General features: G+C 70.1%; 58 protein-coding genes (1 of these 58 cut by a window edge). 23 read left to right on the forward strand and 35 right to left on the reverse strand.

The features are described 5' to 3' along the window. Window positions 1–742: 742 nt before the first annotated feature. Both ABZ444_RS41760 and ABZ444_RS41765 read right to left on the reverse strand, forming a co-directional pair. On the reverse strand, window positions 743–2,008 hold the full coding sequence (locus tag ABZ444_RS41760; RefSeq protein ID WP_358009491.1) for a PQQ-binding-like beta-propeller repeat protein: 1,266 nt from the start codon (window positions 2,006–2,008) through the stop codon (window positions 743–745). 466 nt (window positions 2,009–2,474) lie between these two features. Beyond that, complete coding sequence (locus ABZ444_RS41765) at window positions 2,475–3,827, reverse strand: hypothetical protein (RefSeq protein WP_358009492.1); 1,353 nt, start codon at window positions 3,825–3,827, stop codon at window positions 2,475–2,477. Between the two features lie 314 nt (window positions 3,828–4,141). Here ABZ444_RS41765 and ABZ444_RS41770 point away from each other — a divergent pair, with 314 nt between their 5' ends. Then, entirely contained in the window at window positions 4,142–5,131 is a 990-nt protein-coding gene (locus ABZ444_RS41770) for a serine hydrolase (protein ID WP_358009494.1), read from the forward strand. On the opposite strand, the gene ABZ444_RS41775 is transcribed toward ABZ444_RS41770, so the two are convergent. The 5 genes from ABZ444_RS41775 to pstS are packed head-to-tail and all read right to left on the reverse strand — an operon-like array spanning window position 5,100 to window position 9,588. After that, on the reverse strand, window positions 5,100–5,825 hold the full coding sequence (locus ABZ444_RS41775) for a response regulator transcription factor (protein ID WP_358009496.1): 726 nt from the start codon (window positions 5,823–5,825) through the stop codon (window positions 5,100–5,102). The genes ABZ444_RS41770 and ABZ444_RS41775 overlap by 32 nt on opposite strands. Continuing rightward, window positions 5,825–6,601 carry a phosphate ABC transporter ATP-binding protein PstB gene (gene pstB, locus ABZ444_RS41780; protein ID WP_358009498.1) on the reverse strand — a complete coding sequence of 259 codons (777 nt, stop codon included), beginning with the start codon at window positions 6,599–6,601 and terminating at the stop codon, window positions 5,825–5,827. Before pstB ends, ABZ444_RS41775 begins: the two co-directional genes overlap by 1 nt. A 15-nt stretch (window positions 6,602–6,616) precedes the next feature. Then, the gene (gene pstA, locus ABZ444_RS41785) at window positions 6,617–7,489 is read right to left on the reverse strand and encodes a phosphate ABC transporter permease PstA (RefSeq protein WP_358009500.1); all 873 of its coding nucleotides are present in this window, start codon (window positions 7,487–7,489) and stop codon (window positions 6,617–6,619) included. After that, on the reverse strand, window positions 7,486–8,466 hold the full coding sequence (pstC, locus tag ABZ444_RS41790) for a phosphate ABC transporter permease subunit PstC (protein ID WP_358009502.1): 981 nt from the start codon (window positions 8,464–8,466) through the stop codon (window positions 7,486–7,488). Before pstC ends, pstA begins: the two co-directional genes overlap by 4 nt. A 6-nt stretch (window positions 8,467–8,472) precedes the next feature. Continuing rightward, complete coding sequence (pstS, locus tag ABZ444_RS41795) at window positions 8,473–9,588, reverse strand: phosphate ABC transporter substrate-binding protein PstS (protein ID WP_358009504.1); 1,116 nt, start codon at window positions 9,586–9,588, stop codon at window positions 8,473–8,475. Window positions 9,589–9,725: 137 nt separating this feature from the next. Here pstS and ABZ444_RS41800 point away from each other — a divergent pair, with 137 nt between their 5' ends. From ABZ444_RS41800 to ABZ444_RS41810, 3 genes are all read left to right on the forward strand, one after another. Then, window positions 9,726–10,199, forward strand: coding sequence for a low molecular weight protein-tyrosine-phosphatase (locus tag ABZ444_RS41800; RefSeq protein ID WP_358009506.1), 474 nt, complete (start codon window positions 9,726–9,728; stop codon window positions 10,197–10,199). Beyond that, on the forward strand, window positions 10,186–10,971 hold the full coding sequence (locus tag ABZ444_RS41805; protein ID WP_358009508.1) for a fructosamine kinase family protein: 786 nt from the start codon (window positions 10,186–10,188) through the stop codon (window positions 10,969–10,971). Before ABZ444_RS41800 ends, ABZ444_RS41805 begins: the two co-directional genes overlap by 14 nt. A 166-nt stretch (window positions 10,972–11,137) precedes the next feature. Then, entirely contained in the window at window positions 11,138–11,509 is a 372-nt protein-coding gene (locus tag ABZ444_RS41810; protein ID WP_357985100.1) for an Rv3235 family protein, read from the forward strand. A gap of 9 nt (window positions 11,510–11,518) precedes the next feature. Here the strand turns inward: ABZ444_RS41810 and hisN are convergent, their stop codons facing one another. Then, on the reverse strand, window positions 11,519–12,316 hold the full coding sequence (gene hisN / locus ABZ444_RS41815; protein ID WP_357985133.1) for a histidinol-phosphatase: 798 nt from the start codon (window positions 12,314–12,316) through the stop codon (window positions 11,519–11,521). Between the two features lie 90 nt (window positions 12,317–12,406). On the opposite strand from hisN, the gene ABZ444_RS41820 reads away from it, so the two are divergent. After that, entirely contained in the window at window positions 12,407–12,862 is a 456-nt protein-coding gene (locus ABZ444_RS41820) for a DUF4442 domain-containing protein (RefSeq protein ID WP_358009509.1), read from the forward strand. A gap of 11 nt (window positions 12,863–12,873) precedes the next feature. On the opposite strand, the gene rsgA is transcribed toward ABZ444_RS41820, so the two are convergent. Further along, complete coding sequence (rsgA, locus tag ABZ444_RS41825) at window positions 12,874–13,905, reverse strand: ribosome small subunit-dependent GTPase A (protein WP_358009585.1); 1,032 nt, start codon at window positions 13,903–13,905, stop codon at window positions 12,874–12,876. 91 nt (window positions 13,906–13,996) lie between these two features. Then, a complete protein-coding gene (gene aroA, locus ABZ444_RS41830) occupies window positions 13,997–15,271 on the reverse strand; it encodes a 3-phosphoshikimate 1-carboxyvinyltransferase (RefSeq protein WP_358009511.1) in 1,275 nt (424 codons plus the stop codon). 133 nt (window positions 15,272–15,404) lie between these two features. Here aroA and ABZ444_RS41835 point away from each other — a divergent pair, with 133 nt between their 5' ends. Together ABZ444_RS41835 and ABZ444_RS41840 are read left to right on the forward strand one after the other, a co-directional pair. Continuing rightward, on the forward strand, window positions 15,405–16,148 hold the full coding sequence (locus ABZ444_RS41835; RefSeq protein ID WP_357985091.1) for an SOS response-associated peptidase: 744 nt from the start codon (window positions 15,405–15,407) through the stop codon (window positions 16,146–16,148). A gap of 156 nt (window positions 16,149–16,304) precedes the next feature. After that, the gene (locus ABZ444_RS41840; protein ID WP_358009513.1) at window positions 16,305–16,637 is read left to right on the forward strand and encodes a TraR/DksA C4-type zinc finger protein; all 333 of its coding nucleotides are present in this window, start codon (window positions 16,305–16,307) and stop codon (window positions 16,635–16,637) included. Window positions 16,638–16,702: 65 nt separating this feature from the next. Here the strand turns inward: ABZ444_RS41840 and ABZ444_RS41845 are convergent, their stop codons facing one another. Beyond that, on the reverse strand, window positions 16,703–17,443 hold the full coding sequence (locus tag ABZ444_RS41845) for a methyltransferase domain-containing protein (protein WP_352322877.1): 741 nt from the start codon (window positions 17,441–17,443) through the stop codon (window positions 16,703–16,705). A gap of 234 nt (window positions 17,444–17,677) precedes the next feature. On the opposite strand from ABZ444_RS41845, the gene ABZ444_RS41850 reads away from it, so the two are divergent. The 7 genes from ABZ444_RS41850 to ABZ444_RS41880 all read left to right on the forward strand — a co-directional run bounded on the left by ABZ444_RS41850 (window position 17,678) and on the right by ABZ444_RS41880 (window position 24,105). Next, window positions 17,678–18,283, forward strand: a complete 606-nt coding sequence (locus tag ABZ444_RS41850) for a sigma-70 family RNA polymerase sigma factor (protein WP_358009515.1) — start codon at window positions 17,678–17,680, stop codon at window positions 18,281–18,283. After that, window positions 18,280–18,546: a mycothiol system anti-sigma-R factor gene (gene rsrA, locus ABZ444_RS41855; protein WP_358009517.1), complete on the forward strand. Its 267-nt coding sequence runs from the start codon at window positions 18,280–18,282 to the stop codon at window positions 18,544–18,546. The genes ABZ444_RS41850 and rsrA overlap by 4 nt, the downstream gene beginning before the upstream one ends. 10 nt (window positions 18,547–18,556) lie before the next feature. Further along, entirely contained in the window at window positions 18,557–19,495 is a 939-nt protein-coding gene (locus tag ABZ444_RS41860; protein ID WP_358009519.1) for an NAD-dependent epimerase/dehydratase family protein, read from the forward strand. A gap of 225 nt (window positions 19,496–19,720) precedes the next feature. Further along, the gene (locus ABZ444_RS41865) at window positions 19,721–21,076 is read left to right on the forward strand and encodes an HD-GYP domain-containing protein (protein WP_357985082.1); all 1,356 of its coding nucleotides are present in this window, start codon (window positions 19,721–19,723) and stop codon (window positions 21,074–21,076) included. Beyond that, window positions 21,073–22,371, forward strand: a complete 1,299-nt coding sequence (locus ABZ444_RS41870; RefSeq protein WP_358009521.1) for an HD domain-containing phosphohydrolase — start codon at window positions 21,073–21,075, stop codon at window positions 22,369–22,371. Before ABZ444_RS41865 ends, ABZ444_RS41870 begins: the two co-directional genes overlap by 4 nt. Window positions 22,372–22,470: 99 nt before the next feature. Beyond that, a complete protein-coding gene (locus ABZ444_RS41875) occupies window positions 22,471–23,850 on the forward strand; it encodes a biotin carboxylase N-terminal domain-containing protein (protein WP_358009523.1) in 1,380 nt (459 codons plus the stop codon). Between the two features lie 42 nt (window positions 23,851–23,892). Beyond that, the gene (locus tag ABZ444_RS41880; protein WP_358009525.1) at window positions 23,893–24,105 is read left to right on the forward strand and encodes a biotin/lipoyl-binding carrier protein; all 213 of its coding nucleotides are present in this window, start codon (window positions 23,893–23,895) and stop codon (window positions 24,103–24,105) included. Here the strand turns inward: ABZ444_RS41880 and ABZ444_RS41885 are convergent. After that, window positions 24,095–24,478 (reverse strand): thioesterase family protein, encoded by a 384-nt coding sequence (locus tag ABZ444_RS41885; protein ID WP_358009527.1) that lies wholly within the window; start codon window positions 24,476–24,478, stop codon window positions 24,095–24,097. The two genes, ABZ444_RS41880 and ABZ444_RS41885, sit on opposite strands and share 11 nt — an antisense overlap. A 239-nt stretch (window positions 24,479–24,717) precedes the next feature. On the opposite strand from ABZ444_RS41885, the gene ABZ444_RS41890 reads away from it, so the two are divergent. Further along, window positions 24,718–26,430 carry a protein kinase gene (locus ABZ444_RS41890; protein WP_358009529.1) on the forward strand — a complete coding sequence of 571 codons (1,713 nt, stop codon included), beginning with the start codon at window positions 24,718–24,720 and terminating at the stop codon, window positions 26,428–26,430. A gap of 4 nt (window positions 26,431–26,434) precedes the next feature. Here ABZ444_RS41890 and ABZ444_RS41895 read toward each other — a convergent pair whose 3' ends face one another. Genes ABZ444_RS41895 through ABZ444_RS41915 form a run of 5 tightly spaced genes read right to left on the reverse strand, consistent with a single transcriptional unit; the run spans window position 26,435 to window position 31,523 of the window. Further along, window positions 26,435–28,081 (reverse strand): acetolactate synthase, encoded by a 1,647-nt coding sequence (locus ABZ444_RS41895; RefSeq protein ID WP_358009530.1) that lies wholly within the window; start codon window positions 28,079–28,081, stop codon window positions 26,435–26,437. Window positions 28,082–28,120: 39 nt separating this feature from the next. After that, window positions 28,121–28,897: an SAM-dependent methyltransferase gene (locus ABZ444_RS41900; protein ID WP_358009532.1), complete on the reverse strand. Its 777-nt coding sequence runs from the start codon at window positions 28,895–28,897 to the stop codon at window positions 28,121–28,123. A 51-nt stretch (window positions 28,898–28,948) separates the two neighbouring features. Next, window positions 28,949–29,722: a DUF4097 family beta strand repeat-containing protein gene (locus tag ABZ444_RS41905; RefSeq protein ID WP_358009534.1), complete on the reverse strand. Its 774-nt coding sequence runs from the start codon at window positions 29,720–29,722 to the stop codon at window positions 28,949–28,951. Next, a complete protein-coding gene (locus ABZ444_RS41910; protein ID WP_357985055.1) occupies window positions 29,719–30,372 on the reverse strand; it encodes a response regulator transcription factor in 654 nt (217 codons plus the stop codon). Before ABZ444_RS41910 ends, ABZ444_RS41905 begins: the two co-directional genes overlap by 4 nt. Continuing rightward, a complete protein-coding gene (locus ABZ444_RS41915; RefSeq protein WP_358009536.1) occupies window positions 30,363–31,523 on the reverse strand; it encodes a histidine kinase in 1,161 nt (386 codons plus the stop codon). Before ABZ444_RS41915 ends, ABZ444_RS41910 begins: the two co-directional genes overlap by 10 nt. A 135-nt stretch (window positions 31,524–31,658) precedes the next feature. On the opposite strand from ABZ444_RS41915, the gene ABZ444_RS41920 reads away from it, so the two are divergent. Then, window positions 31,659–32,234, forward strand: coding sequence for a hypothetical protein (locus ABZ444_RS41920; RefSeq protein WP_358009538.1), 576 nt, complete (start codon window positions 31,659–31,661; stop codon window positions 32,232–32,234). On the opposite strand, the gene bioD is transcribed toward ABZ444_RS41920, so the two are convergent. Beyond that, window positions 32,231–32,938: a dethiobiotin synthase gene (gene bioD, locus ABZ444_RS41925; protein ID WP_358009540.1), complete on the reverse strand. Its 708-nt coding sequence runs from the start codon at window positions 32,936–32,938 to the stop codon at window positions 32,231–32,233. The two genes, ABZ444_RS41920 and bioD, sit on opposite strands and share 4 nt — an antisense overlap. Window positions 32,939–32,973: 35 nt before the next feature. Beyond that, a complete protein-coding gene (locus ABZ444_RS41930; RefSeq protein WP_090772855.1) occupies window positions 32,974–33,693 on the reverse strand; it encodes a GntR family transcriptional regulator in 720 nt (239 codons plus the stop codon). Between the two features lie 474 nt (window positions 33,694–34,167). Between ABZ444_RS41930 and ABZ444_RS41935 the strand changes: the two genes are divergently transcribed. Beyond that, window positions 34,168–35,637 carry a histidine kinase N-terminal domain-containing protein gene (locus tag ABZ444_RS41935; RefSeq protein WP_358009542.1) on the forward strand — a complete coding sequence of 490 codons (1,470 nt, stop codon included), beginning with the start codon at window positions 34,168–34,170 and terminating at the stop codon, window positions 35,635–35,637. 199 nt (window positions 35,638–35,836) lie between these two features. Here ABZ444_RS41935 and ABZ444_RS41940 read toward each other — a convergent pair whose 3' ends face one another. Together ABZ444_RS41940 and ABZ444_RS41945 are read right to left on the reverse strand one after the other, a co-directional pair. Next, a complete protein-coding gene (locus ABZ444_RS41940) occupies window positions 35,837–36,085 on the reverse strand; it encodes a WhiB family transcriptional regulator (RefSeq protein WP_358009544.1) in 249 nt (82 codons plus the stop codon). Window positions 36,086–36,360: 275 nt separating this feature from the next. Continuing rightward, on the reverse strand, window positions 36,361–37,326 hold the full coding sequence (locus ABZ444_RS41945; protein ID WP_358009546.1) for a diacylglycerol kinase family protein: 966 nt from the start codon (window positions 37,324–37,326) through the stop codon (window positions 36,361–36,363). 89 nt (window positions 37,327–37,415) lie between these two features. Between ABZ444_RS41945 and ABZ444_RS41950 the strand changes: the two genes are divergently transcribed. Further along, complete coding sequence (locus ABZ444_RS41950; protein WP_358009548.1) at window positions 37,416–37,799, forward strand: hypothetical protein; 384 nt, start codon at window positions 37,416–37,418, stop codon at window positions 37,797–37,799. Here the strand turns inward: ABZ444_RS41950 and ABZ444_RS41955 are convergent. The 3 genes from ABZ444_RS41955 to sodN form a co-directional block, all read right to left on the reverse strand. Further along, window positions 37,796–38,575 carry an RNA polymerase sigma factor SigF gene (locus tag ABZ444_RS41955; RefSeq protein ID WP_352352343.1) on the reverse strand — a complete coding sequence of 260 codons (780 nt, stop codon included), beginning with the start codon at window positions 38,573–38,575 and terminating at the stop codon, window positions 37,796–37,798. The two genes, ABZ444_RS41950 and ABZ444_RS41955, sit on opposite strands and share 4 nt — an antisense overlap. Before the next feature lie 17 nt (window positions 38,576–38,592). Then, window positions 38,593–39,018, reverse strand: a complete 426-nt coding sequence (locus ABZ444_RS41960; protein WP_352352342.1) for an anti-sigma factor — start codon at window positions 39,016–39,018, stop codon at window positions 38,593–38,595. A gap of 126 nt (window positions 39,019–39,144) precedes the next feature. After that, entirely contained in the window at window positions 39,145–39,546 is a 402-nt protein-coding gene (gene sodN / locus ABZ444_RS41965; protein ID WP_352331376.1) for a superoxide dismutase, Ni, read from the reverse strand. Between the two features lie 89 nt (window positions 39,547–39,635). Here sodN and ABZ444_RS41970 point away from each other — a divergent pair, with 89 nt between their 5' ends. Then, window positions 39,636–39,929, forward strand: a complete 294-nt coding sequence (locus tag ABZ444_RS41970) for a S24 family peptidase (protein ID WP_352331378.1) — start codon at window positions 39,636–39,638, stop codon at window positions 39,927–39,929. A gap of 4 nt (window positions 39,930–39,933) precedes the next feature. Here ABZ444_RS41970 and ABZ444_RS41975 read toward each other — a convergent pair whose 3' ends face one another. The 4 genes from ABZ444_RS41975 to ABZ444_RS41990 are packed head-to-tail and all read right to left on the reverse strand — an operon-like array spanning window position 39,934 to window position 42,846. Then, window positions 39,934–40,362, reverse strand: coding sequence for a CGNR zinc finger domain-containing protein (locus tag ABZ444_RS41975; protein ID WP_358009550.1), 429 nt, complete (start codon window positions 40,360–40,362; stop codon window positions 39,934–39,936). A 55-nt stretch (window positions 40,363–40,417) separates the two neighbouring features. Beyond that, window positions 40,418–41,161, reverse strand: a complete 744-nt coding sequence (locus tag ABZ444_RS41980; protein ID WP_358009552.1) for an amino acid ABC transporter ATP-binding protein — start codon at window positions 41,159–41,161, stop codon at window positions 40,418–40,420. Further along, window positions 41,158–41,985, reverse strand: a complete 828-nt coding sequence (locus tag ABZ444_RS41985) for an amino acid ABC transporter permease (RefSeq protein WP_357985021.1) — start codon at window positions 41,983–41,985, stop codon at window positions 41,158–41,160. The genes ABZ444_RS41980 and ABZ444_RS41985 overlap by 4 nt, the downstream gene beginning before the upstream one ends. Window positions 41,986–41,988: 3 nt before the next feature. Continuing rightward, window positions 41,989–42,846 (reverse strand): ABC transporter substrate-binding protein, encoded by an 858-nt coding sequence (locus ABZ444_RS41990; RefSeq protein ID WP_358009554.1) that lies wholly within the window; start codon window positions 42,844–42,846, stop codon window positions 41,989–41,991. 263 nt (window positions 42,847–43,109) lie between these two features. On the opposite strand from ABZ444_RS41990, the gene ABZ444_RS41995 reads away from it, so the two are divergent. After that, a complete protein-coding gene (locus ABZ444_RS41995) occupies window positions 43,110–44,318 on the forward strand; it encodes an NADP-dependent malic enzyme (protein WP_358009556.1) in 1,209 nt (402 codons plus the stop codon). 278 nt (window positions 44,319–44,596) lie between these two features. After that, window positions 44,597–45,955, forward strand: a complete 1,359-nt coding sequence (locus ABZ444_RS42000) for a hypothetical protein (protein WP_358009558.1) — start codon at window positions 44,597–44,599, stop codon at window positions 45,953–45,955. A gap of 64 nt (window positions 45,956–46,019) precedes the next feature. Here the strand turns inward: ABZ444_RS42000 and ABZ444_RS42005 are convergent, their stop codons facing one another. The 5 genes from ABZ444_RS42005 to ABZ444_RS42025 form a co-directional block, all read right to left on the reverse strand. Continuing rightward, entirely contained in the window at window positions 46,020–47,510 is a 1,491-nt protein-coding gene (locus ABZ444_RS42005; protein ID WP_358009559.1) for a hypothetical protein, read from the reverse strand. Between the two features lie 182 nt (window positions 47,511–47,692). Further along, complete coding sequence (locus tag ABZ444_RS42010) at window positions 47,693–49,219, reverse strand: hypothetical protein (RefSeq protein ID WP_358009561.1); 1,527 nt, start codon at window positions 49,217–49,219, stop codon at window positions 47,693–47,695. A 438-nt stretch (window positions 49,220–49,657) separates the two neighbouring features. Continuing rightward, window positions 49,658–51,172, reverse strand: a complete 1,515-nt coding sequence (locus ABZ444_RS42015; protein ID WP_358009562.1) for a hypothetical protein — start codon at window positions 51,170–51,172, stop codon at window positions 49,658–49,660. A gap of 495 nt (window positions 51,173–51,667) precedes the next feature. Beyond that, window positions 51,668–52,462, reverse strand: a complete 795-nt coding sequence (locus ABZ444_RS42020; protein ID WP_358009564.1) for an inositol monophosphatase family protein — start codon at window positions 52,460–52,462, stop codon at window positions 51,668–51,670. Window positions 52,463–52,731: 269 nt separating this feature from the next. Beyond that, window positions 52,732–52,947, reverse strand: a complete 216-nt coding sequence (locus ABZ444_RS42025; protein ID WP_357984996.1) for a DUF397 domain-containing protein — start codon at window positions 52,945–52,947, stop codon at window positions 52,732–52,734. Between the two features lie 140 nt (window positions 52,948–53,087). Here ABZ444_RS42025 and ABZ444_RS42030 point away from each other — a divergent pair, with 140 nt between their 5' ends. Then, window positions 53,088–53,348, forward strand: coding sequence for a GntR family transcriptional regulator (locus ABZ444_RS42030; RefSeq protein WP_358009566.1), 261 nt, complete (start codon window positions 53,088–53,090; stop codon window positions 53,346–53,348). Then, window positions 53,349–54,395: a 5'-nucleotidase gene (locus ABZ444_RS42035; protein ID WP_358009568.1), complete on the forward strand. Its 1,047-nt coding sequence runs from the start codon at window positions 53,349–53,351 to the stop codon at window positions 54,393–54,395. It begins immediately after the preceding gene. Here ABZ444_RS42035 and ABZ444_RS42040 read toward each other — a convergent pair. Next, window positions 54,340–54,534 carry a hypothetical protein gene (locus ABZ444_RS42040; protein WP_358009570.1) on the reverse strand — a complete coding sequence of 65 codons (195 nt, stop codon included), beginning with the start codon at window positions 54,532–54,534 and terminating at the stop codon, window positions 54,340–54,342. The genes ABZ444_RS42035 and ABZ444_RS42040 overlap by 56 nt on opposite strands. A 278-nt stretch (window positions 54,535–54,812) precedes the next feature. Next, window positions 54,813–54,826, reverse strand: the end of a protein-coding gene (locus ABZ444_RS42045; protein ID WP_358009572.1) for a hypothetical protein. 1,147 nt of this gene lie beyond the right edge of the window; 14 of the gene's 1,161 nt are visible here — the last part of the coding sequence; its start codon lies off the right edge, out of view — the gene reads right to left on this strand; it ends in the stop codon at window positions 54,813–54,815.

The raw sequence follows: 54,826 nt of genomic DNA on the forward strand, positions 1-54,826 counted from the left end.
GGCCCTGGGTGGCCAGCCCTGGGGGCCGGTCCGTGGACCGGCACGGGGGACTGGCTGGTGGACCCCGCGCCGGCCCCACTTCGAAGGAGACTGAGGGGCCATATCCGGCCCTGCCTCCGAGGAGACTGAGAGGCCGAGCCTCGCCTCCCGTATCCGGCCTCTGGGCCGAGGCTCCTCTGGGCTCGTCCTTGGGCCGGGCCTACGCCTCTGCTGAATGCCGACATTCACCCCAGCATGTGCAAGGCGGCGCCGGCCCACAACCGCAGACAGGCGTCACCAGCCTGCAAGGGGTGAAGATCCCCTCGTGCAGGTCTGCCGCGTGCACGTGACGTGATAGCACCTGGCGCAGGCGCTGGGTGTCGGGGATGTGGGGGGCGTCGCAGCCTCAGGAACGTAACGCATCTCAGGCACACGCATTCTGGGCACGCCACCGCACTCCCAAGCTTTTCGGGCACGCAGGGCATCGCAGCCGGCCAAGCCCGAGGTGCGGGGCTGGTGTGGAGCCTGGTGGGGTGATTTGTGGGGCCCGGTCCTGGTGGGGGAGTGAGGTCGGATGGGGCCTTGGGAGTGGCGGGGGCGGGGTTACGGGGATGGTGGGGGCGGGTGGAAAGCTCGGGGTTGCAGGGCTGGGGCGCTGTGGGGAGTGACAGGGGTGGAGTGGGGAGTAGCTGGGGTGGTGAGATTGGGGAGACGAGAGAAGGGCCTCACGCTGGGTGCGTGGGGCCCTTCTTTTGTTGCGAGGTCAGTCGGATCTGGTGTTGACGTAGGTGATGGCGTACTTGGTGGCTACGGAGGTCCAGGGGACGGTGATCACTACGCCGTTGCGTTCGAAGACGCGGGCCTTTTCGGCCTCGGTGCCGTACTTCTGGGGGAGGGTGGCCAGTTCGGTGGCCTTGCCGGTGGCGGCGTCCAGGCGGATGAGGCGGGGGGCCAGGTCGCGGCGGTCGCCGGTTTCCACGGCCAGCAGGCCCTGGTCGTCGGCGCGGACGTAGGTGAGGATCGTGTCGTGGGTGCCGGACGACTCCCACAGCTGCTTGCCGGTCTTCAGGTCGTAGGCGAGGGCCTTGTTGCGGGAGCGCATGCTCTGCGGGACGTTCTCCGGGAACGTGGCCAGGTAGAGGCGGTCGCCGTGGATGGTGTAGCGGTGCTGTTCGAACAGGCCGTTGACCAAGGCCACGGTGTTCATGGCGAGCATGTCCACCTCGGGGGTCTTGAACTCGGTCACCTTGGTGGCGGCGTCGGAGTAGACCGTGAAGTTGTTCTGGCCGCCGGACTCGCTGCGGATGATGGCGGGAGAGGCTGACAGAAGGCTGGTCATGAGGCTGAGCTGGCCCAGCGTGGCCTGCTTGGTGATCTTGCCGGTCTTGGGGTCGAGGTACTGGAGGCGGGTGCCGCCTCTGAAGGTGCAGTCGAGGATGACGGCGACCCGGGTGGGGGCGGTGTTGATGTCCTTCACATGGCAGCCGTCGTCGGCGGCCGCCGTGGCGCTCCACAGTTTGCGGCCGTCGGAGAGGCGGTAGGCGGCCACCGCGTCGTCCAGCTCGGTGACGGCCACGCCGTCGGCGCTCATGATGCGGGGGACGTTGATGGAGTTCGCGAGGGTGGACTTCTCGGCCGGGATCTTGATCTTCCAGGTGAGCTTGCCCGTGGTGGCGTCGATGCCGGCCAGGTGGTCGCACGAGTTGCTGCTGCCGTACGCGATGGCTGCCTTGCCGCCGGACAGGTCCGGGGTGGCGCCGCAGAGCTGGGCGCCCGGCGAGGGGATGCCCCAGGAGCGTTTCCCGGACGCCAGGTCGTAGGCCAGGACGCCGTCCTTCTGGGCGCGGATGACGACCTTGTCGGTCATCCAGCTGCCGAAGGCCAGGGCGGTGGTGAAGTCCCAGCTGCCGGCGTTGGGGAGGGGGACGTCCCATTCTGCTCCGTCGCCGGATGCGGTGGTGCCGCCGGCGGTCGTGCCGGTGGTGGCGACGAACCAGGCGGTGCCCGTGCTGACGGAGAGGAGGACCACGGCCGCGCCGGTGGCCAGCAGGGCGGTCTTCCACTTGGGCCGGGGGCTCTGCTGCGGGGGTGCGGGATGGCCGCCGTACGGTGTGCCACTGCCGGGTGCGGGGGGCTGCGGAGGTTGGCCGTAGGGCGAGGGAGCGCCGGGGGAGGGATGGTTCGGTGGGTACGTGGGCTGGTTGCCCGATGGCGGTGGGTATGCGGCTGGGTTGGCCGTTGGCGGGGCGTACGCGCCTGCCGCGGGCTGGGGAGGAGGAGCGTAGGGGTTGGCGGGCGGTTGCGGGTAGTCCGCGGGTGGGTAGGCGGCTGGGCCCGTGCCTTGCGGGGGGTACGCGGCCGGGTTCTGGGGCCACGGCTGCGCGGGCGGAGGGTAGGAGCCGGGATTGGGAGCCGGCTGGCCGTACGGGTTGGGGGGTTGGGAGCCGTACGGGCCGGGTGGGGTGTTGGAGTGGTCGGTCATGGTTGTTCCCCGTTCAGGCCAGCTGCCCGCGGACGTACGACGCCCACTGCCGTTCGAAGTCCGCCTTGCGCACGCCCAGCACCTTGAACAGTGCCGCCTCGCTGTCGTCGCCCTTGGCCCGGTAAGCCGCGACCACCGCGCCGGTCAGCTTCTGCTCGCCGTACCGCTGGGCGATGTAGCGCATGGCCAGGTGTCCCATCAGGTAGTGCACGTTCGTCATGCCGTTGGCGTCCCACGACGGGTTGTCGGGGAGCCGGTCCGAGAATCGGGTGCTGAGGCGGCCGGCCAGGTAGGCGCGGCCTTCCTGGAAGCGGATGTTCTGGTTGATCGGGTGGCCACGGTTGGCGGAGTACTCGGCGAAGCCCTCGACGACCCAGTTCGGCTTGCCGAAGAGGGAGAAGTCGGCGCTGTCCAGCCCGGCCAGGAGGGAGTGGGCCAGCTCGTGCGTGCTGATCTCCTGGATGCCCTCGGACGACCGGAAGAAGGACGAGGTGGTGTCCATGACCACCCGGGTGCCGCCGACCTTGACGTCGTCGCCCAGGGAGGCCCAGGCGAGCATGGGGATGGACACGCCCGCTTCGTGCGCCTTCTCCTTGCGGAACAGGTTGCCGAGCTGGCTCTGCCCCTCGACCAGCGCGACCGCGAACCCGGCCGGCACGGGTGCGGTGGCGTCGCCGTTGCGCTTCCAGAAGTCCAGGTTCTTCTTCGCCGCACTGGCGATCGCCGGGGCGACGCGCCTGGCCATGGCCGCGTCCTGGGGACGGGCCAGGACGATGCTGGCGCCCGCGCGGACCACGGCGATGTCGGGCCAGATGTCCCACGGGCCCGGGTAGTACACGGACTTGGAGCCCTCGCTCACCATGGGCGGCGGCGCGCCGTCCACCTTGGTGACGACCAGTGGCGCGTCCTTGGACGCCTTCTCCAGCGTCCAGCGGTACCACTCCGAGACCGGCCGCAGGTCGATGCCGGCGAACCGGTGGACGAAGGCGACGTCCTGGGTGAACTTCAAGGCCCGCCCGAAGCTGTCCTCGGCGCGGCCCTCGCGACGCATCACCTTGTACGACGCCTCGCTGAGCGGCACCTTGCGCAGGTTCGTGAACACCTTTCGCTGGTCGCGGACGAGCGCCGCGTTGCCCTTGTCGAAGATCGAGGTGAACGCGTCGGCGTTCCCGCTGCTCAGCGCCTTGCCGTGCTCGTAGACCAGCTTCTCGATCTCCTGGTCGGTGACGACCACGGCGTTCGGGTCGCCCTTGCCCGACGCCTCCTGCCGGCGCAGCGGGTCCTCGACGCCGCCGATGCGCCCGCGCAGGACGAGACCGACGCCGGCGCCCACGGCGATCGCCACCACGAGCGAGACGATGCCCATGGTGACCCAGAAGCCGGTCCGGCGCCTGGGCGGAGGAAGAGGATTGGGTGGAGGTGGTGGTGGTGGCGGCTGCATGGCCGGCCACTGTTGCTGCTGTTGCCCCTGATACTGCGGATAACTCGGCCCCGTTGTCACTTTTGCCCCGAGAGTGCTGGGAAACCCCGAAAGAGGGGAATCGTACCAGTGGCCACATCGCGCGTCTTCGGGGTGGTCGGGTTCTTTGTGGGGTGGCGAGAAGGTGAAGATGATTTCCGGCGACTCGTAGCGCGGTGTTGCCATTCTTCGTGATAATTCACCGCATGATCGCGGGCAGCGTGAGGACGCTTCCACGGCTGGCCCTCGCGCTCGCCCTCCTGCCACCGCTGCTCGTCCCGGACAGGGCCGCGGGGACGGCGCTGAGCACGTACGCGACGCCGGGGCCGGTGAGCGCGCACGCGGTGGTTCCGGGGACGGCAAGCGTGCACAACGTGCGCGCCACGCCAGGGCCGGTACGCATGACGCACCGCCTCGGCCCTCCGGCGATCGCCGGGAAGGTCCCGGCCAAGAAGCCGAAGGCAGTGAAACCCGTCCCGGCCAAGAAGATCACCAAGCGGCTCGACCGCTTCCTGGCGGGCCGGCCGGGCCCGGTCACGGCCATGGTCAGGGATCTGACGTCCGGCCGCGTCTACCGCTACCACCCGGGCGAACGGCTGATCACCGCCAGTACGGCCAAGGTCCAGATCCTGATGGCGCTGCTGCTCGGGAAACCGTGGCGCAAGCTGCCCGAGCCCGTCAGGCGCGACGCCGAGCTCATGATCCGCTACAGCGACAACCACGCGGCCGACCGCCTCTGGTTGCGGATCGGTGGCGCGGCGGGCTTCACCGAGGCCGGCCGGAGGTTCGGGCTCGGGCACACCAGGGGCGTCCCGGGGGACTGCGTCGACCTCTACTGCTGGGGCATCACCGAGACGTCGGTGGACGACCAGGTCCGCCTGATGAAGGCGCTGGTGTCCGGGAAGAGCCCGCTCAAGGCGAAGGAGCGCGCGCAGGCGCTCAGGCTCATGGGCGCGGTCGTCCGCGGCCAGGACTGGGGCGTCTCCGCCGCGGCCTGCGCGGGCGAGCGCGTGCGCCTGAAGAACGGCTGGCTGAAGCGCGTCTCCAACGGGCGCTGGGCCACCGTCAGCGTGGGGCTGATCCGGGGCCGCGGCCACGACTACGCGGTCGCCGTCCTCACCGAGGGCAGCGCCGAGGTGGGGGACGGCATCGCGACCGTCGAGGGCGTCGCCGAGCGGATCATGCGGGACTTCCGGAAGTGCCCGGCGTGACCAGCCGGTAGCCGACGCCGCGCACGGTCTGGATGAGCTGGTCGTCGTTGTCGCCGAGGCGCGCGCGCAGCCGTTTGACGTGCACCGCGATCGTGTTCGTCGACGTGGTCGCGGCGGCGTGCCACACGTGCCGCATGATCTGCTCGCGGGTGACCGTGCGGTCGGCGTTGCGCATCAGGTACTGCAGCAGCTCGAACTCGCGCAGCGGGAGGTGCACGGCGCGGCCGTCGACGCGTACCTGGTAGGCCTGGACGTCCAGTTCGACGCCGCCGACGGCCAGCAGCTTGCGGGACTCGGGGGAGGCCGCCTGGATGAACGGCAGCAGTTCCGGCACCCGGTACGGCCGGGCCACGCAGGCCGCCGCCCCCGCCGCGAGCGCGCGTACGGCCTGCTCGGCGTTCCCCTCGCCGACGCCGAGCAGGACCGGTACGGCTCGCGCGAGCCGTACCGCGCGGACGAAGTCGACCGCGTCGATGACCGGGAGCGTGGCCGACACGAGCACCACGTCCGGCTGCAGCGCCCCCGCCTGGAGCAGCCCTTGGGCGCCGTCCGCCGCGCCGGTGACGGCCACGCCCTCGCGTTCCAGCGCCGTGACCAGGTCATCGACCACGGCGTCGTCGGGGTCGGCGATGAGCAGTACGGGCTTGGTCCGCGTGTCCCCGTTCATCGTGGATGCCGCCTGCTGTGGGGTCATCAGCCGAAGCGTCCCGTGATGTAGTCCTCTGTCGCCTTCTCCGAAGGGTTGGTGAACATGCGGGAGGTCTCGTCCATCTCGATGACCTTGCCGGGCTTGCCCTGGGCGGCCAGGTTGAAGAACGCGGTCCGGTCGCTGACCCGGGCGGCCTGCTGCATGTTGTGGGTCACGATCACGATCGTGAACTCTTCCTTGAGCTGGGCCATCAGGTCCTCGATGGCCAGCGTCGAGATCGGGTCGAGCGCCGAGCACGGCTCGTCCATGAGCAGGACCTGCGGCTTGACCGCGATCGCGCGGGCGATGCACAGGCGCTGCTGCTGGCCGCCGGACAGGCCGGCGCCGGGCTTGTTCAGCCGGTCCTTGACCTCGTTCCAGAGGTTGGCGCCCTTCAGCGACTCCTCCACGACGCCGTCGAGGGTGGACTTGCCGATCCGGCCGTTGAGGCGGAGCCCGGCGGCCACGTTCTCGTAGATCGACATCGTGGGGAACGGGTTGGGGCGCTGGAAGACCATGCCGACCATCCGCCGGACCGAGACGGGCTCGACGGTGGGGGCGTACAGGTCTTCGCCGTCGAGCATGACCTTGCCCTCGACGCGGGCGCCGGGGATCACCTCGTGCATGCGGTTGAGCGTGCGCAGGAACGTCGACTTGCCGCATCCGGACGGGCCGATGAACGCGGTGATCGAGCGCGGCTCGATGGTCATCGACACGTCCTCGATCGCCTTGTGCGACCCGTAGTACGCGTCGAGGCCCGAGACCTGGATCTGCTTGGACATTGTGGCGGTTACCCCCTATCGGCCCCTGGCGGGCCTGCGCCACCAGGCGATCAGGCGCGCCACCAGATTGAGCAGCATGACGATCAGGATCAGCGTGAGGGCTCCGGCCCAGGCGCGGTCGATGGCGGTGTCGTTGGGACGGGCCGCCTGGTCGAAGACGAAGAGCGGAAGGCCCATCTGCGGCCCGCTGAACGGATCGTTGTTGATGGAGTCGGTGAAGAACACCGTGAGCAGCAGCGGCGCGGTCTCGCCGGCCACGCGGGCGACGGCCAGCATGACGCCGGTGACGATGCCGGTGAACGCGGTCGGCAGCACGACCTTCAGGATCGTGCGCCACTTGGCCACGCCCAGCGCGTACGAGGCTTCGCGCAGGTCGTTGGGCACCAGCCGGAGCATTTCCTCGGCCGATCTGACCACGGTCGGCATCATCAGGATCGACAGCGCCAGCGCGCCGGCGAAGCCGGAGAACGGGTTGCCCAGGAAGAGCACCCAGAAGGCGAGGATGAACAGGCCGGAAACGACTGAAGGGACGCCGGTCATGACGTCCACGAAGAAGCTGATGGCCCGGCTCAGGCGGCCGCCGTGGCCGTACTCGACCAGGTAGATGGCGGTGAACAGGCCGATCGGGACCGAGATGAGCGAGGCCAGCAGGACCTGCTCCAAGGTGCCGATGATGGCGTGGTAGGCGCCGCCGCCGACGTCGCGGGCGCCGATGTTCCGCATCGAGTGGGTGAGGAACTCCAGGTCGAAGCGGGCCAGGCCGTTCGAGATCACCAGCCAGAGGACCGACACGAGCGGCACCACGGCCAGCGCGAACGCCAGGTAGACCAGCCCCTGGACGAACCTGTCCTTGATCCGGCGGCCGGTCGAGATGTGCTGGATGGTCATGCCCCCACCGCCCTGAACTCCTTGCGCCGGTTGATCACCATGCGTGCGCCCATGTTGACCAGCAGCGTGATGACGAACAGCACCAGACCGGAGGCGATCAGCGCGCCCCGGCCGACCTGCGTGGCCTCGCCGAAGCCGTTGGCGATGTTGGCCGCGATGCTGTTGGCGTGCGGGGTGAGGATCTCGAAGCTGAGGTCGAAGGTGGCGGGGAAGATCAGCGCGACCGCGATGGTCTCGCCCATCGCGCGGCCGAGGCCGAGCATGGCGGCGCTGATGACGCCGGGCCGGCCGAACGGCAGCACGGCCATCCTGATCATCTCCCAGCGGGTGGCGCCGAGCGCCAGGGCCGCCTCCTCGTTCATCTTCGGGGCCTGGAGGAAGACCTCACGCGAGATGGCCGCGATGATCGGCAGGATCATGATCGCCAGGACGATGCCGCCGGCGAGCATGGTCTTGCCGCCGATGGCCCCCTCGCCGGAGAACAGCGGGAACCAGCCGAGGTGCTCGTTGAGCCACTGCGACGGCGTGCGCAGCAGCGGCACCAGGAACGTCACGCCCCACAGGCCGTAGACGACGCTGGGCACGGCGGCCAGCAGGTCGACCAGGTAGCCGAGCGGCCCTGCCAGGCGACGGGGCGCGTAGTGGGAGATGAACAGCGCCACGCCCACCGCGATGGGGGTGGCGATGACCAGCGCGATCGCCGAGCTGAGGACGGTGCCGAAGGCCAGCGCGCCGATGCCGAAGACCTGGCTGCCGTTGGGCTCCCAGATCAGGTCGGTGAAGAAGTTGCCCTTGTTCGCCTGCAGGGCCGGGACGGCCTCGCTGATGAGGAACACGGCGATGGCCGCCATGATCCCCAGCAGCAGGACGCCGGCACCGGTGGAGACGAACTTGAAGGGGCCTTCACCATGGCTGCGCCGCGAGGCGGACCGGCGCGTGGCCGGCCCGCCCCCACGGGTACGAACGTTGGTCGTCATGTTGTGCTAGGAGATCGCGCCGACGGCGGTGCGGACCTTGGTGAGCAGCTCGCCCGCGAGCGGGGCGTAGCCGAGGTCCTTCAGCGCGGCCTGGCCCTCGTCGCTGGAGGTGTAGGTGAGGAACTCCTTGACGACCTTGGCCTGCTCGGGCGCGAGGCCCTTCTCGCAGGTGATCTCGTACGTCACCAGCACGATCGGGTACGCGCCCGCCGTCTTGGTGGCGTAATCGATGCTCAGCTTCAGGTCGTTGCCGGTGCCGGTGATCTCGGCGGTCTCGACCGTCTTGGCCGCGCTGTCGGCGGTCAGCTCGACGAACTCGCCGGAGCCGTTGGCCACCTTGGCCTTGCTGAGCTGGGAGTTCTCGGCGTAGGAGAGCTCGACGTAGCCGATGGAGCCCTCGGTGCTCTTGACGCTGGCCGCGACCTGGTCCGAGCCCTTGGCGCCCTGGCCCTTGGCCTCGGCGGGCCAGGCCTTGGCGGGCTCGTACGGCCAGCCGGCGGTCGCCTTCAGGAACTTGGTGAAGTTGTCGCTGGTGCCCGACTCGTCCGAGCGGTGGAAGGCCGAGATCGGCGTGGACGGGAGCTTGGCGTCGGGGTTGTCGGCCTTGATGGCCGCGTCGTCCCACTTGGTGATCTTGCTGTCGAAGATGCCGCCGATGGTCTTGGGCGACAGCTGCAGGCCGTCCACGCCGGGCACGTTGTAGACCACCGCGACCGGGCCGGTCACCATCGGGATGTTGATGGCCTTGCCGGTCTTGCACCGGGCGTCGGCCTGGGCGGGCTCGCCCTTGTCGTCCTTGAGAGCGGAGTCCGAACCCGCGAAGTCGACCGTGCCCGCGATGAACGACTGCACACCGGCACCCGAACCGCTCGGCTGGTAGTTCAGGCTCACGCCCGAGTTCTTGGCCTGGAAGTCCTTCTTCCACTGGTCGATCGCGTTGGCCTGGGCCGAGGAGCCGGCGGCGTTGATGGTGCCGCTCAGGCCGTTGTCGTTGCCCGCGGCGGGGGCGCCGGCGGAGCTGGTGCCGTTCGTGCCCCCGGAGCTGTTGTTGTCTGTGCCGCACGCAGCGAGCGAGAGCGCGCCGACGACGGCGACGGCGGCGAGCCGGCCTGCATACTTCACGGTTGGGTTCCCCTCACTTGGTCCTTAGTCGTCCATGAAGTTATGCAGGCAAAGTGACTCAGACCCCCCAACAAGGGTGAACGTTCGGTGAACGCGCCTGGTCGTCTCCATCAATGTGACCAGCGAAGATGGGATACATGAGCTATCGCGTGTGTCTCGTGTGCATGGGCAACATCTGCCGTTCCCCGATGGCGGAGGTGGTGCTCCGCCGGACCCTGGAGGAGCGTGGGCTCGGCGGCCGGGTCGTCGTCGAGAGCGCGGGCACCGGCGGCTGGCACGCGGGCGATCCGATGGACGAGCGGGCGCTGGGCATCCTGGCCGAGCACGGCTACGACGGCGCCGCCCACCGCGCCAGGCAGTTCACGCGGGACTGGTTCGACCGTTACGACCTGGTGCTGGCGATGGACCGGGACAACGTGGCCAACCTGCGCCGCCTGGCGCCCGCCGACGTCGAGGTGCGCCTGTTCCGTTCGTTCGATCCCGGCGCGCCGGACGGCGCCGAGGTGCCCGACCCCTATTACGGTGGCCGCGAGGGTTTCGAGGAGGTGCTGACCATGCTGGAGACGGCCTCGAAGGGCGTGGCCGCCCACATCGCCGATGAGATCGACTGAGGACCTCGGCTCCTCCCACGGCTGCCGGCTGCAGCGCGGCGTGCTGGAGGACGGGCGGCAGGTGTTCGCCAAGATCGGTCCTGCCTCCGACGTGTTCGCCTCCGAGGCCGCCGGGTTGCGCTGGCTGGGAGAGGCGATCACCGTGCCCGAGGTCGTGGAGGCCGGCCCCGACCGGCTGGTGTTGTCGTGGGTGCCGCAGGAGGCGCCCACCGCCGAGGCGGCCCTGCGGTTCGGCCGTGACCTGGCCCGTCTGCACCGCGCCGGGGCGGCCGGGTTCGGCGCGCCCTGGCCGGGGTTCATCGCCGAGTTGCCCATGGACAACTCGCCCGACGGCGACTGGCCGTCCTTCTACGCCTCCCGGCGGGTGTTGCCGTTCCTGCGCCGGGCGCGGCTGCCGGCCGCGGACGTGAGGCTGGTCGAGCGGGCCGTGGAACGGTTCGCCGAGGTGGCCGGGCCGCCCGAGCCGCCCGCCCGCGTCCATGGGGACCTGTGGAGCGGGAACGTGTTGTGGTCCGGCGGCACCGGGGTGCTCGTCGATCCGGCGGCCCACGGCGGGCACCGGGAGACGGACCTGGCCATGCTCGCCCTGTTCGGGCTGCCGTACCTGGATCGGGTGATGGGGGCGTACCGGGAGGAGTTCCCGCTCGCGCCGGGGTGGCGGGAGCGGGTGCCGCTGCACCAGCTCCATCCGCTGCTGGTGCACGTGGTCCTGTACGGAGCCTCCTACCGCGACTCATTGCTGGATGCGGTCGCCCGGGTGTTGTCGCTCTGAACAACCGATAAAGAAATAGGGGATCCAGCCGCGCGAAGCATTTCTCCGCCCAAGGGGAGGAAAGAGGACGGCGGCCGGGTAAAGTTGGCGGATTTCGTATCCGGCGGCCCCGGCCGAAAACTCATTAAGGCGTTTCCTTCTTCCCCCTGAGTAAATTGGAGGGCGCATGGCGGACGACCCCACGCACGGCGCACTGGCCCTGACCCCGCTGGTCTGGGGGCCGCCCGGAGCCCGGCCCGACGAACGCAGGCTGCGCCAGCTCGGGCAGGCGCTGGCCGAGGTGCTGACGGGTCGCCGCCCGCCGGAGTCGGTGGCCGACCGGCTCACCGGCCGGGCCTACCGCGACCTCGTCAGGGCAGGGCAGATGATCTCCGCCGATCGGCCGCCGTTCGTCGGGAGCCCGCACGTCAAGGAGCCGCGGGAAGGGGCCGTCGAGATGTGCGTGCTGGTGCACTGCGGCGAGCGCAGTCACGTTCTGGCCGTACGGCTGGAGCGGCACGGCCACCGATGGTTGTGCACCGACTTCGAGACGGCCTGAAGCGGGCTCTCAGGAGGTGATCGTGGTGCCGTTGAGCCGGTTCAGCACCTCGTCGTGGAGGGCGCCGTTCGTGCAGACCAGGCTGCCGCCCTCCAGGCCGCGCACGCCGGCGAGGTCGGTCCAGACGCCGCCGGCCTCCTCGACGATCACGGTGAGGGCCGCCATGTCCCAGGGCGACAGCTCCGGCTCGGCGGACACGTCGGCCGAGCCCTCGGCGACCATCATGTGCGACCAGAAGTCGCCGTACGCGCGGGTGCGCCAGCAGGCGCGGCCGAGGTCGAGGAAGTTGTCCAGCTTGCCGAGCTTCTCCCAGCCGCCGAAGCTGGAGTAGGAGAAGGAGGCGTCCTCCAGCCTGGTGACCGAGGAGACGCTCATCCTGGAGGCCTTGGCCAGGCTCCTGCCGGTCCAGGCGCCGCCGCCGGTCGCCGCCCACCAGCGACGGCCGAGCGCGGGGGCCGACACCAGGCCGACGACGACCTTGCCGTACTCCATGAGGGCGATCAGCGTGGCCCACACGGGCACGCCGCGCACGTAGTTCTTGGTGCCGTCGATGGGGTCGATGATCCACGACCGGGCTCCCCACCCGGTCTTGCCGAACTCCTCGCCCACCACCGCGTCACGCGGCCGGGCCCGGCGCAGCGTGCCGCGGATGGCCTCCTCGACGGCGCGGTCGGCGTCGCTGACCGGCGTCAGGTCGGGCTTGGTCTCGACCTTGAGGTCGACCGCCTTGAAGCGCCGCATGGTCAGGTCGTCGGCGGCGTCCGCCATGACGTGAGCGAGGCGTAGATCGTCGTTGTAACCCTGCACGGTCAGCCACGCTATCGCGTCGGTCGTGCCGGACATCAGTCACCGGAGCCTCTTTTCTGGTAACTCCCTTTTCACCTACTGACCAGTAACATGTCTCCTATGTCCACTGATGTAGGTGCCTTCCTTCTCGAAACCGTTCCATTCGCCCGTACGTTGGGGATCGTGTTCGACTCGGTCGAGGACGGCCGGGCGGAATGCCGGCTGCCCGACCGGCCCGAGCTGCACAACCACGTGGCCGGGCCGCACGCGGGCACGCTGTTCACCCTGGCCGAGTCGGCGTCGGGCGCGGCGGTGCTGTCCAGGTTCGGCGACCAGCTCAGCCGCAGCGTGCCGCTGCCCACGACGGCGACCATCGAGTTCCGGAAGGTGGCCCTGGGGGAGGTGCGGGCCGAGGCACGGGTGGCCGCGTCGAGGGAGGAGGTCGTCGGCAAGCTGGACGCCGGCGAGCGGCCGGTCTTCGACGTGCTGGTCGACGTGCGCGACGCGGCCGGCACCCTGGTCTCCAGCCTCACCGTCACCTGGACGCTGCGCCCCAACCGCCCCTGAACGGCCGGTGATCAGGCGGCGGGCTCGTCGGGGGCGCCCTCGCGGCTGGACAGCAGGCGGCGCAGCGACTCCAGGCGGGCCGGGTCGGCGTTGCCCGCGGCCGCCCAGGCGTCGAGCGCGCAGCCGTCGCCGAGATGGGTGCAGCCCTTCGGGCAGTTGACCGTGCCCTCCACCAGGTCGGGGAAGGCGGCCAGCACGGTCTCGACCGACACGTGGGCCAGGCCGAAGCTGCGCACCCCCGGCGTGTCGATGATCCAGCCGCCCTCGGGCAGCTCCAGCGCGACGGCCGAGGTGGAGGTGTGGCGGCCGCGGCCGGTGACCGCGTTGACGTGCGAGACCGCGCGGTTGGCATCGGGCACCAGGGCGTTGACCAGGGTGGACTTGCCCACGCCCGAATGGCCCACCAGCACGCTGATGCGGCCGGCCAGGTGGTCGCGCAGCTCGTCGAGGGAGCCGCCCTTGTGGACCACGATGTGCGGCACGCCCAGCGGCTCGTACAGGGCGACCAGCTCGTCCGGCGAGGCGAGGTCGGACTTGGTCAGGCAGAGCAGGGCGTCGATCTCGGCGTCGAACGCCGCCACCAGGATCCGGTCGATCATCCGGGGCCGGGGCGGCGGGTCGGCCAGCGCCGTGACGATCACGAGCTGGTCGGCGTTGGCCACGACCGGCCGCTCGATGCCGTCGGTGTCGTCGGTGTCGTCGGCCGAGCGGCGCAACATCGAGGTGCGCGGCTCCACCCGGACCACCCTGGCCAGCGTGTCGGGGCGGCCCGACACGTCGCCGACCAGGGCCACCCGGTCGCCGACCACGATGCCCTTGCGGCCCAGCTCGCGGGCCTTCATGGCGACCACGAGCCGGCGCTGCTGCTGCTTGCGCTTGTGGCCGCGCTCGGGCTCGACCAGGGTGGTGTAGCGGCCCCGGTCGACGGCGACCACGAAGCCCTCCACGGCGTCCTCGTGCGCGGGACGGATGCGGGTGCGCGGGCGCGAGCCCTTGCCCGGCCTGACCCGTACGTCGTCCTCGTCGTACTCCCGCTTTCTCAGCGGTCCGCTCCCATGCGCTCGCTTCCTCTCACGCCGGACCCTCCTGCGAAGTGCCCCCGCCGCCTGCCGTGAAACGCGCGATCATCGCCGCTCATCGGGCCTCCAGCATCGCCGCCCACATCTGGACGAACTCCGGCAACGTCTTGGCGGTCGTCGCGATGTTCTCCACCTCCACGCCCGGCACCGCGAGGCCGATCACGGCCCCGGCCGTGGCCATGCGGTGGTCGTCGTAGCTGTGGAACACGCCGCCGCGCAGCGGGCGAGGACGGATGAGCAGGCCGTCGGCCGTCTCCTCCGCGTCGCCGCCGAGGGCGTTGATCTCGTTGGCCAGCGCGGCCAGCCGGTCGGTCTCGTGGCCGCGCAGGTGGCCGACCCCGCGGATGCGGCTCGGCGTGGTGGCCAGGGCGGCCAGCGCGGCGATCGTGGGGGTCAGCTCGCCCACCTCGTGCAGGTCGGCGTCGAGGCCCTTGACCTCGCCCGTGCCGGTGACGACCAGGTCGTCGCCGTCGCGGGTCACCGTGGCGCCCATGGTGGTGAGCAGGCCGCGCAGCGCGTCGCCCGGCTGGGTGGTCTCCGCCGGCCAGCGGGGGACCGTGACCGTGCCGCCCGTGACCAGCGCGGCGGCCAGGAACGGCGCCGCGTTGGACAGGTCGGGCTCGACCGTCATGTCCCTGGCCGCGATCGGGCCCGGCTCCACCCGCCACACGTCGCGCTCGGTGTCGTCGACCCTGACCCCGGCCTCGCGCAGCATGTGGACGGTCATCTCGATGTGCGGCTGGGAGGGCACCGGCGGGCCGACGTGCCGGATCGTCACGCCCTTCGCGAACCGCGCGGCCGTCAGCATCAGCCCCGAGACGAACTGCGAGGAGCCGGAGGCGTCGATGGTGACCTCGCCGCCGGTCAGCGGCCCGGTGATGGTGAACGGGAGCGCGTCGTTGTCGATGCGCGCCCCGAGCGCGCGCAGGGCGTCGAGGATCGGGCCCATCGGACGCCTGCGGGCGTAGGGGTCGCCGTCGAAGAAGACCGAGCCGTCGGCCAGCGCCGCCATCGGCGGGACGAACCGCATGACCGTGCCCGCCAGCCCGGCGTCGATGCGCGCGCCGCCGCGGACCGGGCCCGGCGTCACCTCCCAGTCGACCGCGTCGGTGGTCTCGCGCACGGCCGTCAGCGTGGCGCCGAGCGCGCGCAGGGCCGACACCATGAGGTCGGCGTCGCGGCTGCGCAGCGCCTGGCGCACGACGCCCGGACCGTCGGCCAGTGCGGCGAGCAGCAGCGCCCGGTTGGTGACGGACTTGGAGCCGGGCAGGCGGACGGAGGCGTTGACGGGCGTGTCGGCCGTCGGCGCGGGCCAGTGCTGAGCGGGCATGTCCAAAGCCTACTGGGCCTGGTACGGCGCGTTCACGGCCTGTGGACGACGCGTCGCCCTTCCGCGAAGCGAAGCCGTCCCGGCCGGAGGCGAAGCCGCGAGGCGAGGCCCGGACGTATGGCAATGTGGGGACATGTGCGGTAGATACGCCTCGGCGCGCAAGAAGCACGAGCTGCTGGAGGAGTTCCAGGTCGAGCTCGACGGCGAGCCCGACAAGGAGCTGGGCGCCGACTTCAACGTGGCCCCCACCAAGAACGTCTACGCGGTCATGAGCCGGACCTCCAAGGAGGACGAGCACGCGGTCCGGCAGCTCAGGATCGTCAGGTGGGGCCTGGTGCCGGTCTGGGCCAAGGACCCGTCGATCGGCTCCCGGCTGATCAACGCCAGGGCCGAGACGCTGGCCGAGAAGCCGTCGTTCCGGCAGGCGTTCGCCAAGCGCAGGTGCCTGATCCCGGCCGACGGCTACTTCGAGTGGATGGCCGTCGAGGGCGAGAAGAAGAAGCAGCCGTACTTCATCCACCCGGCCGACGGCGGCGTGCTGGCCATGGCCGGCCTGTACGAGTTCTGGAAGGACCGCACCCGCGACGACGACGACCCGCTCAAGTGGCTGGTGACCTGCACGGTCATCACCACGGACGCGGAGGACCAGCTCGGCCGCATCCACGACAGGATGCCCATGATGATCGAGCGCGACCGCTGGGCCGACTGGCTCGACCCGGGCCTCACCGACACCGAGCGCGCCTCACGACTCCTGGTGCCCGCGGAGGCCGGGAGGCTGGCGGCATATCCCGTTTCTACTGATGTCAATAATGTCCGGAACAATGGGCCGGATCTCATCAAACCGCTTCCCGACGAGGAGGAAGCCGGTCTTTTCTAAAGGTGTAAGAAGCATGGTAAGTGGGCATTCGGTGAGGAAAGCGATGCGACCGTTCACACGGTGTCACCGCCACAACATGCCCCTAATTGCGCCGGGCGGGACAATCGGGGAGTCCTAGCCGCGGGCTTCCCCCTTTTCACCCGGAGGTGCGGATTCGTGGACGTCACGACCGCTCGTAAGCGGCTCGAAGACATGCTCGCGGAGCTGGACCGCTCGATCGGGGTCCTTCAGGGCGACCCCGTCGCGATCCGCGAGCACTCGGCGGCCGACGCGGGCTCCGACCTCACCGACGCCGACCGCGCGCAGGCCATGCTCACCGTGGCGACCGCGCAACGCCGCGCGGTGACCGAGGCGATCAGGCGCCTGGACGAAGGCGCGTACGGCAGGTGCGTCGACTGCGACAAGCCGGTCCCCGAGGGCAGGCTGGAGGCCCGCCCGGAGGCCGCCCGCTGCGTGCAGTGCCAGGGGAAACGCGAACGCCGCCGCTGACCCGCGCAGAAACCGAAGGCCGCCGGACGAGGAGAACGGCGGCCCTCGGGAAGCCGGGCGGCGGGTCAGCTCTTGCGGGCGCTGGCCACCAGGTGGATGCCCACCGTGTCGTCGTCGTCGGGATGGGCGTCGAGCTCGGTGCGCACGAGCCAGGTCAGGGCCCGTCCGTCGGACCCGAGCACGTGGTCCACCGTGGACGGCGACAACACCGTGCGCGGCCGCATCCACTCCACCTCCAGCCCGGCCCCCATCAGCAACTCGCGGAGCTGGCCGCTGCTGAAGCAGCGCGTGATGCTGCCGTCGGGCCAGGGCACCAGCATGACCTCGCCGGTCTGCCGCAGGTGCTGCCACTGCTCCTGCTCGGCCAGGATCGCCATGCCGAGCACCAGCGAGTCGACGCACACCAGCGCGCGCCCGCCCGGACGCAGCACCCGGGCCACGTCGCTCATCGCCGACTCGGCCATGAGCTCGATCGACATCGCGCGTTCCTCGGCGACCACCGCGTCAACGCTCTCGTCGGGAAGAAAGGCCAGATCATCGGCGCGTACGTGCCGAACCCGGTCGGCGTCCCGCAAACGGGACTGCGCGTCCACGGTCCGGCGGAAGTCGAGCACCTCGATCACCCGGTGTCCCGCCCTCGCGGCCTGGCCGGACCAGCGTCCGCGGCCGCCGGACAGATCGAGGATCACCGACGGTTCGCCGGGGAGCCAGCGGTTCAGTTGCTCGGCGGCGACGGCGCGGTAGAAGGTCCAGTACGGCCCGAGCGTCCCAGAGCCGTTCAGTTCCTCGGCCGGAATGGGCAGCACACGCGACTCCTGAGTTCCGGAAAAAGGGCTACCAGCCGGTACGTATGGACGTTCCCCGCACCGGGTCCTCTGTACCTTCTATCTTGCGGGAACAGACAAGGGCGCGGGCGTGTTGCGACGAGCATGCTCACATTGGAAAGACCGCGCCCCGATGACCAGGAGGTCATCGGCCAGCGGGTATTCTCCCCTGAGTACGGTGTACCGCCACAGCCGGCCACCGGTGATCTTAGGGGGGTGGGTCCGGTGCCCGCGACAGGCGCGGAGACTCTGGAGCAGCGCAGCGAGCGGTTCGAGCGCGACGTCATGCCGTATCTCGAACAGCTCTACTCCGCCGCGCTCCGGATGACCCGGAATCCAGCGGACGCGGAGGACCTGCTTCAGGAGACCTTCGCCAAGGCGTTCGCGTCGTTCCACCAGTTCCAGCAGGGCACGAACCTCAAGGCGTGGCTCTACCGGATCCTGACGAACACGTTCATCAACAGCTACCGCAAGAAGCAGCGTGAGCCCAAGCAGTCCGGCACCGAGGAGATCGAGGACTGGCAGCTCGCGCGCGCCGAGTCCCACACCTCCAGCGGGCTGAAGTCGGCCGAGGTCGAGGCGCTGGAGCACCTCCCCGACGGCGACATCAAGCAGGCGCTCGCGGCGCTGCCGGAAGAGTTCAGGATCGCCGTCTACCTCGCCGACGTCGAAGGCTTCCCCTACAAGGAGATCGCCGACATCATGGGCACTCCCATCGGCACCGTGATGTCCAGGCTGCATCGGGGACGCAGGCAGCTCCGGGGCCTCCTTGAGGACTACGCCCGCGAGCGCGGCCTGGTCCCCTCGGAGGGATCGAAATGAGCTGTGGCAACCCGCACGACACCGACTGTCGCGAGGTACTGGACAAGGTCTACGCCTATCTCGACGGCGAGCTGACCGAGGGTGACGTCTCCGACATCCGCGTGCATCTCGACGAGTGCAGCCCGTGCCTGAAGGAGTACGACCTCGACAAGGCGGTCAAGGCGCTCGTGGCCAAGCACTGCGGCTGCGACCCCGTCCCCGCCGATCTGCGTTCCAAGGTGCTGGCGCGGATCGAGCAGGTGAGGTCGGAGCTGGCCGACTAGGATTCACGCCATGCGCGTCCTAGTCACCGGTGGTGCCGGTTTCATCGGGTCGAATCTCGTCGACCGCCTGCTCGCGGACGGACACGAGGTCGTCGCCGTAGACGACCTGTCCTCCGGCAGCAGGGACAACCTGGTCAACGCCGCCGAGAGCGACCGTTTCAGCCTGCACGTCCTCGACGTGCGCGACCCGGCGATCATCGGGCTGGCGGCCGAGCTGCGGCCCGAGGTCATCTGCCACCTGGCCGCCCAGATCAGCGTACGCAAGAGCGTCGCCGACCCCGTCCACGACGCCCGGCTCAACGTCGAGGGCACCGCGTCGGTGCTGACGGCGGCCAAGGAGGGCACCACGCGCAAGGTGGTGTTCGCCTCGTCGGTGGCGGTCTACGGCCGGCCCGCCACGATCCCCGTGCCCGGCGACGCGCCCACCGACCCGCGCTCGCCGTACGCGGCCTCCAAGCTGAGCGCCGAGACCTACCTGGCGACCTTCCGCGCCCTCTACGGCCTGGAGTACACCACGCTGGTGCTCTCCAACGTCTACGGGCCGCGCCAGTCGCCCGACGGCGAGGCCGGCGTCGTGTCGATCTTCACCGACGCCCTGCTCAACGGCACCCCCACCGTCCTCTACGGCGACGGCACCCAGACCCGCGACTACGTCTACGTCGACGACGTGGTCGACGGCTTCGTCCGGGCCTGCGGCAGCGAGGGCAACGGCCGCCGCTTCAACCTCGGCACCGGCATCCAGACCACCGACAGGCGCCTGCACTCGCTGATCGCCGACGCGGCCGGGGCCCACGACAAGCCGGGCTTCGCGCCCCCGCGCGTCGGCGACCTGCCGGCGATGGCCGTCGATCCGGTGCCCGCCCACGAGGGGCTTCGCTGGGAGCCGCGCACCGACCTGCCGACCGGCGTGAAGAACACCGTGGCCTGGGCGCGGAGTCGCGCCAGGTAGTTGCTTGATTACACTTTGCTTGCGATTTCCCGCTCGGCCCGTACGGTGACGTCCTCTTCTGTAGCGTGAGCTCCAGAAGTCGACGTGGAGGCATGTGGGATGTTGAAGGACAGGTTCACCCGGTCGCTCGCCGCCGTCATCGTGGTCACCTCGATGGTGGTCCTGGCCGGCATCGGCGCGCTTCCGCCAGGGGTTTCCTGGACCTGACCGCCGTAGGGGGCCGCAATGCGTGACCTGCCCTGGCCCGCGAGGGTCTACCTGGTCGCCGTGATCGCGGCGGCGGCCGCTCTCATCGGGCACAGCGCGATCGTCTCCGGCCCGCTCGTGGCGCCGGAGAATCTGGACATCCTGCTGGTGCTCGCGCTGCTCTTCCTGGTGTGCGAGTCGATGCCGACGCTGCTCAACGTGGAGCAGTTCGCGGTGTCGGTGAGCTTCTCGGCGTCGCTGGCCGCGGTCGTGCTGATCGGGCCGGAGGGCGCGGCGCTGGTGGGGCTCACCGCCGCGGTCAGCGTGCGGCCGGGGCTGCCGCTGATCAAACGGCTGTTCAACGGCGCCCAGTTCGCCATCTGCGGCTACGCCTCCGGCTGGGTCTACGAGTGGCTGCATGGCACGGTCGGGGTGCCGCGGGTCAACGAGTTCGACAGCCTCATCGGCCCCTACGCCGCCGCGACCGCCGTGTTCGTGCCGCTCAACATCGTGCTCACGCTGACCATGATCAGCCTGGCGACCAGTGTGCGGGCCACGGAGGTGCCGCTGCGTGGCATGGTCCAGTTCCTGCTGTCCTACCTCGGTTACGGCACGTTCGGGCTGCTGGTGGCCGGGTTGTGGGCGACCGTGCAGTCGATCTCGGCGGTGCTGGTGCTGATGCCGCTGTTCGTGGCCCGATGGGCGTTCGGCCAGTACCACGCCCAGCAGCGCTCGTACGACGCCACCATCGCCGCGCTCTGCCAGGCCGTCGAGACCAAGGACTACTACACCCGGGGCCACTGCACGCGCGTCTCGCTCGCCTCCAGCATGATCGCCGAGGAGATCGGCATGAGGCTCGAACGCCTGCGCGCCATCCGCTACGCCGGCATGCTCCACGACGTCGGCAAGCTGGGCGTGCCCACGAAGGTGCTGCAGAAGGACGGCCCGCTCACCGAGGGGGAGCTCGCCGCGATCCAGCTCCATCCGATGCGCGGGCTGGAGATCGTCCGCGGCATCGGCTTCCTCGACGAGGCCTACGCCGGGATCATGCACCACCACGAGCGCCACGACGGCACCGGCTACCCGATGGGCCTGGCCGGCGACGAGATCCCCGAGTTCGCCAAGGTGATCGCGGTGGCCGACGCGTTCGACTCGATGACCTCCGACCGTTCCTACCGGGGGGCGCGCCCGGTCGAGGTGGCGGTGGAGGAACTGCGCAAGTGCGCCGGCACGCACTTCGACCCGGTCATGGTGGCCGCGTTCATCCGGGCGCTGGACCGTAATCCCTGGCAGCCGCCGCGCCGGGTCGAGGCGCCGCCGCCCGACGCCGCCGAGGCGACGATCAAGGACCACGACGACCCGACGATGCCGATCCAGGTCGTGAGCGGGCCATGACCACCACAGAGCGCGCCCGGCGCGCCGACAGGACGCCGACCACGGTCCTGCGCCGGCTCGACTCCGGCCAGTTGCTGCTGATCTGCGCGGCCGGTCTGGTCGCCGTCGCGGGCGTGGCGCACACGGCGGCCGTCGGGCTCGACCGTCCGGAGATCGCCATCGGGTTCGGCGCGTTGATCGCGGTCGGCGAGCTGGCCCGGCTGACCATGCCGGGCAACAGGGAGGTCGCGCCCATCGGCGCCGCCGCGGCGCTCGGCTACACCCTGCTGCTCGACCTCAGCCAGAACCAGTTGCGCCACTCCGCGCTGCAGGTCGTGGCCGTGATCGCGGCCGGGATGGTCGCGGGCGCGCTGCCCCACCTGGCCGTCGGCCGGCCGCCGCGGCTCGACGCGATGGCCCGCCGCCTGCTCACCGGCGCGCTGCTGGCCTTCGCCTTCCGCCCGCTGGCCGACCCGCTCTACCAGCTCACCAAGCCGCCGCCGGGCGCCCACACCTGGTGGCCGGCGCTCGTGGTGATGGTCTCGCTGATCACGGTGACGCTGCTGGTCGACGTGCTGATCGCGGCGCTGCTGCGGGCCGAGCGGCTGCGCACCGCGTTCCGGGTGGCGGTGCGCGACGAGATCAACATGGCGTTCCCGCTGGGGGCCGCGGTGGCCGCCTCCGGCGTGCTGCTCGCGCTCGCCACGCACAGCATGGACCTGGTGGCGCTGCTGGTGTTCGCCGCACCGCTGCTGGTCACGCAGGTGGCCTTCCGCAAGTACGCCGGCATCCGCGCCACCTACCTGCAGACCGTCCGCGCCCTGTCGCGGGTCACCGAGGTCGGCGGCTACGTCGAGCCCGGCCACTCGCGCCGGGTGTCCCGGCTGGCCGTGGCCATCGGCCGGGAGTTGGGCATGGCCGAGCCCGAGCTGCTGGAGCTGGAGTACGCGGCCCTCATGCACGACATCGGCCAGCTCTCGCTGCGTGATCCCATCCCGGGCGGCGCCACCGTGCTGGCCGATCCGGAGCAGGCGCGGCGCATCGCCGAGCTGGGGGCCGAGGTGATCAGGCAGACGGGCGTGCTCGACCGGGTGGCCGAGGTGGTCCGGAGGCAGTGCGACGAGATCGCCGACGACCCGCCGCTGTCCAGCCGCATCATCAGGGTCGCCAACGCCTACGACGACCTGGTGGGCCCGTCCACCGATCGCGACCGGTCGGGGGCGGCGCTGGAGCGCATCGGGCTCACGGCGGGCAGTGCGTACGACGCCGCCGCGCTCGACGCCCTGGCCCGGGTGGTCGGCAGAGGCCGCGTCTAGCTGATTGCCCACCTTTGTGGGGTTTCTACAGATCGTTCTCCGTTGATCGGTACTTCACGGGAAGGGGGACGAGCCGACGGCGGTCATAGGGTTGTCCGCGTGATTGCTGAGACGCTCGGACCCGTTCTGATCGCCAACCGGGGGGAGGTCGCCCGGCGGATCATCCGTACGGTCAGGCGGATGGGCCTGCGTGCCGTCGCCGTCCATTCCGAGGCCGACGCCGGGCTGCCGTTCGTGCGCGAGGCCGACGAGGCGGTGCTGATCGGCCCGGCCGATCCCGCGCAGAGCTATCTCGACCCCGCCAGGGTGCTGGACGCGGCCCGCGCCACGGGAGCGGGCGCGGTGCACCCCGGTTACGGCTTCCTGTCGGAGAGCGCCGCGTTCGCGCGGGCGGTGATCGAGGCCGGTCTCGTGTGGATCGGGCCGTCGCCGGAGTCCATCGACCGCATGGGCGACAAGATCAACGCCAGGAACCTCATGGAGCAGGCGGGCGTGCCCGTCGCCGCGGGCACCAGGGAACCGGTCACCGACCTGGTCGCGGCGCTCGACGCGGCCGAGCTGATCGGCTACCCGGTCATGGTCAAGACCGCCGGCGGCGGTGGCGGGATCGGCATGAGCGTGGCCCGTGACGACGCCGGGCTGGCCAAGGCGTTCGAGCAGGCGGCAAGAGCGGCGGCCCGGTTCGCCGCGGCGGCCGCGGCGGGCGGCGCGGGCGACGCGCTGGCCGGGCCCGCGGTGCTGCTGGAGCGCTACGTCGAACGTGCCCGCCACGTGGAGGTGCAGATCCTCGGCCTGCCCGACGGCCGGGTGCTGGCCCTGGGCGAGCGCGACTGCTCGGTGCAGCGCCGCCACCAGAAGGTCGTCGAGGAGTCGCCGTCCCCCGGCATCGGCCCCGAGCTGCGCGACCGCATGCTGGCCGCGGCCGTGCGGGCCGGCGAGGCCGTCGGCTATCTCGGCGCGGGCACGGTCGAGTGCCTGGTCGACGCCGACGCCCAGGACTTCGTGTTCCTGGAGATGAACACCAGGCTGCAGGTCGAGCACCCGGTCACGGAGCTGGTCACCGGCCTCGACCTGGTGGAGCTGCAGCTCCGTGTGGCCGCCGGGGAGAGCCCGGAGATCACGGTGGCGCCCGAGGGGCACGCGATCGAGTTCCGGGTCTACGCCGAGGACCCCAAGCGCTTCCTGCCCGGGCCCGGCCGCATCACCACCTGGGACGAGCCCGCCGGCGACGGCGTCCGCGTCGACTCCGGCTACGCGGCGGGCAACACGGTGACCATGTTCTACGACCCGCTGATGGCCAAGCTGTGCGTGCTCGGGGCCGACCGTACCGAGGCGCTGGAACTGGGACGCAAGGCGGTCGCGGAGTTCACCGTCGAGGGGCCGAAGAGCAATCTGCCCTTCTGCGCCGAGCTGCTGGAGAACCCGGCATTCGTCGCGGGAGACTACGACACGGGTCTGGTCGGGCGAATGCGGGCCTGACCCGGTCGACATTGTTGGTGGCGTCGGAAGAGGAGAGCACCGGTGGCCGAGGTACGCGCCGAGATGGTGGCGAACGTGTGGAAAGTGGTCGTCCGGGAGGGCGAGGCGGTCTCCGAGGGGGACACGCTGGTCATCCTCGAGTCGATGAAGATGGAGATCCCCGTGCTCGCCGAGGACGAGGGCGTGGTGTCGCAGATCGAGGTGGCCGAGGGCGACGTGATCCAGGAGGGCGACCTGATCGCCGTCATCGACTGAGGCGGGCCAGGAACCTGGCGCGGTCGACGACCACCCGCTCGACCATGCCCCGGCCCACGAGCGTGCCCTGCCGGTCGCGGGCCTCGAAGGCGAAGACCAGGCGCCGGCCGTCCACGCCGATGAGCTCGGCGGTGAGCTCGACGTGGTCGCCGACGGCGCTGGCGGCCAGGTGTTCGAGCTCGACCCGGGTGCCGACGGACGTCTCGCCCTCGGCCAGGTGCGGGCGCACGGCCTCGACGGTGGCGCGTTCGGCCAGCGCGAGCAGCCTGGGCGTGGCCAGCACGGGCACGTCGCCGCTGCCGGCCCGCTCGGCTGTGTCGGATCTCTCGACCATGGTGAGCAGTTGCGAGCGCAGGCCAGGTGAGAGCGTCATGGGGGTCAGCCTACCCAGGGCGGTTCTGATCTCCAGGAAACGCGGACAACACCGCCCATAAGGCTCCAGGATAGGGTTTGTACGGCTTGCGGCATATGAGTGGCATATGGGGCTCCTGGGACAGGTACACTCTCGGGGTTTCCGTGACCACTGTGTTACCTCACCGCGACAAAAGTTCGCTTTGTTGGAGAACCGCGGGGTGGGCGAGGTTACCGATGTAGGGGGGTAGCGGGGGAGTCATGGTTGCCCAAGGCACGACGCTGGCGGGGCGGTATCGACTGGATACCCGCATCGGCGCCGGCGGCATGGGCGAGGTGTGGCGAGGCGAGGACATCGTGCTCGCCCGCACCGTCGCCGTCAAAGTGCTGCTCCCAGGCCGCATGGATGATCGGGGATTCGTCGCCAGGTTCCAGGGGGAAGCCAGGGCGATGGCCACGATCAACCATTCCGGCGTGGTCGACGTCTACGACTACGGGGTGAGCGGCGACACCGTCTACCTCGTGATGAAGTTCGTGGACGGGGAGCCGCTCGACCGGCTGCTGGCCCGGCTCGGCCGGATCCCGCCGCAGGCGGCCATGGAGCTCATCGCGCAGGCCGCCTCGGCCCTGCAGGCGGTGCACGACCAGGGGATCGTGCACCGCGACGTGAAACCGGGCAACCTGCTCGTGCAGCGCGACGGCACGCTGGTGCTCACCGACTTCGGCATCGCCCGTTCCGACCTGGCCAACCGGCTGACCGACGCCGGCATGGTGCTGGGCACGGCCGCCTACTGCGCGCCCGAGCAGGCCGAGGGCGCGCCGGTCACGCCGGCCGTGGACATCTACGCGCTCGGCGTGGTCGCCTACGAATGCCTGCTGGGACAGCGGCCGTTCGACGGTGACAGCGCGGTCACGATCGCGCTCAAGCACATCCGCGAGGCCCCGCCGCCGCTGCCCGCGGACATCCCGCCGCAGATCAGGACGCTGGTGGAGGTGGCCCTGTCGAAGGACCCCGCCCGGCGTTTCCCGACGGCGAAGGCCATGAGCGAGGCGGCCCGCGCGGCCGGGCAGGGTCAGGCGATCACGCCGGTGGCCGAGATCGCGCCGCCGGCCACGGGCGCCACGATGGCCGCGCCGCCCGAGTCGTACCAGACCGGCGCCTACCAGACCGGCGCCTACCAGACGGGCCACTCCCAGCAGACGGGCGCCCACCAGCCGGGTCAGCCGCCCGCCTACCCGGGAGGACAGCCGCCGGCCGGGGGCAACGCGTTCCAGACGGGGGCGCACCTGCCGGCCTCGTCGGAGGAGACCACCGCCGCCGTCGGCGAGCGCCGCCCGGGTGGCCGCCGCGCCGCCAAGGCGCCGCGCAGGACCGGCCTGGTCGTCGGCCTCGCGGTCGCGGTGGTGCTCGGCGTGGGCGCGGGTGCGGTCGCGCTGACGGGCATGGTGCCCGGCGCGCCGACGCCGACCGTCACGGCCTCCAACGACGGCAACAGCGACGACATCCCCGGCCCGACGAAGAACGGTCCCACGAAGACCAAGCCCCCGACGAGGACCCCCACGAGGACGGCCGTGCCGCCCACCACCAGGCCGCCCACGCGCGACGAGACCGAGGAGCCGACGGAGACCGAGGAGCCGACGAGCACGCCCACCACCACCCCGACCACCACGAAGGGACCGACCAAGTCGCCGTCGAGCACGCCGACGACGACGGTCAAGAACATCACGGTGCCCAAGGTCGCCGGGCTGCCCTTCCTCAAGGGGCAGGAGATGGTCGAGGCCGCGGGGCTGCTGGTGCGCGTCCGCGACTCGTCCGTGACCACCGACGACCCCGCCTGCCGCAGGATCACCAAGACGGTGCCGGCCGGCGGCACGGTGGTCCCGGAGACGAAGGTGGTCACGCTCTACGTCATCGACGGCATCTGCACGACGCCGACGCCGTCGCCGACCCCCACGGCCACGCCGAAGTCGTAGGGGGTCAGATCCCCGTCGTGTTGCGGGGGTAGGCGACCTGCGGGTCGGTGGCGATGTTCACCATGTACGGGATGCCGGAGTCGAACGCCCTGCGCAGCGCCGGGCCGATCTCCGACGGCTTGGTGACCAGCTCGCCGCCGCCGCCCAGGGCGGTCACGACCTGGTCGTAGCGGCACTGCGGCTGGAGGTCGGCGGCCACGTCGTAGCCGTACAGGAGTTGCATGGGGTGCTTCTCCAGGCCCCACATGCCGTTGTTGCCGCAGATCATGACGACCGGCAGCCGGTGGCGGACGAGGGTGTCGACGTCCATCAGGGAGAAGCCGGCGGCGCCGTCGCCGAGCAGGAGCACGACCTGCGCGGACGGGCGGGCCAGGCGGGCGGCGATGGAGTAGCCGAGCCCGGTGCCGAGGCACCCGTACGGGCCGGGGTCGAGCCAGTTGCCCGGCTGCCTGGGCTCGACGTACTTGCCGGCGTAGGAGACGAAGTCGCCGCCGTCGCCGATCACCACGGCGTCGTCGGCCAGGACCTTGCCCAGCTCGCCGTAGATGCGCATGGGGTGGATCGGGTCGGTGTCGGCGGCCAGCAGCTCGGCGTCGTCCTCGATCGCCGCGGCGGCGGCCTCGGACAGCGTCGACAACCAGGGGGCGTACGAGCTGGGCTTGACCCCCGCGTCGCCGCAGGCCGTGCCGAGGCTCCACAACACCACCGACAGGTCGCCCGCGGCCTTGGCGGCGGGCTGCATGTGGGTGGCCAGCTGCGAGGGCGCGTCGGCGATGTGCACGACGCGGGCCGGCGGCGCGCCGTCCTTGCCGCCGAACCAGCCGTAGCCGAGCCGGAAGTCGAGCGGGGTGCCGATCACGATGACCAGGTCGGCCTGGGAGAAGGCCAGGCCGCGGGCGCGGGTGACGAGCAGCTCGTGCCCGGCGGGCAGGATGCCGCGGCCCTGGCCGTTGGGGATGACCGGCAGCCGCCAGTTCTCGGCGAAGTCGCGCGCTGCCTCCTCGGCCCGGTCCATCCACACGTCGGAGCCGTAGACCAGCACCGGGCGCTCGGCCTCGGACAGCAGCCGGGCGATGGCGGCCAGGTCGTCGGGGTCGGGCTCCAGCGGCGAGGGCGACTGCGTGTGCACCTCGTGGGCGGGCGAGGGGGCGAACAGGTGGTCCATGTAGAAGTCGAGGAAGACCGGGCCGCGCTGGGGCGCGACGGCGGTGCGGAAGGCCGACTCGACGTCCTGGCCGATCGAGTCGGCGCCGGAGGCGGTGAACGACAGCTTGGTGATCGGGCCGAGCAGCGGCGGGTGGTCCATCTCCTGAAGGGCGCCGCTGCCCCAGCGCGACTGCGGCGCGCGGCCGCCCATGACGACCACCGGCGAGCCGTTGAAGTGCGCGGTCGCGATGCCGCTGACGCCGTTGGTGATGCCGGGCCCGGCGGTCAGCACGGCCAGGCCGGGCTTCCTGGTCAGCCGGGCCGTCGCCTCGGCGGCGAAGACCGCGCTCTGTTCGTGGCGTACGTCGAGGATGCGCATGCCCTCGTGGACCGCGCCGTCGTACAGCGGGAAGACGTGGCCTCCCGAGAGCGTGAACATGGTCTCGACGCCGTAGGCCTTGGACACGGCGACGGCGACGTCACCGGCGTGCTTCGCAGACTCCATGCCGGGAACTTACCAACCAGTGATAAGAGTAAACAGATCTTAAGGCTTGCGTCCGACCGCGCCGTAGCCTTCCACCTCGTCGGGCACGCCCGCGGTCGCCGGTCGCCAGCGCGAGACCGACACCAGACCGGGCTCGACGAGCTCCAGGCCGTCGAAGAAGCGCGCGATCTGCTCGGGGCTGCGCTGCACGTACGGCAGCGCGCCGCTGTCGTTGTACCGGTCGTGGGCGTCCCTGTTGGCCTGGCTGTGCACGTTCGTGCCGTCGTTGAGCGCCAGGTAGCTGCCGGCGGGCAGGGCGTCCAGGAGCTCGCCGACGATCGCGAGGGCGCTCTCGTCGTCGGTGACGTGGCCCATGATGCCGCTCAGGTTGAGGGCGACCGGCCGGCCGAGGTCGAGGGTCTTGCCGGCCGCACGGAGGATCACGCCGGGGTCGCGCACGTCGGCGTCGATGTAGTCGGTCGCGCCCTCGGGCGTGCCGATCAGCAGGGCGCGGGCGTGGGCCAGCACGAGCGGGTCGTTGTCGACGTAGACGACCCGGGACTCCGGCGCGAGGCCCTGGGCGATCTCGTGGGTGTTGTCGGCGGTGGGCAGGCCGGTGCCGATGTCGAGGAACTGCCGGATCCCGGCCTCGGCCGTCAGGTACGCGATCGTGCGCCTCAGGAACGCCCTGGACTCGCGGGCGCCCTCGCGCATGCCCGGGAAGATCTTCAGGAACTCGTCGCCCGCGATCCTGTCGACCTCGTAGTTGTCCTTGCCGCCGAGCCAGTAGTTCCAGATGCGGGCGGAGTGGGGGACGCTGGTGTCGATCCCGGCCATGAAGGCTCCTTCGGGTGATGTCGCTCGGGTTACAAACCTAGACGATCTCCACTATCCGCAGCAGACGCGGACCGACCCGAGCGGCGCCCGCGCCTCGATCTTCCTGGGCGCGCCCTTCGCCGCGTCGACCTCCACCTCGGTGCGGCGGCCCTCGGTCGTCACGTCGTAGGTCTCCGGCGGCAGCCGCAGGTCGATGTCGCCGGTGGCCCGCGCGACGGCCCTGACCGCGAGGGGCGGGTTGGCGAAGTCGAGCCGTACGTCGCCCGAGCCGGTCTCGACGTCGGCCTGGCCGCCGAGCATCGCGTTGCCGGAGACGGACCCGGAACCGGATCTGGCCCAGACCTCGCCGGTGACGCCGTCGGCCCGCACGTTCCCCGACACGGTCGTCAGCCGCACGGCGCCGACCACGTTGCTGACCGCGAGGTCGCCGACGGTCGTCCGGGCCTCGACCCCGGTCTCGAAGGGCACCAGCAGCGTGTAGTCCGCCTGGCACACGGGACCGTCCGGCCGGGGCGCGGTCCCGCACCGGATGTCCAGCCGCAGGGTGTCGCCGTTCCAGTCCTCGGTGATCACCGGCCGGTCGATCGAGGTCCAGCCCACGGACCGGTAGATCGTCAGCTCTCCCGCGGGGCCCGGCACGATCTCGACGTTCACCTCGCCGCTGCCCGTCGTGACCTTCAGCGTGTCCAGCGCGAACGGGACCGACCTGGCCCGCGTCTCCTGCGGCGCGGTGGCCCGCGCGAACCCGTTCCAGACCAGCAGGACGGACAGCAGCAGGGCGGCCACCGTCGCCAGGGCCCCCGCCGTCAGCCAGATGGTCCTCACGGCATGCTCCTGATCTTGAGGAACTGCAGGACGGCGAGGACCCGGCGGTGATCGCCCTCCGCGAGGGGCAGGTCGAGCTTGGTGAAGATGTTGCCGATGTGCTTGCCCACGGCGCCCTCGCTGAGCACGAGCGCCTGGCCGATGCCGGCGTTCGAGCGGCCCTCGGCCATGAGCTTGAGCACCTCGTGCTCGCGTGGCGTCAGCCGTTCCAGCGGGTCGCTGTCGCCGCGCAGCAGGAGCTGGGCGACGACCTCGGGGTCGAGGGCGGTGCCGCCGCCGGCGACCCTGCGCAGGGCGTCGATGAACTCGGCCACGTCGGCCACCCGGTCCTTGAGCAGGTAGCCGACGCCGCCGGTCGCGGTGGCCAGCAGGCGGGCGGCGTAACGTTCCTCGACGTACTGGGAGAGCACCAGCACGGCCAGGCCGGGATGCTGGCGGCGCAGCACGAGAGCGGCGCGCAGCCCCTCGTCGGTGTGCGTGGGCGGCATCCGGACGTCGGTGATCACCAGCTCCGGCCGGTGCTCCTCGACGGCCCGCAGCAGGCCCTCGGCCTCGTCCACGGCCGCCACCACCCGCATGCCGGACGCGTCGAGCAGCCTGATCAGCCCCTCGCGCAGCAGGACGGAGTCCTCGGCCAGCACTACTCGCACGGCAGCTCCACCTCGATCGTGGTCGGCCCGCCGAACGGGCTGGACAGGCGCAGCGTCCCGTCCACGGAGTCGATGCGCTGGGCCAGGCCGCGCAGGCCGGTGCCGCCGTCGAGCCGGGCGCCGCCGCAGCCGTCGTCGTGGACGAGCACGTGCAGGCGGTCGCGCTCGCGCCGGACCGTCACCTCGGCCCTGGTCGCGGCGGAGTGTTTGGCGATGTTGGTCAGTGCTTCGGACACGATGAAGAAGGCCACCGCCTCGATGGTCGGGGAGGCGCGCCGGTCGATGTCGACGCGCAGGCGTACGGGGAGAGGGGCACGGGCCGCGACGCCGGACAGCGCCGCGTCGAGCCCCTGGTCGTTGAGCACGGCCGGATGCAGGCCGCGGACGAAGTCGCGCAGCTCCTTGAGCGCCTGCTTGGCCTCCTCGTGGGCCCGCTCGATCGCCTCACGGGCGGGCTCGGGCAGGTCGGTGAGGGTGGCCCTGGCCAGGCCGAGGTTCATGGCGAGCGAGACCAGGCGCTGCTGGGCGCCGTCGTGCAGGTCGCGCTCGATCCTGCGGCGCTCGGCGTCGGCGGCGTCGATCACGCCGGCCCGGCTCTCGGTCAGCGTCTCGATGCGCTGCCCCAGCTCGCTGCGGCTGGGCCCGAGCAGCGTGCGCGCCACCGACAGGTCGAGCGCCGCCATGCCCCTGGCCAGGACCGGGGCGAGCAGCAGCAGCACCAGGCCGGTCGCCATGGAGATCCCCACGATGACCGGATCGCGCAGATCGACGAGGAACACCAGCGGCGGCGCCTGCACCCGCGGCGGCACGAACGACAGCAGCCCCACCACGGCCCCGCCCCACGCCAGCGCGACGAGGAAGGCCGCCGCCGCGCCCACGAAGGGCGACAGCAGGTGGTAGGCGATCTGCCGCCAGGTGGCCGCCCTGCGCCAGCCGGCCGGCGCCACCGGCGGCGGGATGCGTACGTCGAGGAAGGCCGCGAACCTGGACCGCTGCACCCGGGTGAACACCGGGACGCCGCGTCGCAGCACCGGCGGGGCCACGGCCAGCACCAGCGTCAGCCCGCCGAGCACCACGGCGACCGGCAGCCCGATCATCACGTGCGACGTGTCGAGCCAGGCGCGCGCCGACCAGGGACGGGGGACTTTCATCCGTCAAAGGTATTGACCCACCAGACCCTGACGAAATGGGCCTGGTGTGCCGGTGGACGGTAGAGCTAGCCCCACCCTCGAACAATTGCCGCATACCGAACATCTCACTCCAAAACAGAGCAAGGGGAGGTTCGGATGTTCGCAGCAGGGGTCGCCGCGCTGGCGGCCGCGTCCACGGTCCTGGGCGGGTTACCGCACGGCATGTTGTTCCTGGAGAAGCACCCGCCCGCCAAGCAGTGGGAGACCTACACCGTCAAGAACTCCGTCGCGCTGCCGCTCCAGCTCGACCCGTGCCTGTCCTACCGGCGGCGGGACGGCGGCCGGCTGGAGGCGCGGGCCGTCCGCTACTCCAGCGAGGACGAGATGAAGTACGAGCAGCTCGTCGTCTACCGGAGCGTCCGGCACGCCAAGGCCGCCATGCGCATCCTGCGCGCGGACCTCAGGCGCTGCGCAGACGTGGGCAAGGGCGTCAACCGCCACCGCTACTTCACCAAGCCCCTGGACGTGGGCGACGACGCCCTGCGCGCCGGCGGCCGGTTCTTCGAGAGCGGCGAGCACGCGGTCGCGGTCAGGCGCGGCGCGGCCCTCTACATCGTCGGCGAGTCGGCCTGGCCCACGAGAAGCCTGCCGCTCAAGGGTTTCCGGGGGCTGATCGACCAGGCGCGCCGGATGACCGTCAAGGTCTGCCGCCTGCCCGAGGCCGCCTGCTAGAGCACCCCCACCCGCCGCTTGAAGGCGGACGGGTCGAAGGAACCGCCCAGCGTGGCGCCCAGCCCCTCGCGCGCCGGCTGAGCGAACGCCTCGCGGCCGAGTCGCCCGACCCCTTCGGGCAGCACTCCCGCCAGCGGCCGCGCGGCCAGCATCTCCAGGTCGGCGACGTTGCTCCGCTCGGTGACCCCGGCCTCCTCCGGCCAGCGCCCGATCACCACGCCCGCCAGGTCGAGCCCGCGGTGCGCCAGCGCCTCCAGGGTCAGCGCCGTGTGGTTGAGCGTGCCGGCCCCGGCCCCCGCCACCACCAGCACCTGCGCGCCCACCAGCCGGGCCAGGTCGGCGATCGTCGCGCCGTCCTCGTCGAACCGCACCAGGAGGCCGCCGGTGCCCTCCACGACGACCAGCCGGTTGCTCTCGGCCAGCTCCTCGACGAACCGGGCGGCGGCCGTCAGCGACACCGGCGGCACCCCGGCCACCCGCGCCGCGGCGGCCGGCGAGAGCGGCTCGCCGAAGCGCGCCAGCTCGAACGTGGTGCTCACCCCGGAGAGCCGGATCACGTCGTCGAGGTCGCGCCCGCCGCCGGTCTGTGCCGGCTTCACCACGGCGACGGACGCCCCCCGCTCCCTGGCCAGGGCGGCCACCGCGGCCGTCACGACGGTCTTGCCCACGCCGAAATCGGTGCCGGACACGACGAGAACGCTCATCGTCCCAGCCTAGAAGCCGCCGTCCGCCATCCCGGTCAGGGGCGCCGCAGGCGCGTGACGAACTTGTACCTGTCGCCGCGGTAGAGGGACTGCGCCCACTCCACCGGGTTGCCGTCGGCGTCGAAGGCGTGGCGGGTCAGCAGCAGCATCGGCAGGCCGACGTCCACGCCCAGGGCCTTGGCGTCGTACGGGGTGGCGAGCACGGTCTCGATGATCTCCTCGGCGTCCGTGAGCCGTACGTTGTAGGCGTTGTGCAGCGTCTCGTACAGGGAGGCGTGCACCTCCAGCTCCCGCCGCAGGCGGGGGAAGCGCCGCGCGGACAGGTGGGTGGTGTCGATCGACACCGGCTCACCGTTGGCCAGCCGGAGCCGGTGGATGCGCAGCACCCGGCCGCCGGGGTTGATGGCCAGCCGCCGCGCCAGGGCCTCGTCCGCGGTGATGTAGCCGATCTCCAGGATCTTCGTGTCCGGCTCCAGGCCCGCCGTGCGCAGGTCGCCGATGTAGGAGGTGAGCTGGAGCACCTGCGCCACCTTCGGCTGGGCCACGAACGTGCCCTTGCCCTGGATGCGCAGCAGCCTGCCCTCCACGACCAGCTCGGTCAGCGCCTGGCGGACGGTGGTGCGCGAGGTCTCGAACCGCACGGCCAGCGTGCGCTCGGGAGGCAGGGCGGTGCCCGCGGGCAGGCTCTTGGTGAGCTCCAGAAGACTGCGTTTCACGTCGTAGTACTTGGGAACGCGGGGGCCGTCGTCGGTCACGCTCTCACCTTCACTTCTGGCACGGCGGTGAGGGCGTGTCTGATCACCGCGAGATCATCGGAACTCATATCGGCCCGAGCGGTCAACCACCTGGGAGGACGGCATATCCGCACGGAGCGCGCACACCGCCAAGTACGCGCGAATCCGGGCAGCTCAGACTGATTGTGAAGGATATCCACAGCAGCGTGCGCGATCGCAACCGAGGCCGGTGTCAGGCCCGCGTCGTCGAGGAGCCACCCGCCCGTGTCGATCACCTCCGGCAATGCCCGTGAAGCCCCGTCATGGGGATCGAGCGATCCCGCCGTGTGACGGTTCTCACAGTATGAGATTCCCCGAAAGTCGCGGCGGGTGCACGGTGCCGCACCCGTGCCGCACCCGTGCCCCGCCGTGCGGAGTCCTTCCCCGGCCAGGAGCTGGGCATTCGATCAGGGGGTCGGTTTGGCTCTTGGCGGCGAAAGCACGCATGATGCACTCGTGCCGACTCTCAGCGACCTCGTCGCCCGCCACACCGCACTCGACGAGGCGGACCTCGACTGGCTGCACTCGCTGGTCTCCGACTGGCAGCTGCTGGCCGACCTGTCCTTCGCCGACCTCATCCTGTGGGCGCCGCTGCTCGGTGAGAACGGCTGGATCGCCATCGCCCAGATGCGCCCCACCACCGGCCCCACCGTCTACCACGACGACATCGTCGGCAGCGTGGCCGCCAAGGGCGAGCGCCACCTCATCGACACCGCCTGGAACGAGCGCCGCATCTGCCGCGAGGGCGATCCCGACTGGTCCACGGGGGTCCCGGTGCGCGAGGAGACGATCCCGGTGCGCCGGGCGGTCGACAACGGCGAGGGCCGCTTCCTCGGGGTGATCCAGCGCTCCACGAACCTGTCCTCGGCCCGCACCCCGTCCCGGCTGGAGCTGACCTACCTCCAGAGCGCGTCCGACCTGGCGCAGATGGTGGCCGAGGGGCGCTTCCCGTTCTCGGGGGAGGAGCCGATCCTGGTCCGCTCGCCCCGCGTCGGCGACGGCCTGCTGCGGCTCGACCGGGCCGGGCGGGTCACGTACGCCTCGCCCAACGCGTTGTCGGCCTACCGGCGGCTGGGCCTGCACGCCGACCTGGTCGGCGCCGAGCTGGGCCGGGTGACGGCGACGCTGTGCTACTCCGACGAGCCGATCAACGAAGACCTGATGATCGTGGCCAGCGGGCGCGCGGCCAAGGAGACCGAGGTCGAGTCGGGCGGCACGATCGTGCAGCTCAGAGCCATCCCGCTGATCGTCGGCGGCGGTCGCATCGGCGCGCTCGTCCTCATAAGGGACGTCACCGAGCTGCGGCGGCGCGAGCGCGAGCTGATGACCAAGGACGCCACGATCCGCGAGATCCACCACCGCGTGAAGAACAACCTCCAGACGGTCGCCGCGCTGCTGCGGCTCCAGGCGCGGCGCCTGCAGGTGCCCGAGGGCCGCGAGGCGCTGGAGGAGGCCGTGCGCCGCGTCGGCTCGATCGCCATCGTGCACGAGACGCTGTCGCACGCGCCGGAGGAGTTCGTCGACTTCGACGAGATCGCCGACCGGGTGATCGCGATGGCGGGCGAGGTGTCGGCGGCCGAGGCGGCGGTCACGCCCCGCCGGGTGGGCGCGTTCGGCGTGCTGCCCTCGCTCATCGCCACGCCGCTGGCCATGGCGCTGACCGAGCTGCTGCAGAACGCGTTGCAGCACGGGCGTCCCAAGCGGATGGAGGTGCTGGTCGAGCCCGCCCCCGACCGGCTCAACGTCACCGTCTGGGACGACGGGCGCGGCCTTCCTGCGGACTTCGACCTCGACAAGTCCACCAGTCTGGGGCTGCAGATCGTCCGCACGCTGGTGGAGGGGGAGCTGTCGGGCAAGCTCACGATCGAGCCGCGGAAGGGCGGCGGCACGCACGTGGGGTTGTCGATCCCGTTGCCGTCCGCGTGAGGCTCCGTGGGGCCGGGCGACCGCCCTTCAGGGGCGGCGCCCGGTCCGTACGAGCCTGGCCGCCGCGTACACGACGCGACGGGGTCTTGGCGGAAACGTCGATCACGCCAAGCTGGGCGGCTCCTGCGGGGAAAGCAGGGTCGATCGGAGGTGTGGATCAGGTGGGGCAGATCAGGCTGGGCAGATCAGACTGGGCAGATCAGGCGGAGGCGCGGGCGCGGGCGGTGCGGCGCTTGAGGGCGCGGCGCTCGTCCTCGCTCAGGCCGCCCCAGACGCCGGCGTCCTGTCCGGACTCCAGCGCCCACTTCAGGCAGGCGTCGACGGCCGGGCAGGACCGGCAGACCTGCTTGGCCTCTTCGATCTGCATCAGGGCAGGGCCGGTGTTGCCGATCGGGAAGAACAGCTCGGGGTCCACGTCACGGCAGGCAGCTCGGTGGCGCCAGTCCATGCGTCCACTCCTTAGTAGATGGAACCTTTGGTCGGCTCCGTGCGGCTACTACTTTGTGAAGAGTTTCACTAACTCGCGCGAACAATTACCCGAATCCAGGTGTTGGACCGGGGTTGTCCGCCTGACGGCCGGAGGGCCTTGGGGTTGTTAAAGGTCCTACGTTCCGACGTCAGTCTTGAGCCTTCCAGCCACGGAGAGTGCACGCAAGGGGGTTGGGGCGAAGTTTTGGCGGTTATGGATGTCGGATGCGTCACACAATGACCGAATGTAACCAGCTAGACCAGAACTTGTAACGCGTTCGGGGTAGACCGGAACGTTACGGATTCGCGTTCGCCCAGGTAGTCCCCGTCCAGCTGGAAGGCCACGGGACGGTCGGCGGCGAGGGTGAACTCGGCCTCGTCGTGCAGCTGGACGAGGTGCTTGCCGGAGGGGACGGCGTCACTCTCCGTGAGGATCTGCCGGATCAGCCCGGCGATCTGGATGGGCCCCATCCGCCTCAGCCCCAGCAGGTCGAGCCCCGTCTCGAAACTCGCCCAAGGCGTCGGCGTCACCGGCTTGGCCCCCAGGTACGTCCACGGCGAGGTGTTGGTGATGATCGCCATGAACACGCCCTCGGCCGCCGGGATGCCCGGCCCGGTCAGGGTCATCGGGGCGTGCCGTTTGTCCGTGGCCAGATAGTGCCGCAGAGCGGTGTTCACATACCGGGCAGGAGTGGCCTTCCTCCCCGTGCCCCGCAGGCCCTCCACGGCCCGTACGACCTCGGCGTCGTAGCCCATGCCCGCGCAGAACGTGAAGTACCGGTTCTCTCCCTCCCAGAGCGCCTGCCCCAGGCCCACGGTCCGGCGCCGGCCCTCTCTCAGCGCCTCCAGGACCGCGCCGGTGGCCTCGACCGGGTCGTTAGGCAGGCCGAGGGAGCGGGCGAACACGTTCGCGCTGCCGCCGGGGATCACGATGAGGCCGGGACGGCCGGAGCTCGGATCGTCGGCCGGCGGGACGTCGTGGCCGTTGACCGGGTTGAGCAGGCCGTTGACGGTCTCGTTGATCGTGCCGTCGCCGCCGAGCACCGCGACCACGTCGAAGCCCTTGGCGCGGGCCGTGGCCGCCAGCGTCGCGGCGTGCCCCCGGTAGCCGGTCTCCTCCACCGACAGCTCCACGGCCGCGCCCAGCGCGCGGATCAACACGTCCCTCGTGCGGGCGTTGGTGGTGGTGGCCTTGGGATTGACCAGCAACATTGCGCGCATATCGCCAGCGTAGTCGCTGATCGCCGACCTGCTCGGGGTGGGGGAACATCCCCGGCGGGACCGGACCCGGGGGCGGATAGGGTTTGGCTGTGTCGAAGCGTCCGTGGAGTTTGCTCGTCGCCGCCGTCGTCGTGGCCCTGGAGGGGCTCGTCGCGCTGGGGCTCGGGATCTACGTCGCGGTGGAGACGGTGGTGAGCACACCTGACAGTCTCACCACGGCCATCGCCGAGTCGGCCTTCGGGCTGCTGATCGGGGCCGGGCTGCTCTGGGTCGCCTGCGGCGGCCTGCTGCGGGCGGAGCGGTGGGGGAGGTCGCCGGGCGTGCTGGCACAGATCTTCCTGCTGCCCGTCGGGGTCACGCTCATCCAGTCGGACCAGCCACTGATCGGCGTACCGCTGATCGTGGTCGCCCTGACCGGGCTGGTGGCGCTGCTCGCGCCCCCCACCACCCATGCTCTCTACGGGGACGGTTAGTCCTCCGCGGTCAGCCCCTCGCGCAACTGGGCGAGGGTACGGGCCAGCAACCGGGACACGTGCATCTGCGAGATGCCCAGCTCGGTCGCGATCTGCGACTGCGTCATGTTCCCGAAGAACCGCAGCAGCAGGATGCGCTTCTCGCGCGGCGGCAGCCGTTCGAGCAGCGGCTTGAGCGACTCGCGGTATTCGACGCCCTCCAGCGACTCGTCCACGATGCCCAGCGAGTCGGACACCGCGGGGGCGTCGTCGTCGCCGGAGTCGGGCGCGTCGAGGGACACCGTGGAGTAGGCGTTGGCCGACTCCAGGCCCTCCAGCACCTCCTCCTCGGTCATCTTGAGGTAGGCGGCGAGCTCGGCGACGGTGGGCGCGCGGCCCTCGCGCTGCGACAGGTCGCTGATCGCCTTCGTCAGCGAGAGCTTCAGCTCCTGCAGGCGGCGCGGCACCCGGACCGCCCAGCCCTTGTCGCGGAAGTGCCGCTTGATCTCGCCGACGATGGTGGGCGTGGCGTAGGTGGAGAACTCCACCCCGCGCTTGAGATCGAACCGGTCGATCGACTTGATCAGGCCGATCGTGGCGACCTGGGTGAGGTCGTCGAGCCACTCGCCGCGGTTGCGGAAGCGCCGGGCCAGGTATTCGACCAGCGGAAGGTGAAGCTCGACCAGCTCATCCCTGATGCGCTGGCGTCGCGGTTCCTCGGGACCCAGCTCGGCCAGCTCGGCGAAGAGCAAGCGGGCACGAACCCTGTCGGGCACGGCGTGTTCGCTGGTGGCCATGGCTCCAGTCCTTTCCGTCACGCCGGCCTCGCTGCGCCTCGGCGCTTACGCAGGACGATCGCCATGCGGTCGGGGGAGTCGGTCACGGCGTCGACGTCGTCGGCCAGGGCGGTCAGCACCATCCAGGCGAAGTCGTCGCGCTTGGGGGCGGAGCTGCCGACGGTGGCCACCTCGACGCTGACCTTCATCACGTCGCCGGTCAGCTCGAACTCGGCGGTCAGGTCGGTGCCCGGGACCGCCTCGCTCAGCAACATGGCGCACGCCTCGTCGACCGCGATGCGCAGATCTTCGATCTCGTCCAGGGTGAAGTCAAGCCGGGCGGCCAGGCCGGCGGTGGCCGTGCGCAGCACCGACAGGTAAGCACTCGCGGCGGGGAGCCTGATGCTCACCACGTCGCGGATGCCCGCTACACCCTCCGCACGCGTCTCGGTTTCCTCGGTCACGTTCCTCCTCGCGTTTCCGACGCCAACTGCAACTTACCGCCCCCGGGAGGTGCTTGGCGGATTCAGACTCGCCATCAACGGAAAAGGCTCTGTGCGGTCTGGACCGCACAGAGCCTTTTGTGCCGTTTAGGCGGCCTTGGTCTCCCAGAAGATCTTGGAGATCTCGTCGATCTTGGCCAGGAGCTCGTCGGCCTTGCCGCCGTCGACGGTGCCCTTGGCGGCCGCGGCGCCCGCCAGCTTGGTGGCCTCCCAGAAGAGCTGGTGCAGCTGGGGGTACTGCTCCAGGTGCGGCGGCTTGAAGTAGTCGGTCCAGAGCACCCACAGGTGGTGCTTGACCAGCTCGGCCCGCTGCTCCTTGATGATGAGCGCGCGGGTGCGGAAGACCGGGTCGTCGCTGGCCTCGTACTTCTCCATGATCGCCTTGACCGACTCGGCCTCGATCCGGGCCTGGGCGGGGTCGTAGACCCCACAGGGCAGGTCGCAGTGGGCGGAAGCGACATGCTTGGGTCGTAGCAGTCGTGCGAGCATCAGAAAGTCCTTCCTTGATGCTGAATCAGCTTGGTCCACAACCGACCTTACTCGGGTCCCAACGCCTGCGGAGTAGGGGGTCTCTGCCCATGAGAGTGCGTGTCGAGGGCGATTCGATGCGTCCCGCGCTGGTCCCCGGCGACTGGCTCCTGGTCCGCCGGGGAGCCGCCGTCCATCCGGGTGACCTCGTCGTGGCCCGGCTGCCCGGCGACCCCGATCAGCTCATCGTGAAACGCGCCCAGTGGCACGGCGAGGGGGGCTGGTGGCTGGAGAGCGACAACCAGCGCGCCGGCGGGCGCCGCGACAGCTGGGACTTCGGGCCGGTCGAGGAGATCGTCGGGCGCGTCGTGCTGCGCTACTGGCCGCTGGTGCGCCGCAGGTGACCCCTCAGCCCTCCTGGGCGCTCCTGCGGCGCCGGTAGGCCGCCACGTTGGCGCGCGTGGCGCAGCGGGGCGAGCAGTAGCGGCGGGAGCGGTTGGAGGAGGTGTCGAGGAAGGCGCGGGCGCAGCGCGGCTCGTGGCAGCGGCCCAGCCGGTCGGCGCCCACCTCGGCGACGACGGCCGCCAGGCCCATCACCGCGCTGGCGGCGGAGTCGTCGGCCAGATGGAGGTGCCAGCCCTGGCCGTCGTGGTCCGACAGCCGCGGGTGCACCGGGTAGCGCACGAGCAGGGCGTTGAGGCGCTCGGCCACCGCGCGCGCGTCGCTCGCGACGTCGAACACGGCGCCCAGCTCGGCGCGCAGGGCGGTCAGCTCCGGGGGAGGGGCGGGATCGTTGATCAGGCGGACCGCCCACTCTGCGTAAGAGGTCAGGTCCATGCGGGAGTATTACACGAGTCGCCGGGCCCCCGGCACCTCCGGGGGCCCGGACGGCTCACTCCTCCGGGTGCAGGACCCGGTGCAGGAACGTGCGGGTGCGTTCGTGCTGCGGGTCGCCGATCACCTGGGCGGGCTCGCCGTCCTCGACGACGACGCCGCCGTCCATGAAGACCACCCGGTCGGCCACCTGGCGGGCGAAGCCCATCTCATGGGTGACCACGAGCATGGTCATGCCCTCCTCGGCCAGCTTGCGCATGACCGTGAGCACGTCGCCGACCAGCTCGGGGTCGAGCGCCGAGGTGGGCTCGTCGAACAGCATCAGGTCGGGGTTCATGGCCAGCGCCCTGGCGATGGCCACCCGCTGCTGCTGCCCGCCGGAGAGCTGGGTGGGGTAGGAGTCGCACTTGGCGCCGACGCCCACCTTCTCCAGGTTCTCCCGGGCCACGACCTCGGCCTCCCGCCTGCCGCGCTTCAGCACACGCTGCTGCGCGATCATGACGTTCTGCAGCGCGGTCATGTGCGGGAACAGGTTGAACTGCTGGAAGACCATCCCGATGCGGCGTCGTACGGCGTCGATGTCCACGTCGGGGTCGGTCACCTCCACGCCCTGCACGTAGACCTTGCCCTTGGTGGGCTCCTCCAGCAGGTTCACGCAGCGCAGCAGCGTGGACTTGCCCGAGCCGGACGGCCCGATGACGCACACCACCTGGCCCGGCTCGACGGTCATGTCGATGCCCTTGAGCACTTCGTTCGTGCCGAAGTACTTGTGCAGCCCTCGTAGCTCGATGGCGTGCGTCATTGGCTCCTCCGCTTACGCCCCTCGAGCCGGGACGCGAGGTAGCCCAGCGGGATCGTGACGATCAGGTACGTCACGCCGGCGACCATGATGGGCGTGGCGTTGGCGTACTGGGAGGCCAGGTCGTTGCCGAACTTGGCCAGCTCGACGTACTCGCCGGAGACGCCCAGGAACAGCACCAGCGAGGAGTCCTTGAGCAGGGACACGAACTGGTTGGTGGTCGGCGGGATCACCATGCGGATGGCCTGCGGGATGACCACCGTCACCTGTGCCCGGGTCGCGGACATGCCGAGCGACCTGGCGGCCTCCGTCTGGCCCTTGGGGACCGCCTGCAGGCCCGCCCGGAAGACCTCCGCCTGGTAGGCGGCGCCGACCAGGCCGAGGCCCAGGATGCCCTGTCCGTACGTGCCGAACGGCACCTCGAACCCGGGCAGCGCCAGCGGCAGGAAGGTGATCATCAGGAAGATGAGCAGCGCCGGCAGGCCGCGGAAGATCTCGATGTAGATGCCCGCGATCCACCGGTACGGCCGCACCTGCGACAACCGCATGAGCGCGAGCAGCAGCCCGAGCACGAACGCGAAGACGAAGCCGCCCACCGTGTAGATGATCGTGTTGCGCAGCGCGACCGTGAACAGGTCGGGCAGCGCCTGCTTGGCCACGTCGACCTTGGCGAAGTTCTGGGCGAGGCTGGCCCAGTCGGCGTACAGGACGACAGCGACGAGCGCGGCGGCCAGCACGACGTACTGGACGGCCCGCGTGATCCGCTGTTTCTTCCGAGGGCTGAGCCCGGCCCGGCCGGGCTCAGCGGTCTTCGGCTGGTCGGCCATGGATCAGCCCAGCTCGCCGGGCTTCTTGCCGAACCACTTCACGTAGATCTTCTCGTAGTTGCCGTCCTGCTTGGCCTTGGTGATCTCTTCGTTGATCGTCTTGAGCAGGGTCGGGTCGGCGCCCTTCTTCAGGCCGATGCCGTACTGCTCGCCGGTGTCCAGGCTGGCGATCAGCTCGAACTTCTCGGCGATCTCGGGCTTCTTCAGCCACGTCAGCACCACGGGGAGGTCCTGGACGATCACGTCGGCCTGCCCGGCCTGCAGGGCCAGCAGCTCCTTGGCCGAGTCGGCGTACTCGGTGGGGTTGAGGCCCTGCTTCTTGACATAGTCGAGGCCGGTCGTGCTGGCCTGCGCGCCCAGCTTGAGGTTCTTGGCCTTGACGTCCTCGAGGGACTTGGCGCCCGAGCCCTTCTTGGCCAGCAGCGCCTGGGTGGCGTCGAAGTAGGGCTCGGAGAAGTCGATGTTCTGCTTGCGCTCGTCGGTGATCGTCATGCCGGCGGCGGCCACGTCGCACTTGCCCGCGGCCATGGCGGCGCCACTCTTGATCACCGCGAAGTCGATGTCCACGATGTTCTGGGTCACGCCGAGCTTCTTCGCGGCGAGGTCGACGATGTCCACGTCGAACCCGACGATCTTGCCGCTGTCGTCCTTGAACTGGAACGGCTCGTACGGGATGTTCGTGCAGACCGTGAGCTTGCCGGGCTGGACGAGCTTCACGCCGCCGGCCGCGGAGGTGCTCGCGCCGGTCGTGCTGCCGGAGGAGCCTCCGGTGTCGCTGCCACAGGCGCTGAGGGCGAGAGCGGCGGTCAGGGCGAGCGCGCCGACAGCGTAGCCACGGCGGCCCTTGGGGCTGAGGGCCATGTACGGCCTCCTCGAAAGAGTTATGCCACGTAACTTGCGTTTTGTGCAGTTTAAAGGGGGTTTAGCTGCGGTCCGTCATCCCGCGTTTAACAATGCGTCAACGGAACGGCGTCGGCTCCGACACCATCGACCATCTCACCATGTGGCACTATGGGGAGACGGGTGACCCCCGTAACCCCTCAGAGACGACCGACGAGGGGGAGCTTGGCAGCTACCGAAGCCAGCCCACTCGCGCTCGTACGCCGAAGGTCTCTTCCGCTCCGATGAATACAGGGGTCGCTGTGTCTGCCACGCCCGCTTCTGCTTCCGTCGAACCGCTCGACCTCGATCCGGCCTTCGCGCTCCACCGCGGGGGCAAGCTGGAGGTCCGCTCGACCATTCCCGTCCGCGACGCCGACGACCTGTCGCTCGCCTACACGCCCGGCGTCGCCCGGGTCTGCACCGCCATCGCCGAAACGCCTTCGCTGGTCAACGACTACACCTGGGTCTCCAACGTGGTCGCCGTCGTCACGGACGGCACCGCCGTGCTCGGCCTGGGCGACATCGGGCCGTCGGCCGCCATGCCGGTCATGGAGGGCAAGGCGCTGCTGTTCAAGGAGTTCGGCAACGTCGACGCCGTCCCGATCTGCCTCGACTGCACCGACGTCGACGCGCTGGTCGAGACCGTCGTGCGCCTCGCGCCGTCGTTCGGCGGCGTCAACCTGGAGGACATCAGCGCCCCGCGCTGCTTCGAGGTCGAAGACCGCCTGCGCGACCTGCTCGACATCCCGGTCTTCCACGACGACCAGCACGGCACCGCCATCGTCGCCCTGGCCGCCCTGCGGAACGCCGCGCGCCTGACCGGCCGCGCGCTCGGCGACCTGCGCGCCGTCGTGGCCGGCGCGGGCGCGTCCGGCGTCGCCGTCACCCGCATCCTGCTGAACGCGGGCATCGGCGACATCGCGGTCGCCGACTCCAAGGGCATGATCTACGCGGGCCGCGAAGGGCTCAACCCGGTCAAGGAGGCCCTGGCCCGCGAGACCAACCGGGCCGGCCACACCGGCTCCACCGAGGAGGCCCTGGCCGGCGCCGACGTCTTCCTCGGGCTGTCCGGCTCGACCGTCTCCGAGGCGGCCATCGCGTCCATGGCGCCCGACGCCATCGTCTTCGCGCTGTCCAACCCCACCCCGGAGGTCCATCCCGAGGTGGCCGCCCGGCACGCCAGGGTGGTCGCCACCGGGCGCTCCGACTTCCCCAACCAGATCAACAACGTCCTGGCCTTCCCGGGGGTCTTCCGTGGCGCCCTCGACGTGCGGGCCACGACGATCACCGAGAACATGAAGGTGGCCGCCGCCGAGGCGCTGGCCGCCGTCGTCGGCGACGACCTCTCGGCCACGTACGTCATCCCGAGCCCGTTCGACCGGCGGGTGGCCCCCGCGGTGACCGCCGCCGTGGCCGCCCAGGCCCGCGCCGACGGCGTCGCGCGCGCCTGATCCACCGTCAGCGAGCGGGGGCCCGATCGGCCCCCGCTCGTTTGTTTCCCTCTTCCGCGCAGGTCAGCAGGCATTACGGTTTCCCGCCCGAGGCATGGGTAGGTGAGCTCCCCGTCCAGGTGAGCCGGATCCAGGTCCTGATCCCGAGCAGGGCTGGCGAAGGGACTGCGACGGAGTTCGCGTGACCTTGGGGAACTGCCGAAAAGCCTTTACACAACGTGCTATAAAAATAGCGCTCTGTAAGGATGTGGGCGCCGACTCCTGTGACGAGGAGAGCGATGGAACGCGAGCCTAACCGACTGCTGCAGCAGCTCATCGCGGAGGCGGGTTTCTCCCACAAGGGATTGGCCAGGCGCCTCAATGACCTGGGAGCCGCGCGCGGCACCCCGGGGCTGAAGTACGACCACAGCTCCGTGCTGCGGTGGATCGGGGGTCAGAAGCCACGGGATCCCGTCCCGTGCCTGCTCACAGAGATATTCGCGCTGCGGCTGGGCCGCCCGGTGAGCTCGGAGGATCTGGGCATGCCGACCAACATCACGCCCCTCGATCTCGGCCAGGAGTTCACCCACACGTGGCAGGAGGGGGTCGCGACCGTGACGGCGTTGTGGCGGGCCGACGTGGAGAGACGGAGGTTTCTGATCGACTCCACCTTCGCGATCGGAGCAGGATCCGTCGGAGCCATCCGCTGGCTGACGGCGCCTCCCGAAGGGCGTCCCAGCGGCACCGGAGCGCGCCGGGTGGGCAGGGTCGACATCGCCGCGATCCACGAGGTGACCCGGTCCTTCGGCGAGCTCGACAACCGCTTCGGCAGCGGCCGGGTCCGCTCGTCCGTCGTGAAGTACCTCGACACCGCCGTCTCCCCCCTGCTCAAGGACGGCAGCTACGGCGAGTCCACCGGCAAGCAGCTGGCGGCCGCGGCCGCCGAGCTGACCCGCCTGGCCGGCTGGATGGCCTACGACATGGAGCAGCACGGCCTGGCCCAGCGCTACCTCATCCAGGCCCTCCGCCTGGCCAGGGGCGCCGACGACCACACCCTGGGCGGCGAGATCCTGGCCGGCATGGCCCATCAGGCCATCTACATGGGCCAGCCGGCCCACGCCCTCGACCTGGCCAGGGCCGCCCAGCTCGCGGCCCGGCGGGCCGGCGTCCAGACCCTGCTGGCCTCCGCGCAGGTGCTGGAGGCCCACGCGCACGCGGGCCTCGGCGACTCCAGGTCCTGCGGGGCCTCCCTGCACCAGGCCGAACTCGCCTTCGACGCCCGCAGGCCCACCGAGGAGCCGCGCTGGCTCAGCTACTTCGACGAGGCCTACCTGTCGGCCAAGTTCGCCCACTGCTTCCGCGACCTGGGGGAGGGCGAGCGCACGGTGCGGCTGGCGCGGCGCTCCCTCGACATGGACACCCGGTACGTGCGGGGGCGCATGTTCAACCTGTCGCTGCTGGCGGCCGGGTTGCTGGAGTGCGGTGAGCTGGAGGAGGCGTGCCAGGCGGCGGGCAACGCGCTGGCGCTGGCCGGAGAGCTGCAGTCGGCGCGGTCCCGGTCGTACGCGGCGGACCTGCGGCGGCGGCTGGAGCCCTACAAGAACGAGCGGGCCGTCATGGCGTTGCGCGAGCGTACGCGCGAGCTCACGTCCGTGTGACGGCTCCAGGACGGGTGAAGCCCCGGGCCGCCCTCTTCCGCGGTCCGGGGCTTCGTCGGTGGTCCTACTTGAGCAGTTCGCCGTTCGGGCCGACGATGCTCTTGGTCTCGGCGTAGTTGGCCTTGTTGTAGACGTCGGCCACCTCGCCGTCGAAGTAGGCCGAGCTGATGAAGTCGATCCGGTCGTTGCCGTCCTGGTCGTGGAACATGCTCGTCACGCCGTTGACGTAGCCGGTGCGCTTGCCGTTGTCGTACTTCATGAGCCAGGGGCCGCCGTCGGCGCCGGGGGTCATGGAGCACTTGAGCACCTGGTGCTCCTCGACCCGGAAGGTGTTGACCTGGTAGGTCTTGGTGCCGGTCGTGCCGGAGCACCACTTGGGGGTCACGCCGGTGTAGGGCTTGTCGCCGTCGGGGTGGGGGGCGGCGGGGTAGCCGAAGACGGTGACCTTCTGGCCGCGCGGCTGGTTCCACGCGAAGCCCTGCCCACCGACGACGTCCCCGAGCCGGCCCATGTCCTTGGCGACGCCGATGACGTACTCCGGCATGAAGTACTTCCGCGACGTGCCGGGCTTCACCCACTTCTGCGTGTAGAAGTGGGTGATCGTGAAGTTGCCGAACTTGTCGGCGCCCTTCTTGCCGAGCCCCTTGTAGGCGTCCTGCTGGGTCTTGGTGACCTGCTCGATGACCGGCTCGCCGAACTTGAAGCCGCTCCCCTTGCCGACCTTGGCGGCGTTGTACGCCTCCTCGCCGACCTCGACCTTCTCCAGCACGGCGTTCGGATAGTCAGGCCCGACGACGTCGGCCGGCTTGTCCTCCCCCTCGGACCAGCAGTCGCCGAGGTTCGACAGGCACTTCTCGAACTCCTTGGCGTCGATCTCGCGGGGCTTGATCCACTTGTCGCCCCCCCACGCCTTGAACTCCTTGGCCTGCACCTGCTTCTCGCCCGCCAGGGTGAAACCGTTGTGCACGGCGACGAAGGCGAAGTCCCCGTCGTAGTCGTCGTAGGTGTCGAGGTCATAGGCGGTGAAGGCGTAGGCGCCGACGTAAACGCCCCAGGGGGACTTGCCCTGGTAGTAGCCGGGCACGAAGACCCACTTGCTGTAGACGTCCTTGCCGGTCTCGTAGACGCAGTGGCCGGCGGTCGCCACCAGGTTTCTGTGCCGGGACTGGATCGAGGTCGCTGAGCACCAGCGGTATTTGCCGGAGCTGTCGACGAAGAACACCTTGCCGATGGTCTTGGGCAGGTTGACGTTCTTGCTCGCGCTGGGCTTGGGAGCGCCGGTGGGGGCGGTCAGCCCGGGCTTGCCGTCGGGCGCGCCGTCCTCCTCGCCGCGGGCCGCGACCAGCTTGGAGACGTCTTTGGCGTCCCACTGGTACTGCGTCGCCTTGCGCAGCGCAGCGCCGTTGGCGGCGAGCCAGAAGTACGCGGCGCTGTAGGCGTCCGAGGGTTTGGCGCTCAGGTCGTCGGTGACCCAATGAGGGTTGGCGTCGGCGGGGATGGCAAGCGCGGCGGCGCTCAAGCTGGCGGCAGCGAGGGGGATGAGCAGGCGCTTCAAGGGAGGCTCCACACGGGTTGTCAAGAAGGGCGTCAAAACCCTATCGACCCTTTAGTCACTCTGGTAAGGGTTCTTCTCGGTTTATCGCCGGAAAGGCCGAAGGGCCCGGCAGATGCCGAGCCCTTCGGGTAAAGCTAGGTAGAGCGGAGGTTTGGACCCTCAGCCCAGGATCATTCCGAAGATCAGCTGTCAGCCTTCGGGATGATGCTGCCCGACCACACGTTCGCCGCGGCGGCGTAGACCGAGTTGGTCTCACCGTCGAAGTACGGCGAGGACATGTAGTCCCAGCGGTCGTTGCCGTCCGTGTCGTACAGAACGCTGGTCACGCCGTTGACGTAGCCCATGCGCTTGGCGTTGCTGTACTTGAGGAGCCACGGGGCGCCGTTGTAGCCGCCGGTGACGGCGCACTTCAGCGAGATGTGCTCTTCGATCTTCAGGCTCGGGACCTTGGTCGCCTTCGCGCCGGTCTTGCCGTAGCACCACTTCGGCGTAACGCCGGAGTAGGGCTTCGAGCCGTCGGGGTGCTTGGCGTAGGGGTAGCCGAAGGTACGGACGTACTGACCGGTCTTCTGGTTCCAGGCGAAGCCCTGACCGCCGACGTTGTCGCCGAGGCGACCAGCGTCCTTGATCACGTGCTGGATCACGTAGAAGTCGAGGCGGTAGTACTTGGTGTCCGTGCCGGGGACGAACCACTCCTGAACGTAGTAGTGCGTGATCAGGTAGTTGCCAGCGGTGTCCCGCTTCTTCTCGCCCTCGAACTTGTCGTACGTGGCCTTGTCGACCTGCTCGACAACCGGCTCGCCGTAGATGAAGCCCTCGCCGCGGCCGGTGCCCTTGGCCTTGGCGGCCTCGTAGGTGGCCTTGGAGACTTCCTTCTTGTCCACGACGGCACCGGGGAAGTCCGGGCCGGTGACCTTCTTCGCGGTGCCGGGCTTGATGTCGTAGTAGGGGAGCTTCGTCGGGTCCTTGATGGCCGACGTGTACTCCGCCTCCTTGACCTCGGTGGCGGCGATGTCGGTCGCCTGGCCCTTGGCCTGCGCGGCCTTGTACTCCTCGAAGGTGACCTTGGTGGGCTGGTTCAGCACACCGCCGACACCGTTGTACACGGTGACGAACGCGTAGTCGCGGTCGAAGTCCTCGTAGTTCGAGAAGTCGTAGTGCGTGAAGGCCTGCTTGCCCACGTAGATGCCCCAGGGAGCCTTGCCCTGGTAGTAACCCGGGACGAAGACCCAGCGGGAGACGACCTCGTCGTTGGCGGCGATGTCGTACACGCAGTGACCAGCCGTCGCAACCAGGTTGCGGTAGTGCGACTGGATCGAGGTGCCGGAGCACCAGTAGAGCTTGCCGTCGCGACCCTCGAAGAACACCTTGCCGATGGACTTCGGCAGGTTCACGTTCTGGGACTTGACCGTGGTGGTCTTCTCGGCGCCGATCGGCGGGGTGGAGCCGGGCTTGCCGTCAGCGACGTACCCGCCCTTCTGCACGATCTTCTTGACGTCCTTGTTGTCCCAGTAGTACGCCGTAGCGCCCTTCAGGGCAGCGTTGTCGGACTTGGTCCAGAAGTCCAGGATCTCAGCAGCCTTCTGCTCGCTGGCAGCGAGAGCGGCGGCGTCGACGTCCGGGTCGGCCTGGGCGGCACCGGCGAGGCCGGCAGCCAGCAGACCGGTGGCCAGCAGGGCGCCACCGGCGGGGAGGAGGATGCGCTTCAAGGTAACTCCTTGCGCTGTCGTGGAACGCCTCTTGCGTCCCATGCGTCAGTAAAGGGATAGCCAGGAACATACAGTGTCGATCTTGAAATCCGGTAGCCGCTTTGAGAGGAAAAGATGCGACAAGCCGGGCGTTATCGTTCTGTGATGTTTAAGTGCCTGTTTCGCAGCAGTGGGGCGAAGGCGGGCTTAGGACTGTTTGCCCTGATCAACATAAAGAAGATGTGAGCGGCGTCGGCGAGCCCCGTCGGCTGGCCCGATCGAGCTCCACTCAAGAGTGTGACGCAGATCACATTGAGTTGATGGCACCGTTTCGGCGTCGCATGCGTCCAAACGCCTTCACTTTCCGGCCCGGAAAGGCCGAAGGGCCCGGCGGATGCCGAGCCCTTCGGTTGCTGACGGTTCGTACGAGCGGTCAAGACCGGTCGTCGGAAGCCGTCATTAGACGATCTTGCCGGACCAAACGTTGGCAGCGGCCTTGTAGACGACGTTCGTCTCACCGTCGAAGTACGGCGAGGAGATGTAGTCCACGCGGTTGTTGCCGTCCTGGTCGTTGAAGGTGCTGGTGACACCGTTCAGGTAGCCCAGGCGCTTGGCGTTGCTGTACTTGAGGAGCCAAGGACCACCGTCGGCGCCCTCGGTCATGGCGCACTTGAGCGCCACGTGCTCCTCGATCTTCTTGGCGGCCGAACCGACCAGCTTCTTGGTGGTCTTGCCGTAGCACCACTTCGGCGTGATGCCGGTGTAGTTCTTGTGGCCGTCGGGGTGCGCCGAGGCCGGGTAGCCGAACACGCGGACGTCCTTGCCGGTGGGCTGGTTCCACGCGAAGCCCTGGCCACCGACGTTGTCGCCGAGGCGACCGGCGTCCTTGGCGAAGCCCTCGATCACGTAGAAGTCGAGGCGGTAGTACTTGGTGTCCGTGCCGGGGACGAACCACTCCTGAACGTAGTAGTGCGTGATCAGGTAGTTGCCAGCGGTGTCCCGCTTCTTCTCGCCCTCGAACTTGTCGTACGTGGCCTTGTCGACCTGCTCGACAACCGGCTCGCCGTAGATGAAGCCCTCGCCGCGGCCGGTGCCCTTGGCCTTGGCGGCCTCGTAGGTGGCCTTGGAGACTTCCTTCTTGTTCACGACGGCACCGGGGTAGTCCGGGCCGACGATCTTCTTGTCGGTGCCGGGCTTGGTGTCGTAGTAGGGGAGCTTCGTCGGGTCCTTGATGGCCGACTCGTACTCTTCCTTCTTGATCTCCGACGCCTTGATGTCGGTCGCCTGGTTCTTCGCCTGAGCAGCCTTGTACTCGTTGAAGGTGACCTTGGCGGCGGTGCCGGCACCGAGCTGGACGCCGTTGTACACGGTCACGAACGCGTAGTCGCGGTCGTAGTCCTCGTACACGTCGAAGTCGTAGTGGGTGAAGGCCTGCTTGCCCACGTAGATGCCCCACGGAGCCTTGCCCTGGTAGTAACCGGGGACGAAGACCCACTTGGACATGACATCGGCGTTGGCGCCGGTGTCGTAGACGCAGTGACCGGCCGTGGCGACCAGGTTGCGGTACTTCGACTGGAGCGAGGTGGCGGAGCACCACTTCTTCTCGCCCTTGCCGTTGACGAAGAACACCTTGCCGATGGTCTTCGGCATGTTGACGTTCTGCGTCTTGGCGGTGGTCTTCTTCTCCTCACCAATCGGGGCAGTGGTGCCCGGCTTGGTGTCGGCGCTGTAGCCGCCCTTGCTCTGCAGCTTGGCGACGTCCGCCTTGTCCCAGACGTTGGACTCGGTGGCGGCCCGGAGGGCGGCACCGTTGCTCTCGGCCCAGAACTGGGCGATGGCCTTCGCGTTGGCCGCGCTCGCCGCCATCGCGTCGGTGGAGATGTCGCTGTCGGCCGAGGCCGTACCGGCGAGGCCGGCGGCCAGGAGGCCGGTAGCCAGGATGGCGCCACCGGCGGGGATGAGGATGCGCTTCAAGGGAACTGCTCCTTGGTCTGTCGTGGGTCGCAACATGCGTCCCATGCGTCAGTAAAGGGATAGCAAGGAACATAGCCAGTGATCTCCGCAGGTGAAAGCCGTTCTGAGGGGATCGGTAAGGGCCCGTTTCGCCGTTACCGTGCTGTTATCTGTCAGAGGCTTGGGCGTGATGTTACCGGAAAGAGATGTTTTCGCTGGCCCTGTAGGGAATCCGTACTCCGGGACGAAAGTTCCGTTAGGGATCTGTCGCTCTCTGTGATCGGCCGAATGTGATCCAGATCACAGGAACCAGATTGGGGTCCCATTCGTCTAAATCGGCCCCCGGTTCACAGGTGATCTTCAGGTTCGCGTCAGGATCCCTCAGGTTTCGACAATCTGGCCGATTTCGTAGGGGATTCGGGTCCAACCTGGCCTGCGTGCTATGTGGCCATTTGGGGTGTTTGTCGCTTTTGGGCATGGCGAAGCCAGGGCCGGCGGCAGGCGCGACCCTGAGCGTCAGGGGAGAAGGATGGTGCGCACCGTCCGCCAGGAGGCCGCGTCGGCTGCGTTGAGCAGTCCCAGCTTGGGGACGGACGGGCTGTACGGGGTGGCGTCGAGGTGGCGGGCGGTGCCGCCGGCCTCCGTCAGCAGCAGGACGCCCGGCGCGTGGTCCCAGGGGAGCGTCCGGTGGAACAGCAGGAAGTCCTGGTCGCCGTTCAGGAGGCGGGGGTAGTCCACGCCGGCGCACTTCGTCCCCGGGGTGAGGGAGGCGAACCGGGGTGCGGCTGCGGCCACGTGGGCCTTGGCGTCGTCGTCCAGGAAGCGGGTGAGGGCGGCGCCGCGGAGCCGGGCGGGGTCGGCGGGAGGCGCGGAGCGGTGGACGGGGATGCCGTTCCGCCAGGTTCCCGAGCCGAGCTCGGCGACGTAGACGTCGTCCTCGGCCGGTCGCACGATCCAGGACGCGACCGTCTGGCCGTATCGGACCAGGGCGGCCATCACCGCGTACTCGGGGCGGCCGGCGACGAAGTTGGCCGTGCCGTCCAGGGGGTCGACGAGCCAGGCGGTGGGGGCGTCGTGCAGGGCGGAGAGGAGCGCGGGGTCGGCGGAGGCCGCCTCCTCGCCGACGACGGGGACGTCCAGGAGGCCGCGGAGGCGGCGGCTGATCAGCTCCTCGGCCTCGCGGTCGGCCACGGTGACCACTTCGCCCGGTGTCTTCTCCGAGACGTCGCCGGCGGCGAGGGCGCGGAACCGGGGGAGGATCGCGATCTCGGCGGTCTCGCGAAGGATCTCGGTCACCGCGTCGATCAGCATGGCTCTCATGCTAAACATCGGACGCTATGGGGCTGAAGGGGGCTTTCGTCGGTGGGGGCGGTTGATCGGGCATGGATGGGAGACGTGCCGGTTCGGGCAGCAGATCACGCCGATCGTGAGGAACCGGCCGCTCTGGAGCCATTCTCCTCACTGCACGTCGACGCCTCGGGGGAGCAGGTCGAGGGCCGCCGCCGGCCTGCGGGGCCGCCCCTGCTCGTTTCGGTCCTCAGGGCCGGGTTTCGGGCAGGGGTCGGCTGTCCCTGTCTCGGCTAGATCGTGGCGATTCCGGCGGCGCGCAGCTCGGTGCCGGTGAATCGGAGCGTTCCGGCGTCGGGGTTCTTCGAGTCGCGGAGTGCGTAGGCGTCGTCGATGCCGGGGATCTGGGCGATCAGGACGCAGGTCTCCATGTGCTCGCCCTGCGGGCCGCCGCCGCGAAGCTGGGTGAAGGGCACGTCATCGAGGCTGCCGCCGTAGAGGTCTGTCATGAGTGCTTCCTTTCGTCTCGTCAGCGGCCCGCGGGGGGATCGCCTGGAAGATACAAGCACTAGACATGATAGGACCTCTCCATACCTTGGATGAGGTAGTCATTTGTCCTCGAAGGTTCTGCGTCCCTTAGCGTTTTTCTATGGCCTTGGTGGACAAAAGCGACCGCATCGATCATGTCGGGCCGAACCTGGTGTGGCGGCAACTGGCCGAGGACGTCGAGAACGACATCGCCTCCGGCCTGCTGGCTCCCGGCGCCAAGATGCCCGCCGAGTTGGAGTTGGCGACCCAGTACGGCGTCTCCCGGGTGACGGTCCGGCGCGCGGTCCGGGATCTGGCGGAGCGCGGCCTGCTGGTCGTCGTCCATGGGCGGGGGACGTTCGTGTCGCGTGGTTCCGCGTGAGTGGGCCTGGCGGTGGGGGTGCTCGCGACGGGTGCGCAGGCCGCCTCGGACGCCACCGCGAACGTCGGCAAGCTGACCATCGCCTTCGAGCGCACCACGGCGTCGAAGTGCCCGGTCGGCTTCGACGTCCACGGGTACTTCCGGGGGCTGCCGGCGGGCGAGCAGACGATCCAGTACCGCCTCGTCGGCGCCGGGGAGTGGAAGACGCTCGTCGTGCCCGCCAAGCGTCTGATCGTCCACCGGGCGTTGCTGGAGACCGTCACGTGGGAGTCGGCGCCGGACTCGCGTGACTACTCGGTCCAGATCGAGATCAACCAGCCCGACGGCCTGCGGCCCGACGTCCTCTACTACTTCAAGTGCAACACCCCGCCGTCCGGGGAGACGTTCGGCGAGGCCGCCGAGGCCGTCACCCGTACGGCCGCCGGTGGCCCGATGGCCGAGCTGGCGGCCGACGCGCAACTGGAGTCGGTGCGGGCGCGCTCCGGCGCGCAGGTCGCGCTCGTCAACCGGTACGACGTCAAGGCGGACCTGCCGGCCGGCCCGATCGGGTTCGAGCAACTGTGGAACGTGCATCCCGCTGGGCCGGCCATCGACGTCCAGACCATGACCGGCGGTCAGCTCAAGGCGCTGCTGGCCACTCCCAATCCGGCCGGCTGGGTGCTGACCCCGTCCGCCGGGCTGCGCTACACCCTCGGCGGCGGGAAGGTCATGTCGATGACGCTCGACGGGGTGCCGGTGAGGGCCACGCAGGAGATCAAGGTCGCGGGCGCCTGGAGCCTCATCGCGGGCTTCGACGGGTGGCCGCGCTGGGAGGGGACGACCACGTACACCAGCGGGCCGGACGACACCGGGGCGCTGGCGAGCCATCTGGCCGCTCATTCGCCGGTGCCGGCGCCGGCGCCGGCGGGCGACCGCGTCACCGTCCGCTGGTCAGCGGGCCGGACGTGCGTCCGTGACGGACGGCCGGTGCCGCTTGTTCTGCCTCTCGTGGTCACCAGCTGCGGACGCGGGGGCGGCGGCGCATCCGTTCCAGCATCGCCTCGTTGAAGGCCGCGGACACGGATGTGAACTCACCGTCCTCCACCGCTCGGTCGACGTACGCCTTGACGTGGGGGTCGAGGGTGATCGTGACCTCCGGGGCCGTCGGGGCGGGAGCGGTCGCGGGCTCGTCCTGGTCCTCGGTCATACCGACATCTTGCGCCACAAGGGCTGGCGAATCACGCCCCGAAACGCTGCAGATTCAAGGACCGTCGTGGCCGGCTGGGCGTCGTCGGTGGGGGGTCCATGGCGCCGGAGGTGCTGGGGTGCGCCGGCAGGCGCCTGATCCGGAAGGCTCCGCCCCCACAAGAGCCCGCCTTCCCCGGTGAAGTCGATCGGGTGTGGAGCGGCTTTCCGGGGGTGGGGACAGGTGAGGGCCCCGGCGGCAAGGAGCAACGCCGGGGCCCTCTCTCCCCTGGTGAGGGCTTACTTGTAGAGCT

The sequence above is a fragment of the Nonomuraea sp. NPDC005730 genome, from assembly GCF_040630865.1.
GTDB lineage: Bacteria > Actinomycetota > Actinomycetes > Streptosporangiales > Streptosporangiaceae > Nonomuraea.

Coding starts and splice junctions, on each gene's coding strand:
- ABZ444_RS41765 (WP_358009492.1), bottom strand. CDS start 3,827: ATGGGCATCGTCTCGCTCGTGGTGGCGATCGCCGTGGGCGCCGGCGTC.
- ABZ444_RS41775 (WP_358009496.1), bottom strand. CDS start 5,825: ATGACCCCACAGCAGGCGGCATCCACGATGAACGGGGACACGCGGACC.
- pstB (WP_358009498.1), bottom strand. CDS start 6,601: ATGTCCAAGCAGATCCAGGTCTCGGGCCTCGACGCGTACTACGGGTCG.
- pstA (WP_358009500.1), bottom strand. CDS start 7,489: ATGACCATCCAGCACATCTCGACCGGCCGCCGGATCAAGGACAGGTTC.
- pstC (WP_358009502.1), bottom strand. CDS start 8,466: ATGACGACCAACGTTCGTACCCGTGGGGGCGGGCCGGCCACGCGCCGG.
- ABZ444_RS41800 (WP_358009506.1), top strand. CDS start 9,726: ATGAGCTATCGCGTGTGTCTCGTGTGCATGGGCAACATCTGCCGTTCC.
- ABZ444_RS41805 (WP_358009508.1), top strand. CDS start 10,186: ATGAGATCGACTGAGGACCTCGGCTCCTCCCACGGCTGCCGGCTGCAG.
- ABZ444_RS41810 (WP_357985100.1), top strand. CDS start 11,138: ATGGCGGACGACCCCACGCACGGCGCACTGGCCCTGACCCCGCTGGTC.
- ABZ444_RS41820 (WP_358009509.1), top strand. CDS start 12,407: ATGTCTCCTATGTCCACTGATGTAGGTGCCTTCCTTCTCGAAACCGTT.
- aroA (WP_358009511.1), bottom strand. CDS start 15,271: ATGCCCGCTCAGCACTGGCCCGCGCCGACGGCCGACACGCCCGTCAAC.
- ABZ444_RS41835 (WP_357985091.1), top strand. CDS start 15,405: ATGTGCGGTAGATACGCCTCGGCGCGCAAGAAGCACGAGCTGCTGGAG.
- rsrA (WP_358009517.1), top strand. CDS start 18,280: ATGAGCTGTGGCAACCCGCACGACACCGACTGTCGCGAGGTACTGGAC.
- ABZ444_RS41860 (WP_358009519.1), top strand. CDS start 18,557: ATGCGCGTCCTAGTCACCGGTGGTGCCGGTTTCATCGGGTCGAATCTC.
- ABZ444_RS41865 (WP_357985082.1), top strand. CDS start 19,721: ATGCGTGACCTGCCCTGGCCCGCGAGGGTCTACCTGGTCGCCGTGATC.
- ABZ444_RS41870 (WP_358009521.1), top strand. CDS start 21,073: ATGACCACCACAGAGCGCGCCCGGCGCGCCGACAGGACGCCGACCACG.
- ABZ444_RS41885 (WP_358009527.1), bottom strand. CDS start 24,478: ATGACGCTCTCACCTGGCCTGCGCTCGCAACTGCTCACCATGGTCGAG.
- ABZ444_RS41890 (WP_358009529.1), top strand. CDS start 24,718: ATGGTTGCCCAAGGCACGACGCTGGCGGGGCGGTATCGACTGGATACC.
- ABZ444_RS41895 (WP_358009530.1), bottom strand. CDS start 28,081: ATGGAGTCTGCGAAGCACGCCGGTGACGTCGCCGTCGCCGTGTCCAAG.
- ABZ444_RS41900 (WP_358009532.1), bottom strand. CDS start 28,897: ATGGCCGGGATCGACACCAGCGTCCCCCACTCCGCCCGCATCTGGAAC.
- ABZ444_RS41915 (WP_358009536.1), bottom strand. CDS start 31,523: ATGAAAGTCCCCCGTCCCTGGTCGGCGCGCGCCTGGCTCGACACGTCG.
- ABZ444_RS41920 (WP_358009538.1), top strand. CDS start 31,659: ATGTTCGCAGCAGGGGTCGCCGCGCTGGCGGCCGCGTCCACGGTCCTG.
- bioD (WP_358009540.1), bottom strand. CDS start 32,938: ATGAGCGTTCTCGTCGTGTCCGGCACCGATTTCGGCGTGGGCAAGACC.
- ABZ444_RS41940 (WP_358009544.1), bottom strand. CDS start 36,085: ATGGACTGGCGCCACCGAGCTGCCTGCCGTGACGTGGACCCCGAGCTG.
- ABZ444_RS41945 (WP_358009546.1), bottom strand. CDS start 37,326: ATGCGCGCAATGTTGCTGGTCAATCCCAAGGCCACCACCACCAACGCC.
- ABZ444_RS41955 (WP_352352343.1), bottom strand. CDS start 38,575: ATGGCCACCAGCGAACACGCCGTGCCCGACAGGGTTCGTGCCCGCTTG.
- sodN (WP_352331376.1), bottom strand. CDS start 39,546: ATGCTCGCACGACTGCTACGACCCAAGCATGTCGCTTCCGCCCACTGC.
- ABZ444_RS41970 (WP_352331378.1), top strand. CDS start 39,636: ATGAGAGTGCGTGTCGAGGGCGATTCGATGCGTCCCGCGCTGGTCCCC.
- ABZ444_RS41975 (WP_358009550.1), bottom strand. CDS start 40,362: ATGGACCTGACCTCTTACGCAGAGTGGGCGGTCCGCCTGATCAACGAT.
- ABZ444_RS41980 (WP_358009552.1), bottom strand. CDS start 41,161: ATGACGCACGCCATCGAGCTACGAGGGCTGCACAAGTACTTCGGCACG.
- ABZ444_RS41985 (WP_357985021.1), bottom strand. CDS start 41,985: ATGGCCGACCAGCCGAAGACCGCTGAGCCCGGCCGGGCCGGGCTCAGC.
- ABZ444_RS41990 (WP_358009554.1), bottom strand. CDS start 42,846: ATGGCCCTCAGCCCCAAGGGCCGCCGTGGCTACGCTGTCGGCGCGCTC.
- ABZ444_RS41995 (WP_358009556.1), top strand. CDS start 43,110: ATGAATACAGGGGTCGCTGTGTCTGCCACGCCCGCTTCTGCTTCCGTC.
- ABZ444_RS42000 (WP_358009558.1), top strand. CDS start 44,597: ATGGAACGCGAGCCTAACCGACTGCTGCAGCAGCTCATCGCGGAGGCG.
- ABZ444_RS42020 (WP_358009564.1), bottom strand. CDS start 52,462: ATGCTGATCGACGCGGTGACCGAGATCCTTCGCGAGACCGCCGAGATC.
- ABZ444_RS42025 (WP_357984996.1), bottom strand. CDS start 52,947: ATGACAGACCTCTACGGCGGCAGCCTCGATGACGTGCCCTTCACCCAG.
- ABZ444_RS42030 (WP_358009566.1), top strand. CDS start 53,088: ATGGCCTTGGTGGACAAAAGCGACCGCATCGATCATGTCGGGCCGAAC.
- ABZ444_RS42040 (WP_358009570.1), bottom strand. CDS start 54,534: ATGACCGAGGACCAGGACGAGCCCGCGACCGCTCCCGCCCCGACGGCC.